The organism is Peribacillus sp. Bi96 (assembly GCF_918698115.1).
Classification (GTDB): domain Bacteria; phylum Bacillota; class Bacilli; order Bacillales; family DSM-1321; genus Peribacillus.
Genome location: NZ_CAKKLV010000025.1, coordinates 1 through 57,671, shown reverse-complemented (window position 1 = coordinate 57,671; position 57,671 = coordinate 1). Strand labels below are relative to the sequence as shown.

51 protein-coding genes, 4 tRNA genes and 1 rRNA gene (1 of these 56 running past the window's edge) are annotated in these 57,671 nt (G+C 40.0%); 17 read left to right on the top strand and 39 right to left on the bottom strand.

The annotated features are described in order from the left end of the window. Positions 1-119 carry the start of an aspartate aminotransferase family protein gene (locus LQ203_RS22795; RefSeq protein ID WP_230161651.1) on the bottom strand. Its footprint begins 1,234 nt before the window's first position, so the window shows 119 of its 1,353 coding nt (coding positions 1-119); its start codon is at positions 117-119; its stop codon lies off the left edge, out of view. A gap of 257 nt (positions 120-376) precedes the next feature. On the opposite strand from LQ203_RS22795, the gene LQ203_RS22790 reads away from it, so the two are divergent. The 5 genes from LQ203_RS22790 (at position 377) to pepT (ending at position 6,879) form a co-directional block, all read left to right on the top strand. Continuing rightward, positions 377-1,060, top strand: coding sequence for a polyphosphate polymerase domain-containing protein (locus tag LQ203_RS22790; RefSeq protein ID WP_230161650.1), 684 nt, complete (start codon positions 377-379; stop codon positions 1,058-1,060). 36 nt (positions 1,061-1,096) lie between these two features. Continuing rightward, positions 1,097-1,789 carry a DUF4956 domain-containing protein gene (locus tag LQ203_RS22785; protein WP_230161649.1) on the top strand — a complete coding sequence of 231 codons (693 nt, stop codon included), beginning with the start codon at positions 1,097-1,099 and terminating at the stop codon, positions 1,787-1,789. A gap of 69 nt (positions 1,790-1,858) precedes the next feature. After that, complete coding sequence (locus tag LQ203_RS22780; RefSeq protein WP_230161647.1) at positions 1,859-3,595, top strand: CotH kinase family protein; 1,737 nt, start codon at positions 1,859-1,861, stop codon at positions 3,593-3,595. A 425-nt stretch (positions 3,596-4,020) separates the two neighbouring features. Continuing rightward, a complete protein-coding gene (locus LQ203_RS22775) occupies positions 4,021-5,484 on the top strand; it encodes an alpha-amylase (RefSeq protein ID WP_230161645.1) in 1,464 nt (487 codons plus the stop codon). Positions 5,485-5,643: 159 nt separating this feature from the next. After that, complete coding sequence (pepT, locus tag LQ203_RS22770) at positions 5,644-6,879, top strand: peptidase T (protein ID WP_230161643.1); 1,236 nt, start codon at positions 5,644-5,646, stop codon at positions 6,877-6,879. 65 nt (positions 6,880-6,944) lie between these two features. Here pepT and LQ203_RS22765 read toward each other — a convergent pair whose 3' ends face one another. Both LQ203_RS22765 and LQ203_RS22760 read right to left on the bottom strand, forming a co-directional pair. Beyond that, positions 6,945-9,014: a catalase gene (locus LQ203_RS22765; protein ID WP_230161640.1), complete on the bottom strand. Its 2,070-nt coding sequence runs from the start codon at positions 9,012-9,014 to the stop codon at positions 6,945-6,947. Between the two features lie 380 nt (positions 9,015-9,394). After that, a complete protein-coding gene (locus LQ203_RS22760) occupies positions 9,395-10,843 on the bottom strand; it encodes a DEAD/DEAH box helicase (protein ID WP_230161638.1) in 1,449 nt (482 codons plus the stop codon). 298 nt (positions 10,844-11,141) lie between these two features. Between LQ203_RS22760 and LQ203_RS22755 the strand changes: the two genes are divergently transcribed. Further along, positions 11,142-11,474, top strand: a complete 333-nt coding sequence (locus tag LQ203_RS22755) for a heme oxygenase (protein WP_230161636.1) — start codon at positions 11,142-11,144, stop codon at positions 11,472-11,474. A 110-nt stretch (positions 11,475-11,584) separates the two neighbouring features. Here LQ203_RS22755 and rlmN read toward each other — a convergent pair whose 3' ends face one another. From rlmN to LQ203_RS22630, 25 genes are all read right to left on the bottom strand, one after another. Continuing rightward, complete coding sequence (gene rlmN / locus LQ203_RS22750; RefSeq protein ID WP_230161634.1) at positions 11,585-12,652, bottom strand: 23S rRNA (adenine(2503)-C(2))-methyltransferase RlmN; 1,068 nt, start codon at positions 12,650-12,652, stop codon at positions 11,585-11,587. Positions 12,653-12,733: 81 nt separating this feature from the next. After that, on the bottom strand, positions 12,734-13,213 hold the full coding sequence (gene rlmH, locus LQ203_RS22745) for a 23S rRNA (pseudouridine(1915)-N(3))-methyltransferase RlmH (RefSeq protein ID WP_230161633.1): 480 nt from the start codon (positions 13,211-13,213) through the stop codon (positions 12,734-12,736). 506 nt (positions 13,214-13,719) lie between these two features. Continuing rightward, the gene (locus tag LQ203_RS22740) at positions 13,720-13,848 is read right to left on the bottom strand and encodes a CxxH/CxxC protein (protein ID WP_345797382.1); all 129 of its coding nucleotides are present in this window, start codon (positions 13,846-13,848) and stop codon (positions 13,720-13,722) included. Between the two features lie 209 nt (positions 13,849-14,057). Then, positions 14,058-15,278: a trypsin-like peptidase domain-containing protein gene (locus LQ203_RS22735; RefSeq protein ID WP_230161629.1), complete on the bottom strand. Its 1,221-nt coding sequence runs from the start codon at positions 15,276-15,278 to the stop codon at positions 14,058-14,060. Between the two features lie 262 nt (positions 15,279-15,540). Then, the gene (locus LQ203_RS22730; protein WP_230161628.1) at positions 15,541-16,335 is read right to left on the bottom strand and encodes an MBL fold metallo-hydrolase; all 795 of its coding nucleotides are present in this window, start codon (positions 16,333-16,335) and stop codon (positions 15,541-15,543) included. Between the two features lie 6 nt (positions 16,336-16,341). Then, positions 16,342-17,139 carry a two-component system regulatory protein YycI gene (gene yycI / locus LQ203_RS22725; protein ID WP_230161626.1) on the bottom strand — a complete coding sequence of 266 codons (798 nt, stop codon included), beginning with the start codon at positions 17,137-17,139 and terminating at the stop codon, positions 16,342-16,344. Next, positions 17,126-18,466: a two-component system activity regulator YycH gene (gene yycH / locus LQ203_RS22720; protein WP_230161624.1), complete on the bottom strand. Its 1,341-nt coding sequence runs from the start codon at positions 18,464-18,466 to the stop codon at positions 17,126-17,128. The genes yycI and yycH overlap by 14 nt, the downstream gene beginning before the upstream one ends. Beyond that, entirely contained in the window at positions 18,463-20,295 is a 1,833-nt protein-coding gene (walK, locus tag LQ203_RS22715) for a cell wall metabolism sensor histidine kinase WalK (RefSeq protein ID WP_230161622.1), read from the bottom strand. Before walK ends, yycH begins: the two co-directional genes overlap by 4 nt. Positions 20,296-20,300: 5 nt before the next feature. After that, positions 20,301-21,008 carry a response regulator YycF gene (gene yycF, locus LQ203_RS22710; protein ID WP_034316131.1) on the bottom strand — a complete coding sequence of 236 codons (708 nt, stop codon included), beginning with the start codon at positions 21,006-21,008 and terminating at the stop codon, positions 20,301-20,303. Positions 21,009-21,288: 280 nt separating this feature from the next. Further along, positions 21,289-22,704 (bottom strand): M23 family metallopeptidase, encoded by a 1,416-nt coding sequence (locus LQ203_RS22705; protein WP_230161620.1) that lies wholly within the window; start codon positions 22,702-22,704, stop codon positions 21,289-21,291. A gap of 410 nt (positions 22,705-23,114) precedes the next feature. Continuing rightward, a tRNA-Phe gene (locus tag LQ203_RS22700) sits at positions 23,115-23,187 on the bottom strand. Between the two features lie 30 nt (positions 23,188-23,217). Next, positions 23,218-23,293 (bottom strand) — tRNA-Asp (locus LQ203_RS22695). A gap of 28 nt (positions 23,294-23,321) precedes the next feature. Beyond that, a tRNA-Glu gene (locus tag LQ203_RS22690) sits at positions 23,322-23,393 on the bottom strand. Positions 23,394-23,402: 9 nt separating this feature from the next. Beyond that, positions 23,403-23,478: transfer RNA gene (locus tag LQ203_RS22685), tRNA-Lys, on the bottom strand. Between the two features lie 259 nt (positions 23,479-23,737). Continuing rightward, complete coding sequence (locus LQ203_RS22680; protein WP_230161618.1) at positions 23,738-25,030, bottom strand: adenylosuccinate synthase; 1,293 nt, start codon at positions 25,028-25,030, stop codon at positions 23,738-23,740. Between the two features lie 293 nt (positions 25,031-25,323). Continuing rightward, complete coding sequence (dnaB, locus tag LQ203_RS22675) at positions 25,324-26,688, bottom strand: replicative DNA helicase (RefSeq protein WP_230161616.1); 1,365 nt, start codon at positions 26,686-26,688, stop codon at positions 25,324-25,326. A 149-nt stretch (positions 26,689-26,837) separates the two neighbouring features. Further along, positions 26,838-27,287, bottom strand: a complete 450-nt coding sequence (rplI, locus tag LQ203_RS22670) for a 50S ribosomal protein L9 (RefSeq protein WP_230161614.1) — start codon at positions 27,285-27,287, stop codon at positions 26,838-26,840. After that, the gene (locus LQ203_RS22665; RefSeq protein WP_230161612.1) at positions 27,284-29,254 is read right to left on the bottom strand and encodes a DHH family phosphoesterase; all 1,971 of its coding nucleotides are present in this window, start codon (positions 29,252-29,254) and stop codon (positions 27,284-27,286) included. The genes rplI and LQ203_RS22665 overlap by 4 nt, the downstream gene beginning before the upstream one ends. Before the next feature lie 36 nt (positions 29,255-29,290). Continuing rightward, positions 29,291-30,238, bottom strand: a complete 948-nt coding sequence (locus tag LQ203_RS22660) for a YybS family protein (protein WP_230161610.1) — start codon at positions 30,236-30,238, stop codon at positions 29,291-29,293. A 248-nt stretch (positions 30,239-30,486) separates the two neighbouring features. Further along, on the bottom strand, positions 30,487-30,726 hold the full coding sequence (gene rpsR / locus LQ203_RS22655; protein ID WP_230161608.1) for a 30S ribosomal protein S18: 240 nt from the start codon (positions 30,724-30,726) through the stop codon (positions 30,487-30,489). A 47-nt stretch (positions 30,727-30,773) separates the two neighbouring features. Next, positions 30,774-31,304, bottom strand: a complete 531-nt coding sequence (ssb, locus tag LQ203_RS22650) for a single-stranded DNA-binding protein (protein ID WP_230161606.1) — start codon at positions 31,302-31,304, stop codon at positions 30,774-30,776. 69 nt (positions 31,305-31,373) lie between these two features. Next, positions 31,374-31,658 carry a 30S ribosomal protein S6 gene (gene rpsF, locus LQ203_RS22645; RefSeq protein ID WP_034316153.1) on the bottom strand — a complete coding sequence of 95 codons (285 nt, stop codon included), beginning with the start codon at positions 31,656-31,658 and terminating at the stop codon, positions 31,374-31,376. A 190-nt stretch (positions 31,659-31,848) separates the two neighbouring features. Continuing rightward, positions 31,849-32,949 carry a redox-regulated ATPase YchF gene (ychF, locus tag LQ203_RS22640; protein ID WP_230161604.1) on the bottom strand — a complete coding sequence of 367 codons (1,101 nt, stop codon included), beginning with the start codon at positions 32,947-32,949 and terminating at the stop codon, positions 31,849-31,851. 168 nt (positions 32,950-33,117) lie between these two features. Next, complete coding sequence (locus LQ203_RS22635; protein WP_230161602.1) at positions 33,118-33,315, bottom strand: DUF951 family protein; 198 nt, start codon at positions 33,313-33,315, stop codon at positions 33,118-33,120. A 20-nt stretch (positions 33,316-33,335) separates the two neighbouring features. Continuing rightward, positions 33,336-34,172, bottom strand: a complete 837-nt coding sequence (locus LQ203_RS22630) for a mechanosensitive ion channel family protein (protein ID WP_230161600.1) — start codon at positions 34,170-34,172, stop codon at positions 33,336-33,338. A gap of 394 nt (positions 34,173-34,566) precedes the next feature. Here LQ203_RS22630 and yyaC point away from each other — a divergent pair, with 394 nt between their 5' ends. Then, entirely contained in the window at positions 34,567-35,199 is a 633-nt protein-coding gene (gene yyaC, locus LQ203_RS22625; RefSeq protein WP_230161598.1) for a spore protease YyaC, read from the top strand. A gap of 56 nt (positions 35,200-35,255) precedes the next feature. Here the strand turns inward: yyaC and LQ203_RS22620 are convergent, their stop codons facing one another. From LQ203_RS22620 to rpmH, 11 genes are all read right to left on the bottom strand, one after another. Continuing rightward, positions 35,256-35,957, bottom strand: coding sequence for a DUF554 domain-containing protein (locus LQ203_RS22620; RefSeq protein ID WP_230161596.1), 702 nt, complete (start codon positions 35,955-35,957; stop codon positions 35,256-35,258). Positions 35,958-36,022: 65 nt separating this feature from the next. Then, the gene (locus tag LQ203_RS22615; RefSeq protein ID WP_230161594.1) at positions 36,023-36,883 is read right to left on the bottom strand and encodes a ParB/RepB/Spo0J family partition protein; all 861 of its coding nucleotides are present in this window, start codon (positions 36,881-36,883) and stop codon (positions 36,023-36,025) included. After that, a complete protein-coding gene (locus tag LQ203_RS22610) occupies positions 36,876-37,637 on the bottom strand; it encodes an AAA family ATPase (protein ID WP_230161592.1) in 762 nt (253 codons plus the stop codon). The genes LQ203_RS22615 and LQ203_RS22610 overlap by 8 nt, the downstream gene beginning before the upstream one ends. 264 nt (positions 37,638-37,901) lie before the next feature. Further along, positions 37,902-38,762 (bottom strand): nucleoid occlusion protein, encoded by an 861-nt coding sequence (gene noc, locus LQ203_RS22605; protein ID WP_230161590.1) that lies wholly within the window; start codon positions 38,760-38,762, stop codon positions 37,902-37,904. Positions 38,763-39,170: 408 nt separating this feature from the next. After that, positions 39,171-39,887: a 16S rRNA (guanine(527)-N(7))-methyltransferase RsmG gene (gene rsmG / locus LQ203_RS22600; protein WP_230161588.1), complete on the bottom strand. Its 717-nt coding sequence runs from the start codon at positions 39,885-39,887 to the stop codon at positions 39,171-39,173. Positions 39,888-39,917: 30 nt separating this feature from the next. Beyond that, a complete protein-coding gene (mnmG, locus tag LQ203_RS22595; RefSeq protein WP_230161586.1) occupies positions 39,918-41,804 on the bottom strand; it encodes a tRNA uridine-5-carboxymethylaminomethyl(34) synthesis enzyme MnmG in 1,887 nt (628 codons plus the stop codon). A 21-nt stretch (positions 41,805-41,825) separates the two neighbouring features. Next, a complete protein-coding gene (mnmE, locus tag LQ203_RS22590) occupies positions 41,826-43,211 on the bottom strand; it encodes a tRNA uridine-5-carboxymethylaminomethyl(34) synthesis GTPase MnmE (RefSeq protein ID WP_230161584.1) in 1,386 nt (461 codons plus the stop codon). Between the two features lie 345 nt (positions 43,212-43,556). Further along, on the bottom strand, positions 43,557-44,177 hold the full coding sequence (gene jag / locus LQ203_RS22585) for an RNA-binding cell elongation regulator Jag/EloR (protein WP_230161582.1): 621 nt from the start codon (positions 44,175-44,177) through the stop codon (positions 43,557-43,559). Beyond that, positions 44,174-44,962 carry a YidC family membrane integrase SpoIIIJ gene (gene spoIIIJ / locus LQ203_RS22580; RefSeq protein WP_230161580.1) on the bottom strand — a complete coding sequence of 263 codons (789 nt, stop codon included), beginning with the start codon at positions 44,960-44,962 and terminating at the stop codon, positions 44,174-44,176. The genes jag and spoIIIJ overlap by 4 nt, the downstream gene beginning before the upstream one ends. 173 nt (positions 44,963-45,135) lie before the next feature. Next, positions 45,136-45,492, bottom strand: a complete 357-nt coding sequence (gene rnpA, locus LQ203_RS22575; RefSeq protein WP_230161578.1) for a ribonuclease P protein component — start codon at positions 45,490-45,492, stop codon at positions 45,136-45,138. Positions 45,493-45,572: 80 nt separating this feature from the next. Beyond that, on the bottom strand, positions 45,573-45,707 hold the full coding sequence (rpmH, locus tag LQ203_RS22570; RefSeq protein ID WP_034316183.1) for a 50S ribosomal protein L34: 135 nt from the start codon (positions 45,705-45,707) through the stop codon (positions 45,573-45,575). A gap of 958 nt (positions 45,708-46,665) precedes the next feature. On the opposite strand from rpmH, the gene dnaA reads away from it, so the two are divergent. From dnaA to LQ203_RS22520, 10 genes are all read left to right on the top strand, one after another. Continuing rightward, complete coding sequence (dnaA, locus tag LQ203_RS22565; protein ID WP_057914144.1) at positions 46,666-48,015, top strand: chromosomal replication initiator protein DnaA; 1,350 nt, start codon at positions 46,666-46,668, stop codon at positions 48,013-48,015. A gap of 193 nt (positions 48,016-48,208) precedes the next feature. Next, positions 48,209-49,345, top strand: coding sequence for a DNA polymerase III subunit beta (gene dnaN, locus LQ203_RS22560; protein ID WP_230161577.1), 1,137 nt, complete (start codon positions 48,209-48,211; stop codon positions 49,343-49,345). 220 nt (positions 49,346-49,565) lie between these two features. Continuing rightward, positions 49,566-49,778: a S4 domain-containing protein YaaA gene (gene yaaA, locus LQ203_RS22555; protein WP_230161575.1), complete on the top strand. Its 213-nt coding sequence runs from the start codon at positions 49,566-49,568 to the stop codon at positions 49,776-49,778. 21 nt (positions 49,779-49,799) lie between these two features. Continuing rightward, entirely contained in the window at positions 49,800-50,918 is a 1,119-nt protein-coding gene (recF, locus tag LQ203_RS22550; RefSeq protein ID WP_230161573.1) for a DNA replication/repair protein RecF, read from the top strand. A gap of 12 nt (positions 50,919-50,930) precedes the next feature. Beyond that, positions 50,931-51,194, top strand: coding sequence for an extracellular matrix regulator RemB (gene remB / locus LQ203_RS22545; RefSeq protein ID WP_034316197.1), 264 nt, complete (start codon positions 50,931-50,933; stop codon positions 51,192-51,194). A gap of 77 nt (positions 51,195-51,271) precedes the next feature. Continuing rightward, entirely contained in the window at positions 51,272-53,197 is a 1,926-nt protein-coding gene (gyrB, locus tag LQ203_RS22540; RefSeq protein ID WP_230161661.1) for a DNA topoisomerase (ATP-hydrolyzing) subunit B, read from the top strand. Between the two features lie 96 nt (positions 53,198-53,293). Beyond that, complete coding sequence (gyrA, locus tag LQ203_RS22535) at positions 53,294-55,858, top strand: DNA gyrase subunit A (protein WP_230161570.1); 2,565 nt, start codon at positions 53,294-53,296, stop codon at positions 55,856-55,858. Between the two features lie 215 nt (positions 55,859-56,073). Continuing rightward, positions 56,074-56,955: an HD domain-containing phosphohydrolase gene (locus LQ203_RS22530; RefSeq protein ID WP_230161568.1), complete on the top strand. Its 882-nt coding sequence runs from the start codon at positions 56,074-56,076 to the stop codon at positions 56,953-56,955. Further along, positions 56,955-57,146, top strand: coding sequence for a hypothetical protein (locus LQ203_RS22525; RefSeq protein ID WP_230161566.1), 192 nt, complete (start codon positions 56,955-56,957; stop codon positions 57,144-57,146). Before LQ203_RS22530 ends, LQ203_RS22525 begins: the two co-directional genes overlap by 1 nt. Before the next feature lie 323 nt (positions 57,147-57,469). Further along, positions 57,470-57,671: ribosomal RNA gene (locus LQ203_RS22520) — 16S ribosomal RNA — on the top strand; the annotation flags it as partial.

Here is a 57,671-nt window from a genome sequence, read left to right as displayed (position 1 = left end):
ATTCCCTCCGCTTGATCGATGGCCATGGGTAATCTTCTAGGATAAGATCGGGCATTTGATTCCCTTGTATTTTGTTGTTCCAGTAATTGATCATTTTTTGTAAGCATGTTCGTTACCATAGTAAACCCTCCATGTATTGAATTAGTTGAGAATAATTATCATTATCATGGAATTCATTTTACTGATAATGATAATTATTCTCAATGAGTAAATACACTCATTTTTCTTCTATTAATTCCCAATAAAATTAAGAAAAGGTTAAAACTGGGGCCTATTCTCTATTTATCTATTGAACAAAAAAATGTTCTTAAGGTTTTATTAAGATTCTGTTTATAAGCTGAACGCAGTAAAAATTCATAGAAAAGGAGGAACAACAATGAATGGTTTAAAGGGCAGGCGGGAACTCAAACATGCAATCACCAAAGCGGATTGTCACTTATTAAGAAATAATCTGCAAAACTTCATGAGGCTTGATCCCCATGGGCTGGATGGGAAGTATTTAATTCGAAGTGTCTATTTCGATAACTTTGACAATAAAATCCTACGGCAAAAAACAGAGGGGTTCTATCATAGGGATAAGTTCAGAGCCAGACTTTATGATCATAATACTGATTTCATCAATCTAGAAAAAAAGAGTAAGCGGAATAACCTTACCTATAAACAGAAGTGCAGGCTTTCTGCTAGAGAATACGAACGGATTCGTTCAGGAGATATAGATTGGATGTCCGAAGATTCAAGGGATATCCTTAGGGATCTTTACGTTCAGATGACCCTTTTCCAAATCAAGCCGACAACCGTTGTTGACTATGAAAGGGAGGTATTTATCTATGAATACGGAAATGTACGGGTCACCTTTGACAGCAACGTGAAAACGAGCTATCGGGATACGGACTTCCTGAATACCGAATTAATTATGGTTGATGCTTTAGACCCAGATTGGGTCATCCTGGAAATAAAGTTTGACGAATTCCTTCCGGATATCATCAAACAATTATTATCCATCATCGATACTAGAAAAACAGCTTTTTCAAAATATCAACTAAGCAGAAGATACGGCTGATTTCAGCTAAACATATAATTTTTGGAGGAATAGCACATGGATATGACGACCACTAGCACTTTTAATGACATTTTCAAATCAAGCTTTTTGGACAAGACCGAGAGCTTTTCCATCATTGACTCTCTAATTGGGTTACTGTTGGCATTTGCCATCGGTTTGTTCATTTACGTCATTTATAAGAAGACCTTTTCCGGTGTGATGTACTCACACAATTTCAATATTTCCCTCATCATCATGACAATGGCCACGGCTTTGATCATCATGGGTATATCAACTAATATCGTTATCTCCCTGGGTATGGTCGGTGCACTCTCCATCGTACGATTCAGGACGCCGATCAAAGATCCGATGGACTTGGTCTTCCTTTTCTGGGCAGCGGCGTCCGGGATTTTATGTGGGGCGGGATTGATTCCACTGGTTATCATCGGTGCCATTTTAATAGGTATCGTCATGCTCATATTTGCGAATCGAATCACTGTTGAAAATCCATTTTTATTAATTGTTAAATATTCAGATGCATCCATTGAAAAAACGTTAGAAGAAATGATATCCAACAAGGTGAAAAAGCATTCCGTCAAATCGAAATCCATCATGGCGGATAATAACCTCGAAGTGACCTATGAAATTCGATTAAAAGATAATAATGCGGAATTTATTAACCAAGTCAAGGACATGAACAGCGTGCACTCTGCCATCATGTTAAGTTATGATGGCAATTTTACAGCTTAAGATAGATGGCGGACATAAAAATCCATGCCCACCCCTCTATATAAGAATACAGGGAGAAGGAGCCTTGGCATGTTAAAGACAAGATATGTTGTAGCGACCATTGGATTACTGATAATAATTTTTATAGCAGTGATGTTTTTCCTTCCCAATCTTCAAGTTGAAAAAGCCACAAAAGGGAATACTTATACAGAATCTGTATTTGATCAAAGTAAGGTGACAACCGTAGATATAACACTGGCTGATGAAGATTTAGATTCCATCCTGGATAACCCCTCTGAAAAGGAAATCGTTGACGCGGATGTAACGATCGATGGGGAGACGGTTAAAAATGTAGGATTCCGTACCAAGGGAAACCTTTCCTTGAATTCCGTTGTTCAAATGGGAGATTCCGATCGTTACAGCTGGAAGATAGACTTTGATTATTATCAGGAAGATCAAGATTTACACGGCCTGAAAAAGTTGGCCCTCAATAATAATTACAGTGATCCCACCTATATGCGAGAATATCTTTCCTATGAATTAATGGACAAGATGGGCATAGCGACTCCAGGACATTCCTATATGTACGTGACCATCAACGGAAAGGAATGGGGCCTTTATCTAGGTGTGGAAGCAATAGAAGAAACCTTCCTAAATACCAATTTCACTGATGGCACTGGCGACCTCTATTATCCGGATGGTACAGGAAGCGATTTAAAGTGGATCAGCGAAGACATTGATGACTACACAGGAATAAACTTGAAAACAAACGATCATTCGGACCAATCCGCCATGATCAAAATGCTTGATGCCATCAATAATGGGGGGATTGTAGAGGAAGTACTGGATGTCGATGAAATGCTACGCTACTTCGCAGCCAATACTGCCCTTGTCAACCTCGATCACTATCAAGGAGATAAAAAGCACAATTACTACCTATATGAAGAGAACGGGATCTTTTCCATATTGCCTTGGGACTATAATATGTCATTTGGCGGTTATTCCGGTGGCGGCGGACGACAGGCGGGTGCCTTCGATCAAGAAAATAATAATGAAGGCAATGAAGGGGCCGCTGACCAAAAAGATGAAGCGACGGCTGAGAGTAACGGCGATACTGCTAAGCAGGATGACAAGGAACTCCTTGAAGAAGCCCCAAATAAGAACGGTGGGCGAATGATGGATATGAGTTCCAATTTCATGAATGAAAGTAATATCAACTTCAGCATTACTGAGCCCGTTTCCGGTACGACCCTTGAAGATCGCCCTTTATTGAATGCCCTGCTTTCCAAAGACGAGTACCGTGAAAAATATAATGATTATCTAGACGACATTGCCAAAGATTTTTTCTCTGAAGAAAATATGACAGCAATGACCACTGAAATCACAACATTAATCACACCATATGTGAAAAAGGATCCTACCAAATTTTATACAATGGACGAGTATACAGAAGCAACGTCAGGCGAGGATACCCTTGTCGACTTCGCTTCCCAACGAGCAGAATCCATCTTGGCACAACTTTCTGGCGACCTGGTTGTGGAAGCTGAGACAGAAAGCAGTATGAGCGGTGGAGCTCCTGATATGGGCGATGACGCAAATGACGGCCAGCAACCACCAAATATGGGCGGCGGCGAGAATGGGGCTGCTGCCATGGACCGCGGCGGCAATGGTGCACCTCCTGGCATAAACGGGAACATGGGCCAAAAGGGGGCAGATAACAGCGGCTCCTCCAAAGATACGATCATTCTATCTACCGTGCTCCTATTCTTATTATTTGGTGCAATGGCTTTCGCCCACTTCTTTAGACGAAGAGGTAAAAAAGGATAATAGACTAAAGAGATTCGATCTAAATTTTATAAAAAAGTTGATTGGAGCGTAAGCCGAGAGTTCTCTACTTTACAATCAACGGTCAAATTGTAAAAGCCATAAAAAAACGGTATACAAACGATTTTCATCGAGTTTGTCTACCATCTGAGGTATCCCAAAATATGCGGGATACTTTTTTTGTTGTATTGGCGTACAGCCTTTTCCGGGTTATTCCTCCACATTTGAATAATTTTTAGCTGCTAATCAATATAAAATACCCTTTTTTGGTATAAAATAGTAAAATAGAGAGGTAGATGAACCTCTATCCAGAGGATTGTTCACTTGTTTATCATTTGATTTTAGAGGGTAAAGGTTTCCATTATTACTTTATCCGATTGTACAGTTTCACTTTTGTTAAAAACGGGTCGGTGTCAGGGGGGAAACGGATGAAAAGAAATCATACGATGATGCAATTTTTTGAGTGGCATCTTGAGGCAGATGGTTCTCATTGGGACAGATTGAAGTATGCAGCCTCCAAGTTGAAGGATATAGGCATTGACTGCGTTTGGCTTCCGCCAGTTACCAAAGGGCAATCCGTTGGGGATAATGGATATGGAATATATGACGGTTACGATTTGGGGGAATTTGACCAAAAAGGAACCGTTCGTACCAAATACGGGACCAAAGATGAATTGCTGCAAGCAATAGACACCTGTCATAATTACGGACTTTGTGTTTATATCGATTTGGTCATGAACCATAAAGCAGGAGCTGACGGAACCGAAAAACTTGAAGTCATTGAAGTCAATCCAGACAACCGAATGGAGGATATCTCAGAACCATTTGAAATGGAAGGCTGGACAAAATTCGATTTTCCTGGCCGTAATAATCAATACTCTGATTTCAAGTGGAACCATACTCATTTTAATGGTACAGACTATGATGCCAAAAACGACAAAATGGGAGTATATCGAATCACAGGCGAAAATAAGCACTGGAATCAGCATGTCATCGATGAATTTGGAAATTATGATTATTTAATGTTTGCCAACATCGATTATAGTCTGCCGGAAGTTCGTCAGGAAATGATTAGCTGGGGGAAATGGATGGTTGATACGTTAAAGTGTGATGGTTTTCGTTTAGACGCCGTTAAACATATCGATTATGAATTCATCAATGATTTTCTCAAAGAGCTCATTCCTTATACAAAGGAACATTTCTTCATGGTAGGCGAATTTTGGAAAGCGGATGTTAAAGCTTGTCAAACATACTTAGAGCAAACCAATCATGACCTCAACTTGTTCGATGTTTCCCTGCATTATAAATTTCATGAGGCTTCAAACGCAGGAACAGACTTCGACCTCTCAACCATCTTTAATGACACCCTCGTCCAAACCAATCCGGCAGAGGCCGTTACTTTTGTCGACAACCATGATTCCCAACCTCATGAATCACTGGAATCTTGGGTAAAGGACTGGTTTAAACCATCAGCATATGCACTAATCTTACTTAGACTTTGCGGTTACCCCTGTGTCTTTTATGGGGATTATTACGGAATCGGCGGGCCTTCTCCGGTACCAGGGAAAAAGGATATATTAGATCGCCTCTTATATGCCAGGTATGAAAAAGCTTACGGAGAACAGAAGGATTATTTTGATGACAAAAATACGATAGGCTGGGTCCGTATGGGGATTGAAGAGCTACAAGGCTCTGGTTGTGCCGTCGTTGTCTCCAATGGAGATCACAACAGTGAAAAAAGGATGTTCGTCGGTGAACATCGAGCTGGCGAAGTCTGGAGTGATTTAACTTATCATAGAGATGATCACATTACCATTGAGGAAGATGGTTTCGCGACCTTCCCCGTTCATGGAAAAAGCGTATCCGTATGGGCCTTGAATAATCCACTCTAAAAAAGATAGCAAAGAACAGCATGTCATTTGCGGATATGCTGTTCTTTGCTGAGCTATCCTTCCCCCGCCATGGATGCAATAGTATGTTTTCCGGGAAAGATAATTTTTCCATTCTGACCAATCATGGTAAGATAAGGTAAAAAAGGAGCTGAAGGAAAAGTGAAAAATGATATCATTAAACGATTTACTTCCTATGTGAAAGTGGACACGCAATCGAATGAGGAAAGCCCCTCATGCCCCTCTACCCCCGGACAGCTAACCTTGGCAAATACATTGGTAAAGGAACTGCAATCCATTGGGATGGAGGAAGTAACAATGGATAAGAATGGCTATGTCATGGCGACCTTGCCTACCAATTCAGATAAGGATGTCCCGACAATAGGATTTTTGGCTCATATAGATACAGCAACGGATTTCACCGGCAAAGATGTAAAACCTCAGATTGTTGAAAACTATGATGGCGGTGATCTTACTTTACATGAAAAATTGGACGTCATCCTTTCACCGAATGATTTCCCTTCGCTTAAGGACTATATAGGGCATACATTGATCACGACGGATGGTACAACCCTGTTAGGCGCGGATAATAAATCCGGCATTGCCGAAATCATGACTGCCATGGATTATTTGATCCAACATCCGGAAATCAAGCATGGAAAAATCCGTGTGGCCTTTACCCCCGATGAGGAAATCGGCAGGGGACCACATAAGTTTGATGTAAAAACTTTTGGTGCCCAATTTGCCTATACCGTGGACGGTGGCCCACTTGGGGAACTTGAATATGAGAGCTTTAATGCAGCATCGGCCAAGATACTGTTCAAAGGAGCGAATATTCACCCTGGTACAGCCAAAGGAAAAATGGTGAACTCGGCTAAAATTGCCATGGAATTTCATAGCAAACTTCCAGTGGCAGAAGCGCCGGAATATACGGAAGGTTATGAGGGATTTTTTCATCTGCTTTCATTCCATGGCGATGTGGAAGAGACCAAGCTTTCTTACATCATCAGGGATTTCGACCGCCAAAAATTTAACGATCGTAAGGAATATATCACGAAGGTCATCGAAGAATTAAAAGAAAAATATGGTCAAAATCGCGTCCAGCTTAAATTGGAAGACCAATACTTCAACATGAAGGAAAAAATTGAACCAGTCAAAGAAATCGTCGACATTGCCTATGAGGCAATGGATAAACTCGGAATAAAACCTAAAATCTCGCCAATACGCGGAGGTACGGACGGATCTCAATTATCGTATATGGGCCTCCCAACACCCAATATCTTTACGGGTGGCGAGAACTTTCATGGCAAATATGAATTTATTTCCGTCGATAATATGTTAATGGCCACCAAGGTGATTGTTGGCATTACCTCGCTCTTTGAAGAAAAAGCGAAGTAGCCTGAAATGAAATGTCTTTATTGAAAAACCCCCAGACTCCAAGTCCGGGGGTTTTTCATCCAAAATTAAAAGCGTGACCAGTGACGGTGTTTGGCAATTGCCTCGATAAAGGCAGAACCACTATTATTATCGGTAACAGTTACAATGCCCATGGCTAGATCAGTGGAAGCTATGCCTGCCATTGATAAGATTTCGGCTCCTTCTTTTCCCGCGCCAATCGCTTTGAAATGATTGTAAGCTTCCTCAACAAAGTACATGGGCTCCTTGGATGCCTTCAGAGCATCAACACTCTCCTGACCTCCTGCCACGTATACTGCATCGAAAAGTACCGAATCGGCTGTCAGGAATGTCTGATTCACCTCGATTTCCTGTCCTTTTGAACTTGTAATCATTCCTCGAGTATTACTAATGATCTCTGCAGTTACCCCTGCCGATTTAAATGATTCCAAGACTTGATTTACCTCGGAACCGTCGAAACCATCTGCAGCCAGGATTGCCACTTTTCTTGTTGCAGCCGTATTCACTTTCATTTGCTCTTGGCTTAAAGCAGAAGAAGACAAATCCATATCGACTTGATTCTTATTTGTTGGTGGATTCACTCCCACTCCAATGGCAATTGTTTTAGCCAGTTCAACATCTACATGGCTGAACATCTCGACAATTTGCTGCTGAACGTCCTTACTTTTCACTTTTCCCACTTCAAAGTGGAAAGCCTGAATAATATGCTCCTTCTCCACTTCCGTCATGCTATTCCAGAATAGTTTAGCCTGACTGTAATGATCCTTGAAGCTTTCACTGCGTTGACGTACCTTTCTGCCATCGACTTTTTCCTGGTAATGTGTATAGCCGCCCTCCTCTTCTGAAGCAGGTTCCGGAGAGTTACCTGCCAAGGAATTCTTATGATAACTGACCTGCCCCGGATTTATTGACATTCGGTGCATGCCATCGCGTTGATTGTTATGAACAGGCGCAACCGCTCTATTTATCGGAATCTCATGGAAGTTCGGACCTCCTAATCTGGATAACTGTGTATCGGTGTATGAGAATAAGCGTCCCTGAAGCAGCGGGTCATTGGAAAAATCAATTCCCGGTACAACATGCCCCGGATGGAAAGCTATCTGTTCCGTCTCTGCAAAAAAGTTATCTGTATTTTGGTTCAAAACCATTTTCCCGATTATTTTCACCGGGATTTGTTCTTCCGGCCATAGTTTAGTAGGATCGAGAACATCAAAATCGAATTTGAACTCCTCTTCCTCCTTAATCAATTGCACGCCAAATTCAAATTCAGGATAATTTCCTGCATCGATTGCTTCCCACAGATCTTGGCGGTGAAAATCAGGGTTTTTCCCTGCAATTTTCTGTGCCTCATCCCAAACAAGCGATTTAACACCCAGTACAGGCTTCCAATGGAATTTTACGAAATGGGCCACACCTTCTTCATTCACAAAACGGAATGTGTGGACACCGAACCCCTCCATCATTCGGAAACTTCTTGGTATGGCCCTATCGGAAAGATGCCACATGATCATATGTGCGGTTTCTTCATTGTTGGCGACAAAATCCCAAAAAGTATCATGGGCAGATGCGGCCTGAGGTATTTCATTGTGAGGCTCAGGTTTAACCGCATGAATTAAATCCGGGAACTTCATAGCATCCTGAATAAAAAATACAGGGATATTATTTCCGACCAAATCATAGTTTCCTTCCTCGGTATAAAACTTGGTCGAGAATCCCCTAACATCACGAACCGAGTCTGCCGATCCGCGGGATCCAGCTACAGTCGAGTATCGAACAAATACTGGTGTCTTGACTGAAGGGTCTTGAAGAAACTTGGCCTTTGTAAATTCAGCCATCGGCTCATACACCTGAAAGTATCCATGTGCTCCTGACCCACGTGCATGAACAATCCGCTCAGGAATCCGCTCATGGTCAAAATGGGTCATTTTTTCACGGAAATGAAAGTCCTCCATCAATGTTGGGCCGCGGGTTCCTGCTTTCAAAGAATGTTCATCCTCAGAAATACGCAAACCTTGGTTAGTCGTCATCTTTTTCCCGTTACCGTCGACTCGATATTGGGCCAACTGTCGATTCTTACTTTGTTCATTGACTTTTTTGCTTTCGTTTTCATTTGTCATCCTTTTCATTCCCCTCCATGTCTAAAAAAATTCAGTAAGTCGTGTTGTATGTATTTTCCTTATAATCTGGAATAATCGCGTTATCTTTCCTCATATACCACTCTATTTTGACAATTAAACAGAATTATAGAAAATGGTGCCTCCACTCCTATAAAATGAAAATCCCCAGTTATTAATCACTGAGGACGTTGCGACCGCTTCATTTCCAGGATCATAATTTTACCTCCAGCGAGCCATAGGAGGAACTGACTGACAAGAATCGTTCATCAGGTGAAAAAATACGTAATGATATAAAAAAATGTTGATTCACTTAAAAATACATACAAAAAAGAAGCGGCAAGACAAATTTTCGTCTTGCCGCTTCTTTCTTTTGTAGACCTTTAGTTCTTAAAGGCTTCAGATACCTTCAAAAGTTTGCCTTTGACTTTCGTGTTTTTCATCACTTTCAACACAAGCGGTCCCTTTTCATTCAAAATCTCCACATAGGAAACATTGTCCTGAATCGTTATGATCCCGATATCCTCTGCATTCACTCCATCAATCTTGGCGATAGTGCCAACAAAATCAACGGCCCTGATTTTCTTTTTCTTTCCGCCATTGAAATATAGCTTCATGATTTGTTTATTCAATTGCTCACTTTTATCTTTTTTTATCTTTGGACGAGCTTCCAATTTCGCTTCGAAATCCGTTCGTTTATTTGAGACATCTTCTTTTAAAGGAACAGGTATTTTAGGGATTTCAAATCCGATATATTCTTGAATCTCAGTAAGGAATTTGTCTTCATATGGTGTCACAAAAGTAATCGCTTTTCCTTTTTTACCTGCACGACCCGTTCTTCCGGTTCGATGTACGTAACTTTCTTTTTCCAATGGCAGGTCATAGTTAATGACGTGGGTTATATTATCAATATCTATCCCGCGTGCAGCAACATCTGTCGCAACCAAATAGCGGAATTCACCTCTTCTGAATTCATTCATCACTGCAAGGCGGTCTTCCTGAAGCATCCCGCCGTGAATCATATCACAAGGATAATCCAGATCCATTAGCTGTTCACATACTTGGTCGACCCTATCTTTCGTCCGGCAGAAAATGATGCAACTATCAGGATTTTCCGTGATGGTGACGTCCCTAAGCAGGGAAAACTTATCATCCTCTTTCACTTCAATAAGAGCATGATCAATTTTCTCAGTGGTTAAACCCTTTGCTTTGATTTCAATATCCAAAGGATCTTTCATATATTGCTTGCAAAGCTTCTTTATACTATCAGGTAACGTAGCAGAGAACAGCATGGTTACTCGATCTTTCGGAAGCTCTTTAATAATGGCTTCCACTTGTTCAATGAAGCCCATATTCAGCATTTCGTCCGCTTCATCAATAACTAAATGAGTTAGGCGTTCCAAGACGAATGTTCCTTTCTCGATATGATCAAGAACACGGCCCGGTGTTCCTACGACTACATGGCTTTTTTGTTTCAATTCTGCTTTTTGCAGAGCAAAAGGATGTTTTCCATAAACCGCAGTAGCCTTGATCCGCTTAAATCTCCCTATATTCGTAATATCCTCTTTTACCTGCACAGCTAGCTCTCGTGTAGGCGTTAAAATAAGTGCCTGAGGCTTATTCTCCTCCCAATCGACACTTTCGCATATCGGTATCCCGAATGCAGCCGTCTTACCGCTTCCCGTTTGGGATTTTACGACAAGATCCTTTCTTTTCAATGCCACCGGAATCACTTCACGCTGCACTTCTGTTGGATTTTGATATCCCAAGCCTTCTAATGCCCTTACAATTTCATCACTTAATGTATAATCAGTAAAACTTAATTCATTCATATAACAGCCTCTTTTGTTGTTTAGTATCTTGCTTTATTGTTTCCATAATCGTAATTTCTCTATACAAGGTTCTATTATACGCGATATGAAACGATAAACCTTGTAATAACCAAATTCCATTGACTTATTTCAATATAATGAACCTTTCTCATCATTAAGAAGAATCGTCTTCCAGGTTATCATGATCGTGATTAACCAAAATGGACCATACTTCTTTCAATATGCTAAAATATGTATGATATATAAGCGGCAAAAGGGTGTAGATTAAATAACCGATATCCAAAAGGAGAGCTGATTTATGATAATCGTAACCAATAGAATCAGGGTCAAAAAAGGGATGGGGGCAGTCATGGCTCCAGGATTTACTGCACCAGGACCACTTGATACTACGGAAGGTTTTGTAAAAGTTGAAGTTTTATTAACGCAAAACTTATCGGATCACGACGAATTAAGCGTTAATATGTACTGGGAAAACCTTGACAACTTTACTGCTTGGAGAAATAGTGATGCGTTTAAAGCTGCACATAAACGACCTGAACCAAGTTCCGATGAAGTTAAAAAAGAATCTCCTATTTTAGGCAGCGAGCTTACCACGTATGAAGTTGCCTCGGTAAAAGAAATAGCTAAATAGTTAAAATCACACCAAAAGAGGCCGCCAATACTGCAGCCTCTTTTTTGATGCGGTTTTTTGGCCCATGACCGGGCCTTTCCAGAAAAAGTCGATTAAGGTCATCTAATAAATTATTGGGCTTCGGCTTTCTTGATTTGTTTGCTTCTTAGCTGTCCGCAAGCTGCATCAATATCCGTTCCATGCTCTTGGCGGATTTTACAATTTACGCCTCTTTTTTTCAACGTATCATAGAAAGAAAGTACGGACTCTTTCTCACTTCTTTGGTATTGACTATGTTCATCTACAGGATTATATGGAATCAGGTTGACATAGAGCCGATGTTTTTTGTCTTCAAGAAGATTGGCAAGTTGCTCGGCTTCTTCTTGATGATCATTGACATCTTTCAATAGGATATATTCAATCGTGATTCTCCTATTCGTATTCTCCAAATAATAGTCAAGTGATTTCATTAATTTTTCGATTGGAATACCTCGGTTTATTTTCATGATCCGGGTCCTGAGCTCATTATTCGGTGCATGCAATGAGATTGCCAGATTCACCTGTAATTTCGTATCGGTGAATTCATAAATCTTATTGGCAAGTCCACTCGTCGAAACAGTAATACGCCTTGCAGCGATCGCAAGACCCTTATGATCCATGAGCACCTTTAAAAAGTCTATCATATTTTCAAAGTTATCAAACGGCTCGCCAATCCCCATTACAACAACATGGCTGACAACATCTTCTTGTTCCAATTTATCTAGATGGAGTTGAACATTCATAATTTGCTCCACTATTTCGCCGCTGGATAAATCACGGCTTTTGGCCAATAATCCACTTGCACAGAAACTGCAGCCAATATTACATCCAACTTGAGTGGTGACACAAACTGAAATTCCATATTTATGTCTCATCATGACCGTTTCGATAAGATTCCCATCCTGTAATTTAAACAAGAACTTAATCGTACCATCCGCTGATTCTTGCTTAACGTGCTCAGTCAAAGTCTGGATGACAAAGTGTTCTTCCAGTAATTCAAGGCACTCTTTATTCACATCTGTCATTTCAGAAAAATTCGTCACACGAGTCCGATAAAGCCACTCCCATACTTGTTGTGCTCTGAATTTTTTATGGCCATGGTCCAATAGCCATGCTGTCAATTGTTCGAATGTTAAACCATAAATGGACTCTTTATTCATTCGTTACCCTCTTTTCCTTACATTAAGATTTAATAGTATTACCCATTTAACTTTACAAGCCATTCCTCTGAATTAGCTCATTCATTTATGATATGGTTCATTTCGATTTATCCGAAAAGCTCGGTAGATTTGCTCCAATAGGACCAGTTTCATTAATTGATGCGGGAAGGTCATTTTGGAGAAGGACAGTGCATAATCACTTCTTGATGTCACCTCAGAGCCAAGCCCGAGTGACCCGCCAATAATAAAGGCAATCTTGCTTTTCCCATAAGTAGCGAGCTGATCGATATGGGAGGCTAGCTGTTCGGAAGTAAGCTGCTTTCCATTGATTTCAAGCGTTATTACATAGGTGTCCGGGCTGATCTTGGCCAGGATTCGTTCACCTTCTCTTTGCTTTACAATGTCCATGTCCGCTGCACTCAGGTTCTCCGGAGCTTTTTCATCCGGGACTTCAACAAGTTCTATATTAGCATAAGCACTTAACCTTTTTGTATATTCAGCAATTCCTTGCTTTAAGTATTTCTCTTTTAGCTTGCCAACAGTAATAATCGTTATTTTCATATATATCCTCTAACTTTCCTTATGTTGTCGTTTCAGTTGTAGGATTTACCTACCTATTATCATACCTTAGACTGACATATAAGCAAAACAAGCATATTCTTTCCAATATTTAATACATGCATTCCCTATTCATATAAATCCACCCGACCTTTAAAATAAAAACCGCTGCCCCTAAAACGGCAACGGCAACCTTCATGATTTTATTTCTCACGATCTAATGCAAATGGATGGCAAAAAATCGTCACCGCTGTACCTTTCCTTCCCGTACTTACAAATTGAAATGTTGCCCCTTGTACTTTTCAAAGATAAGCCTATCATGTGCCTTTTGGCTTCCCAGCATTTATGGTCGTTTTTCCAAGAATCATTTGTAAAACATAAAGTTAAATCTACAGCAATCCCTCACTCCATTCTCGCCTTCGCAAAATGTTAAGAACAGGTTACAAACATGTTATCCACAAAAGTTATCCACATATCCACAATTTCTATCCACATCTTGTATGGGAATATTAGTTCCCTACTAGATATATTGCCACGTTTCGACAATATTCACAGGTTGTTGATAACTGTTTTTCTTCAGAAACCTGTGTTAAAACAGGGTATGTTTCACACTCGTAAACCACTTCATCCAGCGCCATGTCCACGTGTTCCTGACAGCAATATAATTTCATCACTAATTCCTCCTTCCTTACTCTTCATTCAAAGTATCGCGAACCCATTTATCCACAAGTAACGCTCATTTATCTTATTTCCGTATATATCCACAGGTAATCGTAACAAAAAATAAAAAAATCGCAAGAAAATACAAAGGACAGGAAGCATTCACCTGCCCCTGCCCTTTTGCGCTTTATATTTCGCTGCTAGAAAGCGTGACTTCCGTAGATTCTTTCTTTCCATCTCGATAATAAATGATTTTAACCTTATCACCGATTTTCTTATCATTGTAAAGGTATTTTCTTAATTCTACGACGTCATGGATTTTTTCATTATCCATTCCCACGATGACATCGAATTCTTTTAATCCTGCTTTAGACGCAGGAGAGTTGCTTTGAACACCTGTTATAGCAACGCCCGAAGTAACTTTCCTTGGCAGCTTTAAGGTATTCTGCTGATGGTATTGAGAAATTTCCTCAACAGATGCTAAATTAACACCCAAGTATGCACGTTTCACTTCACCAAATTCCTCTATATCATTAATAATAGGAATTACTGAATCGATTGGGATGGAAAGACCGATTCCTTCCACTGCATTTTCAGCAATCTTCATGGAATTTATTCCGATTACCTGCCCTGACATATTAACGAGTGCTCCCCCGCTGTTGCCTGGGTTAATCGCCGCATCAGTTTGAATGACCTCTGCGTTCCAATCCACTTGCCCGTCCTCATTGATATCCACCTCTATCGTACGCTCCAAACCGGAGATGATCCCTTGTGTGATCGATCCAGAAAATTGAAGGCCTAAAGGGTTACCAATAGCAATAACAGGCTCCCCAGGTTTCAATTTTTCAGATTTTCCGAACTCAGCAATGGTTTTAATTTTATCACCCTTCACGACAATGACTGCTAAATCTGTCCATGGGTCACTACCTTGTAGTTCCGCTGGCAACTTAGTTCCATCACTTAATGTCACTTCCAGTTCAGTAGCGCCTTCAATAACGTGATTATTCGTGACAATATAGGCCTTGCCGTCTTCTTTTTTGTAGACGACACCAGAACCAGTGCCAGCTTCTGCTGAACTGTCCTCTGCTTTGTCCCCTTGGCCCCAGAAGTTCGTCTTCTGAATGTTAGTGATGCCGACTACTGCGTCGCTGGCCTTATCAACAGCACCTGTAACGGCACTTGTTACATCTACAGTTAGACTTTGCTGGGACTGATTCGTCGGATTATTCCCCGTTGATTTCTCCGTTGTCATCTCGTTACGATCGTTATTTAACAGCCCACTTCCCGGAAAAACTAATAAAATAAGTAAGGCCCCGATGATGGCGCCTCCCAAGCCAGTTAGAAAATAGCTCGCATGGCTCTTTTTCCGCTTATTTTGGTTCTCATCATTCTGATCATAATAACCCAAGACCGCTCCATCCTCTCATTTTAGGAATGAATTATAGCAATTCTATTGTTTGGTATCCTCCTTCAATTATACTCATTTACCGAAATTTTTCTAAAAAAATGTATGCCTTCAAATGAAAACCTGACTAGAATTCAGCGATTTTTCTTTTTACCTATACAGTTCTAACCAAACGATACCCCTTTTAATCCGATTAGTAACTTACGAATTGAAATTATAAAAATAAAAAAGAATGAACAAGGTTCCCCTCATCCATTCCTTTTATTTATAACGTAACCAGTTCTGTTGGTCTTTTCGGGTCAGTGTCATATAAGGAAAATTGTTCTCCAACGACGATTCCCTTTGTTTTTAACGTCTGTTCTACCGACATTCTTGCTAAATCCTTCATATTGTTATCAAGACTTAAGTGGGCCAAGTAAATCCGCTTGGTCTTATCACCGGCCACTTCACTCATCGCAAGGGCGGCATCTTCATTACAAACATGTCCAACATCACTTAAAATCCGGCGCTTAATGCTCCATGGATATTTCCCCATCCGCAGCATGGACACATCATGGTTACTTTCGAATACATACGCATCGGCATTCGAGATGATCCCTTTCATCCGATCACTTACGTACCCTGTATCCGTGATGACCACGAGCTTTTTATCTTCATGATGAAAGACGTAAAACATCGGCTCTGCGGCATCATGCGAAACACCAAAAGATTCTATATTAAGGCTCCCGAACGTTTTGACTTGCTCCATTTCGAATGTGAATTTTTGTTCGGTAGCTATTTCTCCGATTGAACGTTCCATGGCATTCCATGTCTTTGCATTCGCATATATCGGGAGTTTATGTTTTCTGGCAACCACGCCTAGACCTTTAATATGGTCACTGTGTTCATGGGTGACAAGGATTCCGGATAGCTTAGACATATCACGGCCTATATCCTGAAACAATGCTTCCAACGCCTTACCGCTTAATCCGGCATCGACAAGAAAAGATTGATCCCCCGTCTCCACGAAAAAGGCATTTCCTGTACTCCCGCTCGCGAGAACACTAAAATGCATAGTCATCTATACTCACTCCAGTATTTTTTCTTCTGTATTTAATTCAATGACCTCTCCATCAAAAGCATTCACAAAGAGATCCGTTTCGTCATTAAGGACCACCCACCATGTTGGCACAAGTAAATGTGACACAGATGTCGTCTGCAACGAATTATAAAAACCCAGTTTTACATTGGTGACTTTGCTTTTAGGATCAATATCTCCATGATCATACAATGCTCTAATAGCAGTTAAGGCAGATACCAATTCTTTAGGTTTATTGAATTTCTCAATTCCCTCTAAGTACATCTGTTCATAGGAGACGATTTCACCCTTTTTGTTCAAATATAAAGTGACCTTCCCCTTACTATTGTTATAAAACATCTTTTTATCTTCCACTTGGTAGCAGATGATAGTCTGGTTGATTTGATCATAGCTCCAAAAGTGATACTCACTTCCCTTTAATATATACTCCTTCAGGAACATATCAACGTCTGCAGCTTGAATTTCCGCTTTCATGCCAACCGGTGTTTTAAATGTACCCACAAGCTTCTTATCATCGATGATTTTTGCTTTTTGATTTTTCAGGTACTGTAAATCTTTCTTATCGAAAGTCTTGCTTTTGGCAATCAGGAATTGATCCTTCAACTTTTGTTTCGGAAGTGGGAATTCGATTGAAATATCATCTTCCTTCAAAAGTTCATCCGTAGAGGACTCCGTAAAACTTTCATATTGGTAGTCATTGATCTTTTCCAGAAATTGATAAAGAAGAAAAATATTCAAAACGAAGAAAACCATGATGAAAATCGACTTTGTATTATTCCAATCCATTTTGATCGCCTCCCGTATCTCCTTCGAAAGGCACAATAAACCATTTATCGCCGATGCGATAATACCAAGTGGGTTCAAGTGTAACGAGGGTGACAAGTTTGGAATCAAGAGATTTATTCAATTTATAACCAATCGAGATGTCCTCAACGCTCTTGAAATCGATATTATCTTTTGCTTTCAACTGATTCAATACTTCTCTGCCACTTCGTAAAGGCACTTCCGATCCTTCCGAAGGAGGAAGGACTGAGGCAAGTGAAAAGTACGGGCGGTCATAACTATAAATTTCTTCTTTCCCCCAAATTTGCTCGATTTCAGTCATTCCGTATTCATTGAAGGCCGGATAACCATTTACGAATAAACGAAATACCACTCGTTGCTCATTCTCCGACATATAGGCAAAACGGTAATTGTTATCTTCCCAACCAGCGTGATCATTGATGAAATCAATGCTTTTTTGCAAAAGGTCACTGGAACTGCCAAATAACTTGCTCTTTTGGGCCGGATTGATATAAGAAATAAGGTAATTCTCTTTATTGATCGTCATCAGTCTTGTTCCATCCGTGTATTCCTCACCGACTGAAACGGATTCCTGACGTACAAACTTTGGATAATTAAATAACGCATTTTTCAGGTTTCCAATATCCAAATAATCAATATAATATTCAAATCGGTTTATCTTTACTGGATTTTCAGGAACGAACAGCGTCCTTTTGCTGTTGATGGTTACGGCCGTGTATTCAGGGTGCTTATTATAAGAACCGGTATAAAACTTATCCATAAACACTCTTAGTCTTTTAGAATCGACCATCCCTTGATAGATTTTCTCTTGATCGTAGGAAACAAAATAAACGGCGGATTCATTACCACTGATATCCTTTTGTTTTATGATGATTCGATCAAATGAAAATCCAGGCACTTCCTTATCCGTAATGTCCAATACCGTCTTATAGAGGGAGATGGGGATATCATCGGAAAATTCGATTTCAATCGACCCATCTTCATGGACAAACTCATCAAATTTCCTTTGCAGCCTTTTTACGGATACCTCTTTTACGCCGGTGAAGCTCCATTGAAAAAATTCTTTTTCCATTTTACCTATTTCCTCTGGATTGACAGTCCGGAAATGTTGCCCATTACCATGAAAAAGGATACTAACAGGTTTAATGACATCACTCACAATCTGAACATCGCTTTTAATCTTTATAAATTCCGACGATTGTTCAAACGGATCATATTCAGGCTCGTACGTCCAAATGCTCCATGTCAAAAATATGCTTGTCCCAACTAAAATAATCAGTATGATACTTTTTGCACGTTCAAAATTCATGACCAATCATCCTCTTCTTCCTGTTCGTAAGGAAGTGTAAAGAACACCGTAGTTCCTTTTCCATCCACACTTTCCGCCCATATTTTCCCGCCATGCGCCACGACCATTTCTTTTGCAATCGCTAAACCTAGCCCTGTCCCGCCTAAGTTTCGCGACCTCGCTTTATCCACACGGTAGAAGCGGTCGAATATTTTATCAATGACGTTTTTCGGGATACCCACTCCTTGATCAGTGATGCTCACAATGATAAAACCATCGGATGCCTTGACGCGGAAAGTCACTTGACCCCCTTCAGGTGAGTACTTCAATGAGTTGGAGATGACATTATAGAGAACCTGGGTGATTTTATCTTCATCAATATCGACAAAATAAGCTTCCTTAGGCAAATCACGCTTAAACGTGATGTCATCATTTTTCGTCATTTCAAAACGATCGATGATATGGTCATAGAATTTATTGAAATTCACCCAGCCCGTTTTAAGCCTGTAATCTTTACTGTCCATTTTCGAAAGCTGCAACAAATCATTAACAAGCCTGATCATCCGCTCCGTTTCATTTTGGGTCACACTTAAGAAGGATGGAGCGATATCCTCGTCCTTCCAAGCACCTTCAGCCAATGCCTCCAGGTAACTTCTCATCGTTGTAAGAGGAGTTCGCAGCTCATGTGACACGTTGGCCACAAATTCCCTGCGTTCATCCTCGATCTTTTCCTGCTCTGTTATATCATGCAAAACAGTAATCAAACCATTAACGAATCCCGTTTCCTTTTGAATGACCGAGAAGTTCCCCCTCAAAATGAAAGGCTGATCTTTTTTGCTGTAATCAAGGATAACGGACTCCCGCTCTTCCAGTAAATCCTCAAATTTATATTCTTCTTCAAGACCCAAAACCTCAATGATCGGTTGGTTCATGACTGTTTCACGCGAGACATTCAATAATTGTGCCGCAGGCTCATTAATCAAGTTCACCCGACCGCGCCTGTCGGTTGAAATTACACCATCCGTCATATTGGTAAGGACAGATGAAAGCTTACGCCGCTCTCCCTCTGTGCTTGATTGCGACTCTTGAAGCTTTTTAGTCAAATTATTGAATGTGACAGCAAGCTGGCCAATTTCATCATCGCCATATACCCTAACTTTTCTCGAGAAATTCCCTTTCGCCATCACCAGGGCCTGTTTTCTCATATCAGACATGGGGCGGGTGATCGTTCGAGCGAGCAGGATCCCCAAGATGGCCGTAATCGCCAGGGCAATGGCTGTACCCGTCATGAAGATACTATTGATTTCATCCATCTGTTCAAAGACATTTTCCATCTCAGCTATCACATAGACGGCACCAATGACCTCACCATTTGCTTCAACGGGTGTCGAAAGAACCCAGAGTCGTCTTCCTGTTTTCTGATCCCGAAACACGTCACTATCTTCTTTTCCATAAATCAGCGTATTCTTAATAAGGACTTCCGTTGTCTTTTTCCCTACAATGCCCTGGTTACTTGGTGCGGAGGTTCCAATTACCCGTCTGCTGCGAGTGTCGATAACACGTACTTCCGAAATATCATTCGATGAATTATCCCGGTCTTTCAGTATCATATCAATCGCTTCCTCGAGGGTTGGGTCTTCATCTCCCCTCTCTTTTTCCATTTCTTCACCAATACTATAGGTAAGCAAGTTAACGTGACCTTTAATTGATTTCGTGAAGTTCCCGACAAGATTTTCTTCCAATTCCCCAACAAAATATACCCCGATTATTTGCATCGCTACGAAAATGAGCAACACATATATCAGAACAAATTTAAAATGAATAGAGCGAAAAAAACCAACCTTTTTCATAGGAACTACTCCTGTTCAGGGTTACGCAGGTAATAACCGACCCCTCTTCTAGTTACAATCCAACCAGGATGGCTTGGATTGTCTTCAATCTTCTCGCGAAGACGTCTAACAGTTACATCGACCGTCCGTACATCACCAAAGTAATCATAGCCCCACACGGTTTGTAATAAATGCTCCCTTGTCATGACCTGACCAATATGCTTCGCTAAGTAATGAAGCAATTCAAATTCACGATGAGTTAATTCAATCGTATCGCCTCGCTTGGATACCACATAAGCATCCGGATGGATAGTGAGCGTGCCTATCGTAATTTCCTTCGGTTCATTTTCTTGATCCGGAACCGGGACAGCTTGCTGTCGTCTTAAATTAGCCTTAACGCGGGCAATTATTTCCCGGGTGCTAAATGGCTTTGTCACATAGTCATCCGCTCCAAGCTCTAATCCCAAGACTTTATCAATCTCTGAATCCTTAGCCGTTAACATGATGATTGGCGTTTCATACTTCTTCCTTACTTCTCTGCAAACTTCCATCCCATCGCGCTGTGGTAGCATGATATCAAGTAAAATCAAATCCGGTTGCCGTTCCTCTACCATTTTGAGGGCTTCATTGCCATCATAAGCACAAAAAACTTCATAGCCTTCTTTTTTAAGATTGAATTGTAAAATATCAGCAATTGGCTTTTCATCATCCACTACCAGAATTTTCTTATCCATGTACTTATCTCCTTTTTAATAACTAACCTGAATCTATTAAAAATCGTGTCCTTATCCGGGACTTTTTTTCACTTTTCCTTCTGATTCACCTTATCTAGCATCCTCGTTCAACAAATATCTATATATATACCCAATAAAAGGGGCTGAACACCCGAATGAAAGCAAATTGTATCTATTCTACTTTATCATTTTATAGGCATTAAATCACCTTTTTCCTATTATTCTCATCTATGTAGGAAGCAGAAGAAGTCTTCGAATATTCTCCGAAGACTTCCATCGATTACTGACTTATATAGTTTAGCGGATTTACAAGAGATCCGTTTTTATATACTTCGAAATGGAGGTGGACTCCGGTGGAGTGCCCTGTTGAACCCATCATGCCAATTTTCATGCCTTTTTCAATCTTTTGTCCCGGTTTTACATTTATTGAATCCAAATGGGCATATATTGTCTTATACCCATTATTATGATTGATCGTAATCTTATTTCCATACCCTCCGGAGTTCCCTGCAGTTTCAATTATTCCATGATCCGCTGCCGTGATGGTCCTGGTGGCTGGCCGGGCAATATCAATACCTTTATGAAGTTTCCCCCAGCGCTGACCCTGTTTACTGGAAATATAGCCCCCATCTGCAGGCCATGCATATGTACCGCTCCCCTGCGAAGGAATGACCTTCGTGCCTTTTCTGGTGATTTCCGTTTTGGCTTTTTCCGTAATTTCCTTTTTTACGATCGTTTCACTGATTTTTTTTCCGTTTGTTTCAGATACTGTATAGGTGAATGCTTGAATTCCTTCATTTCCTGCTTGTTCAGTAATAAGTTCACCCTTTGGAAGTTCGTCATCCTCCTTCACTTTCTTTTCAAAAGGAATCCGCTCTTCTTTCAATACTTCTCTTTCTACCATTACATCCACATAAGGCATAAGCTGGGTCACATAGAGGCGTTCCCCTTCTTTAATACCTTTACCCTCATCCTGTCCAGGATTTAGCTCCAACAGCTGATCCAGGTCCATATCATGACCAGCAGCAATTGCTTCAAGATCCTCATCTTCCCCAGCCTCATAGATAGACTTTTCTTCCTTGCCTTCTTCTATCATGGAAAGGGTTTTATCAACGGCCATGATCTCATCTGGATTGACCATCGTTTCTTTAAACGTAACCGGAACTGAAAACTCGATGTCCACAATTCTGCTTCCTGGTTCTTTTAACGATTCCGCATCATTTTCGCTTTTTTTAGCAGATTCATATTCAGCGTATTCCTCTTCATCTACATACAATAAGTTGATTTTCTTCAAAACTTCCTCAGCATCAGCCTTTGATGGAACATAGGCGACCTTCTGATTATCGATGTCGATTTCATATGCCTTTGCCTTTACACTCAACTGATCTTGAATTCCCTTGACAACCTGATCGTCTTTTACTTCTTCATCAAATACCTCTTCAGGTATAAACGTCAGCTGGGTCTCACTATCGAATGTATACTCAGGATAATCTTTCTGTGCTTTTTCTACTTTACCTGTTACAATCTTCTCTATTTCCGTTTCATCCGTCACACTTCCGATGAACTCGTCGTTCATATAAACATGCTGAATGGTTTTTGTTTCCGGTATCTCTGCAGCACTTGCCCGATTTCCCGCAAGCAATAAAATGACGGAAACCATCAACAGGATGATCCCCTTACCCTTTGAGCTAAACATATATTGTCCTCCTTAATGGCTCAGTCACCAATTAAGAAACTAAAAAATTTTATTTTGAGATTTATTAGTCCAATTTAAATATCCACGCGTATATGACTGATTTTTATAATTATTTTCCACTCATAACTCTACCATAATAAGAAAAAAAACAAGAAATAGACTTCATAATGTAATAGAACTGTATAAATGGTGTCAACAAGTACCAGTAAATATGTTTATAAGGTAGGAGGGATAAAAAATGAAAAAGGGGGTGGACGTAAGCCCAGTAAGGTTAGAAGCGATGTATATGCCCAATTGGTTTGAATTGGAATGTTACAAATCGTTAACAATCCATTAACAAGATTTCATTTACAATACATCTAGATATATAACAAAAAAAACGCCCTTAAGGAAAGGCGTTTTACTAAGGATGGCTCAGGACGGAATCGAACCGCCGACACAAGGATTTTCAGTCCTTTGCTCTACCGACTGAGCTACTGAGCCATATATTCATTTCAAAACAAAAAAATAAAATGGCGGTCCCGACGGGAATCGAACCCGCGATCTCCTGCGTGACAGGCAGGCATGTTAACCGCTACACCACGGGACCAGTAATGAAATAATATTTTTTAAGAAAGTGACCCATACGGGATTCGAACCCGTGTTACCGCCGTGAAAGGGCGGTGTCTTAACCGCTTGACCAATGGGCCGAAAAAAAATGGTGAGCCATGAAGGATTCGAACCTTCGACCCTCTGATTAAAAGTCAGATGCTCTACCAACTGAGCTAATGGCTCTTACTATGAAATGTCACTTTGCAAGATGTAAACTTTACTTCGTCGTACATGTTCTATTGTGACGACGCTTTTTATAATATCATGATTAATATAGTTTAGGCAATAGTTTTTTAAAATAAAATTAATTTTTTCTTATCTTTTTCCTTCTCCAATACTGTTCCAACCATTAATATGGTAATTCCGGCTGATTTGAGGATGTGTGCATCCTAATAAAGAAAGAAGAAGCCGGCAGAAAAAAAGCCAGCTTCTTTTTCATGAATTACGCTAGACGCCAAGGGCTTCTCACGACATTTGTTTGGTTACGGTCAGGACCGACAGAGAAAGTAGTCAAAGGAATGCCTACTAATTGAGATACGCGCTCTACATAGTGGCGGGCATTCTCTGGAAGCTCATCCAATGATTTGCACCCTGTGATGTCTTCTGACCAGCCTGGAAGCTCTTCATAGACTGGTTTACATTCGCCGATTGCTTTCAAAGTTGCTGGAACCTCATGAATGACTTCGCCTTTGTATTCATAAGCTACACAAATCTTGACAGTTTCAAGACCTGATAATACGTCAATCGAGTTCAATGATAAATCGGTAATCCCGCTGACACGGCGTGCATGGCGAACGACAATAGCGTCAAACCAGCCTACACGGCGCGGTCTGCCTGTAGTTGTCCCATATTCACGACCAATTTCACGGATTTGGTTGCCGACTTCATCATGCAATTCTGTAGGGAAAGGACCATCACCAACACGGCTTGTATATGCTTTACATACACCAACCACATGGTTAATTTTCGTAGGACCTACACCAGAACCGATCGTAACACCACCTGCAACCGGGTTAGATGAAGTGACGAATGGGTATGTTCCTTGATCGATATCAAGCATAACCCCTTGTGCCCCTTCGAATAATACCCGTTTCCCTTCATCAAGTGCATCATTTAATACAACGGATGTATCACAAACATACTTCTGCACTTGTTGTCCGTACTCATAGTATTCTTCCATGATATCTTCGATTTTGAAACCTTCCGTCTCATAAAAACGTTCAAACATACGGTTTTTCTCGACAAGATTTTGAGACAATTTTTCCTCGAAAATTTCACGGTCTAAAAGATCTGCCATGCGGATTCCGTTACGAGCGGCTTTGTCCATATAAGCAGGGCCAATTCCTTTTTTTGTCGTTCCAATTTTATTAGCGCCTTTACGATCTTCTTCAACTTCATCCAATTTGATATGGTAAGGAAGAATGACATGTGCACGGTTTGAGATACGAAGATTATCCGTACTCACTCCATGACTATGTAAATAAGCCAGCTCCTCAACAAGAGCTTTTGGATCAACTACCATACCATTTCCAATGACACAAATTTTATCACTATAAAAAATCCCTGACGGAATTAAATGCAGTTTATAGGTAACACCGTTAAATTTTATTGTATGCCCTGCATTATTTCCACCTTGGTAACGAGCAATGGCTTCTGCATTCTGGGATAGAAAATCTGTTATTTTACCTTTACCTTCGTCTCCCCATTGTGTACCGACTACTACAACTGATGACATCTGAATAAAGCACCTCCAAAGGTTCACGTAATACCGATTATTAACCGGTTCTTATCAAACAAACCTATTTTATCAATAATCCAAAGTGGAAGTCAATACAAAATCCGAACATTACACATTTTAAAAAATAATTTGTTCGTAAATATCAAAGGTGTGAATTATTTTCGTTTTTTAAATTGGATTTGGATTGTCAATCTTTATTCTACCCTTGCGTTTCTTATATTATTATCAATGTCCGTTGCTTTTTTTCAAAATAAGAACAGCCCGCCATTGCATGAATGGCAGGCTGTTCCCTACGCCCCGGGAGACATCGAATCATCATCGAAGCGCCGTTCCAGGTTAACGAATTTATTGTATTCTTTTACGAATGCAAGCGAAACTGTTCCTACAGGACCATTACGCTGTTTCGCAATAATAATTTCAATGATATTTTTATTCTCGGATTCTTTATCATAATAATCATCACGATATAGGAATGCCACAATATCAGCATCTTGCTCAATACTTCCTGATTCCCGGATATCAGACATCATCGGGCGCTTATCCTGGCGTTGCTCCACTCCCCTGGATAACTGGGAAAGGGCTATGACAGGCACTTCAAGTTCACGAGCCAACGCTTTGAGTGAGCGTGAAATCTCGGAAACCTCTTGCTGACGATTATCGCCTGAACGGCCATCGCCTTGAATCAACTGCAAGTAATCGATCAAGATCATGCCAAGGCCATGTTCCTGTTTCAAACGGCGGCATTTTGAACGGATCTCACCAATCCGCACTCCTGGCGTATCATCTATATAAATGCCGGCATTGGACAAGCTTCCCATCGCCATCGTCAGTTTGCGCCAATCCTCATCTGTTAAGGAACCTGTCCGTAAATTCTGGGCGTTAATATTTCCTTCAGCACAGAGCATACGCATAACGAGCTGCTCTGCACCCATCTCAAGACTGAAAATCGCTACATTCTCTTCCGTTTTGGTCGCAACGTTTTGAGCGATATTCAGCGCAAAAGCGGTTTTACCTACCGAGGGACGTGCACCAACTATGATGAGATCATTACGTTGGAAACCCGCAGTCATTCGATCGAGTTCAGCAAATCCGGTCGGGATTCCTGTGACATCACCTTGACGGGTAGTTAAAACCTCTATGTTATCGTATGTCCGGACCAATACGTCCTTAATATTTTGAAAAGCCCCGGAATTCTTACGCTGGGCCACTTCCATGATCGTTTTTTCTGCTTCCCCGAGCAGCTCCTCGACCTCGTCCTCGCGGCTATACCCTTCCTGAGCAATATTGGTTGCAGTCCTGATCAAACGACGAAGCAATGACTTCTCCTCGACGATGCGAGCATAATATTCAACATTGGCCGCGGTAGGAACAGATCCAGCCAACTCACTTAAATATGATACCCCGCCAACTTCTTCAAGGTTCTTTGCGGCAGCCAGTTCTTCTGTCACCGTAATTAAATCGACAGCTTTACCTTCATCATTTAATTTGATCATCACATTAAAGATTTTCTGATGTGAGCTTCTGTAAAAATCCTCCGGAATCAAAACCTCCGAAGTAACAGTCAATGAAGAGGGCTCAAGAAAAATGGCACCTAATACGGCTTGTTCCGCTTCTATATTTTGAGGGGGAATCCTATCCTGAAATTGTTCTATCATATCTTAAAACCTCCCATTCTAAGAGGATACCTTTTTGCTTATTAATAAGTTTCTAGTTAAAAAGAAAAAAGTGAAAGGACAACATGCCCAATCACATTTTTCGTCTATCTCTATTTTATCAATTTTTCACAGATATGAAACAACTAAAATTAGTTAATTTCTTTCACATGCACAGTCAGTGCCGCAGTGACTTCAGGATGAAGCTTGACAGGCAGTTTGGTATGCCCTAAAGAACGGATACCGTCAGCAAGCTCCATTTTCCGTTTATCAATCTTGATATCATGTTTTTTCTGAAGCTCTGATGCAATTTGTTTAGTCGTGATGGAACCAAATAAACGCCCGCCCTCACCGGCTTTAGCAGATAGTTCAACTGTTAATTTCTCCAATTGCACTTTCAATTCTTCTGCATGTTGCAGTTCTTCTGCAGCAAGTGATTGTTCTTTATTTTTCTGAGCTTCCAACGTTTTTACATTTGTATTATTTGCTTCAACGGCCAATCCTTGTTTAATCAGGAAATTATGTGCATATCCATCTGCAACATTTTTAACTTCCCCTTTTTTTCCTTTACCTTTAACGTCTTTAAGAAATATTACTCTCATTCTTTTTGTCCCCCTTCTAAATATTCATCTATCGCTGCTTTTAATCGACTTTCAGCTTCACCAATGGAACATACTTGCTGTGTAGCGGCATTTGTTAAATGTCCGCCTCCATTCAACATTTCCATGATCACCTGTACATTGATATCGCCGAGAGAACGCGCACTTATGCCTACTGTATCATCCGATCGCTTAGCCATTACGAATGAAGCAACAACGCCATCCATGGTCAAAAGCGTGTCTGCAGCCTGAGCAATGAGCACCTGATTGTGGATCTGATCGGTTTTTGCCGAGGCAATGGCAATTCCCTTTTTATAAAAGATAACTTCTTCAATGAGCTTCGATCGTTTAATATAAGTGTCCACGTCTTCTTTTAAGAATTTCTGGACAAGTACCGTATCCGCTCCATGTGCCCTTAAGTAAGAGGCTGCATCAAAAGTACGTGAACCCGTTCTTAATGTGAAGCTTTTCGTATCAACTATGATACCGGCAAGAAGCGAGGTAGCTTCCAGCATATCAATTTTTGAGCGTTTTGGCTGATATTCAAGCAGTTCGGTTACAAGTTCTGCTGTTGAAGATGCATATGGTTCCATATAGACAAGCAATGAGTTTTTGATGAACTCTTCACCTCGGCGATGATGGTCAATGACTACAACCTTATCGATCCGATTCAATAACCGCTCTTCAATGACCATCGAAGGTTTATGTGTATCGACTACAACCAGCAAGGTCTCATCCGTAATCATTTCAAATGCATCATCAGGTGTTATAAACCGGGCATGCAGTTCTTCTTTATTCTTGATTTCCTCCATTAACCGAAGGACACTGCTATCAAGCTGCTGGGTGTTAATGACAATATAGCCTTCCCGTTCATTCATTTGGGCAACTTTCAAGATGCCAATTGCCGAACCGATTGCATCCATATCCGGGTTTTTATGGCCCATGACAATGACTTTATCGCTATCAAGGACTATATCCTTCAATGCATGGGAAATCACACGTGCACGTACCCTCGTGCGTTTTTCCATAGGATTGGTTTTACCGCCATAGAATTTCACTTTTCCATTCGCTTGCTTTATGGCTACCTGATCACCGCCCCGTCCCAAAGCTAGATCCAGGCTTGACTGTGCAAGCGTCCCCAATTCTGGTAAGGACGATACGGCCGAGCCAACTCCAATGCTCAAAGTCAACGGTACATTTTGCTTGGCCGCCGTTTCCCTGATTTCATCCAAAATCGAGAATTTCCCCTTCTCAAGTTGATGAAGGATGTGTTCATTAAATACCGCAATGAATCGTTCCGACGAAACCCGTTTAAAGAATACACCATTATCTCTTGCCCATTTATCAAGAAGTGAGGTAACCAGGCTATTAATGCTGCTCTTACGCTGATCATCCATCCCTTGTGTCAAATCATCATAATTATCAAGGAGAATGATTGCAATTGCCGTCCGCTCATCTTCATATAACTTCTCAATTTCCACTTGCTCCGTCACATCGAAAAAGTAAAGGAGTCTTTCCTCTCGCTTATGGACCACTTTGAATTTCCTATCATGAAGCGTAAGTGTCTCTGTCTCAATCTCTTGCTTAATTAACGGAACAATCGAGTCTGCGACATCGTAAAGCGATCTTCCCGCCAAGGAATCTTCACTAAAACATGAAGCCAGGAATGGATTGGTCCATTCAATGTAATAATCTTCATTAAAGAGCATGATCCCAATTGGCATCTCCAATAACGCTTCCTCGCCAACCTTCTTTAAACGGTAGGATAAAGTCGTTATATACTCTTCTGTCTTACGTTGTTTTTTTTCTTCCATTCTTAATGTTAAATAAAATAAACCAGCAAGAATCAGCAGTCCAATAAGTGCAATAACCCAATTATAATAAGCCAGCACGCCCAAAAGTAACACGCCGGCGGCCAGCATCCCATACAAAGGGGACTTAATCGAGTATTCTTTCAAATAAGATGGCATAGTTTCAGCTCCTAAAAGCATCTGTTTTACAAAAGGCTAATCCCTCTTCTTGATTTTCTCCCTAAAAGGAAAGCCTAAATCTATAATACCTAAAAATCGTATGACCGTAGTGATAATCGGAAGCGGCAGCAGCAAGGAAACAACCAAGATTGAAACAGGTATGGCCTTAGCCCATGACTTCACATGAGCGAAATAAAAAATCAGAGAATATCCTTGTAATAATATGAAGAACTGCAGAATGAAAAATAGGTTCGTTATGGCCATATATACAAAACTGTTCTTATCCGTATTCACAAATAGGGCAAGAAGCATCGTAATTAAATAATACCATAAAAGGCTTTTCGGGAGTCGAAGATCTCGAAAATGAGGCCATTTTAACGTCTTTTCACTGAACCTCTTCAAAATGGGGTGCGCAGCCAAGAAAATCAATAACACCATGATGACGGACATCAGCACAAATAAACTTGGCATTAGCGTGTTCAACATATCGATCGATTCATACAAACGCTTTTTGACTTGTTCTGTCGGTTCCTGTCCAAAAGATTCCATGATGCCCACTGAATGATCAAAAGACTCCTTGACCATGACCATCGATTCTTCTATGTAATTAACATCCGTTATTAATACTGAAGCTGCATATATTACTAAAGTGCCTCCAAGAAAGACAAGGACTGCGCCTATGAACATAGGTGCCATCGGTTTGTCTTTTTTCAAAAAATAGCCGATCGCAATACCCGTTGCTCCCATAAGTAAGGTCAAGGGAACAGACAATATCGTCGCGATGAGGATCGTCAATAGCGATGCAATAAATAGGTAACCAAGGCTCCACGATAACTTTTGTTTGATTGTGACCAGAATGAAAGGAATGGGTAAAAAGAAAAGAGTGATGATACCCACTATCGGGACATGAATGGTGATGAACAATAAAATGCAATATAGTGCCAAAAGGGCTCCGCCCTCCGCAATTCGTCTCCCGCTATTCATCTATTTTTTTCACCCCCCTGTTATTAATATGAATGTCTTATCTTCATCTTTATATTGTATCCGTTACGGCTAGGATATTTCAAACATCACAATCTTTTTTCAAAATATGATTATTTTTTCGATGAAAAATCTCCTTTTAACAAGGAATATTCTTTATAAAAAAAAACCGCATTTTTGCGGATTTCAGGAACAAGAACATATCTAATAAAAAAGGCACATAAAGGATAACTCCTCAATGTGCCAATTTATTATTCACCAGATACATATGGTAGTAATGCCATAGTACGTGAGCGTTTAATAGCAATCGTTAATCTACGTTGATATTTAGCGCTTGTACCAGTTACACGACGTGGTAAAATTTTACCGCGTTCTGAGACGAATTTTTTAAGAAGATCTACATCTTTGTAATCAATTTTAGTGATTCCGTTAGATGTGAAATAACAAACCTTTTTACGCTTACCGCGTCCTTTACGTCCACCCATTGCCATAATAAATTTCCCTCCCTGCTTTTTAAATTTTCATTTTAAACGGCTGTTTAAAACGGAAGATCGTCATCTGAAATGTCGATTGTCTTGCCGTCATTTGCAAATGGATCATCATCTACACGAGTGTAGTTGTTGTTGCTCCGTTGATTCTGATTAGGATTTTGTCCATACGAATTGTTGTCATTTCCGTTATTATTGTTGCTATAACTTTTTTGACCCCCACCGTAAGAACCGCCTTCATTTCTTTCACCCGCTGAACTGCTTCGTGGTTCAAGGAATTGAACGCTCTCAGCCAGAATCTCCGTCACATATACGCGTTTGCCGTCTTGTCCTTCATAATTACGTGTTTGGACACGTCCATCCACGCCAGCTAAACTGCCCTTTTTCAAGAAGTTAGCTACATTTTCTGCCGGTTTACGCCAAACTACACAGTTAATGAAATCCGCTTCACGTTCACCCTGCTGATTCGTAAAACCACGGTTAACAGCTAAAGTAAAGGTAGCTACGGGGACTCCATTAGGTGTATATCGTAATTCAGGATCTTTAGTTAAGCGTCCTACCAAAACTACGCGATTCATCATCAGAATCAACCCCTAAGTTTCAAGCTTGTTTCATGTGAAACAAGATTAGAATTTATATTAAATATCGGATTATACTTCTTCTCTAGTAGCCATATGGCGAATAATGTCTTCACTGATTTTAGCAAGACGATCGAATTCTTGAATCGCAGCACTTTCAGCGTTAACTTTAAGAAGCATGTAGTAACCATCACGGAAATCATTGATTTCATATGCTAGACGGCGTTTACCCCATTCTTTTGCTTCTACTTCCGCACCATTATCAGAAAGGATTGTGTTGAAACGTTCAACTAAAGCTTTTTTAGCTTCTTCCTCAATGTTTGGACGGATGATATACATAATTTCGTATTTTCTCATCACTGTCACCTCCTTTTGGTCTAAGCGGCCCAATTGGGCAAGGAGCAATTATTTATAATTACTCACAAGATAAAATTATAGCATAGTTAATGAGGCTTTGCAACGAACGGTTTGACTTATTACAAATAATTGAAATCTAGTGATTAAAGAATCAAAAAACCCTACAAATGAACTGTAGGGTCTTTACATCTTAAACGTTAAAACGGAAATGAATTACATCGCCATCGTTAACGATGTATTCTTTTCCTTCCAAGCGAACTTTTCCTGCTTCTTTTGCAGCACTATGACTACCCGCTTCAAGCAAATCGGTATAAGAAACCGTTTCGGCACGGATGAAACCACGTTCGAAATCCGTGTGAATGACGCCTGCACATTGAGGGGCTTTCATACCTTTTCTGAATGTCCAAGCGCGCACTTCCTGTACCCCAGCTGTAAAGTATGTTGCCAATCCAAGCAGATTATATGAAGCACGAATCAATTGGTCAAGACCTGACTCCTCGATGCCAAGTTCAGAAAGGAACATTTCTTTTTCTTCACCTTCAAGCTCTGCAATCTCTTCTTCGATTTTGGCACAAATTACGATCACTTCTGCATTTTCCTTCGCAGCATAGTCACGAACTTGTTGAACATATTCATTATCGTCGGCATTAGCCACTTCTTCTTCGCTCACATTTGCCACATAAAGCGTCGGCTTCGCTGTAAGCAAATGCATGCCCTTCACGATTTTTTGCTGTTCTTCAGTAAATTCAACTGAACGAGCTGGTTTTTCATTTTCCAATGCTTCTTTCAAAGCTACAAGAATTTCATGTTCAGCCACTGCGCCTTTATCTTTTTGCTTGGCCATTTTTCCGACACGGTCGATGCGTTTGTCAACGGACTCCAAATCGGCAAGAATCAATTCAAGGTTGATGACTTCAATATCATCGATTGGATTTACCTTTCCAGAAACATGAGTAATGTTGTCGTCAGCGAAACAACGAACGACTTGGCAAATTGCATCCACTTGACGGATATGGGAAAGGAATTTATTACCCAATCCTTCTCCTTTGCTCGCTCCTTTTACAATCCCGGCGATATCCGTGAATTCAAATGCTGTCGGTACCGTCTTTTTTGGTTGAACCAATTCAGTCAATTTTTGTAAACGATGATCTGGCACTTCCACAATCCCGACGTTTGGGTCAATCGTACAGAAAGGATAGTTGGCAGATTCCGCACCTGCCTGTGTTATTGCATTAAATAAAGTGGATTTACCTACGTTAGGCAAACCAACTATACCAGCTGTTAAAGCCATTTATATTTCACTCCTTCAAGATAATTCGTACATATGGAAAAAGACTGGTCCACAAAAACAGACCATCCAATTACCTAAACCTTTCCCAATTATAGATTTCGCTTCCTAAAAAGACAAGTAAATCATTGTGATCGCAAAACTAGTTTCTTTCCAAAAAAAAAAGCATGATCACTCCTCATGCTTTTGTAGAACTTTTTTCATTTTCTTCGCGAATTCACGTCGAGGCAACATTACGCTATGACCGCAGCCTTCACATTTTATCCGGATATCCATACCAAGTCGAATTATTTTCCACTTATTTATTCCACAGGGATGTGGTTTTTTCATTTCCACAATATCCTTAAGCGCAAATTCTTTTTCTTCCATACCCATGAGCCCCCTAATTTCTACGACTCGCTGCCATTATACGTGGATTTAATCCCACTTGAATCAAGAGCAGCACTTATTTCTTTCCTCAATATCCTACTGATTTCGACATGGCGCATAGGCTTTGTCTCCGCTGTAATCCGCAGGACGATTTCTTCAGGACTTATTGTTTCGATACCCAAAAATTCAGGTGCATTAACTAAGGCTTCATATTTGCCTTCCATACTGTTTAAACGATCAATCAGCAACTTTTCGGCAAGCTCCACAGATCCATCATTAGGTATCGTCACATCAACAACAGCCTTACTGTTCAAAATGGAGTAATTCGTAACTTGAATGATGCTGCCATTAGGTATGAAGTGCAATTCCCCTGCACTGGTTTTGATCTTCGTTGTACGAAGCCCAATCTCAATGACTTCCCCTTCAAAACTATTGATTTTAATATAATCTCCAACCGAGAATTGGTCTTCAAAAATCACGAAAAATCCTGTGATTATATCCTTGACCAAACTTTGAGCTCCAAACCCAATGGCCAAACCGATTACACCCGCACCAGCAAGTAATGGCATTACGTGAAGTCCGAAAATTTCCAAAATCATCATCAATGCGATGAAATTGATAACATAGGTAATGATATTTTCAAGCAACTTAATGAGTGTCGTTTCCCTGCGCTCTGAAACACGTATGGGACTTCTTAAACGAGCTTTGAAAAATTTATTTAAAATGGTCTTTCCTATTGTAATAATAATACGTGATAACAACAGAACAAGGAAGATTTTAATAATCCCCTCGCCCACCAGCAGCCATATTTTTTCATCCAAAATCTCTTTAATAACGTCATCATAAATGCGATCCATCTTTTCCTCCTGCCCATTGCAAAATACTGCAAAACTTTAATATCTTCTCTTCTCTATGAAATTCCATATAGAGATATTCCTCTACCCCTCATGCTGTGAAATAACCATCATTAAGAGAACTTTTATCTATTTTATCAATAAATAAGGGTTTCTGTACAAAAAAAATATGGGTATATAGGTAAAAGAATTAGAAGTTTTTTCCCAGATAATCTAATAATCTATTAATAGAATGTATAAATGAAAGCAGTTGGTAGAGGTAGAAACATCAATCCATTCCCTTTCACCTGTTTGCATGCTCTACAAAAAATTCCCCGATCCATTACGTTAAATGCCGTATATTTTTTCCTTTTTATCCGTATACTGTAATACCGAATAAAGTAAAGGAGTTGAGCCGATGAATCTGAATTCTAGTCTATTTAATAATAAAAATAGAATGAGTCGCATCCTGCATGAAGATACGGATGCATCCAAACAAATTTCCCAGGAATTAATCAACCTTCTACCAACCGGAAAGCTTCAACCTATCGTCATTGTCTGTATAGGCACAGACCGTTCTACAGGCGATTCCCTCGGACCACTTGTCGGCACTCTGCTTAGTGAAAAAACTGAAAACAGCTCTTCTTCATTCCATGTTTATGGTACTCTAGATGACCCTATTCATGCGATGAATTTACAGGAAAAATTAAATGAGATAAAAAAGCTTCATACCAATCCCTTTATAATCGGAATTGATGCTTGTTTAGGGAAAATGAAAAGCGTCGGGATTGTTCAAATCGGCCAAGGACCAGTGAAACCCGGTGCTGGGGTCAATAAAGATCTTCCTTCCGTTGGTAATGCCCATATTACAGGAATCGTGAACGTAAGTGGGTTCATGGAGTTCATGGTCTTGCAAAACACTCGTCTTAATCTTGTTCTAAAAATGGCCAAAATCATCGCCGAGGGGATTTACGAAGCACAAAGTCTTTATCCAGCAAATCCTGCCATCACTCCTTTCACTTGGTCATTCAAGCAGGAAAAAACCCTTTGAAAGGGTAAACGGATTATAAAAAAAAGAAGGAAGGGAATATCCCTTCCTTCTTTCTTTTATACATAATACATAATAGTAACTAGAATGGCTGTAATCATTATGCCCGGAAGCAGATTAGCCACCCTTATTTTGGTGACACCAATAATATTCAAGCCAATTGCTAAAATCATGACTCCCCCAGTTGCCGTCATTTCCAATATGAAGGAATCCATTAATGCAGTCGGTATCATCGTATTGATTTGCCTTGAAAAGATCGCTATGAAGCCTTCATAAAGAATGATGGGTACTGCCGAAAAAAGTACACCGATGCCAAGCGTACTAGCGAGGACTAGTGCTGTAAAACCATCAATGATCGCTTTTGTTATCAAAACATCATGATCATTCCGGATACCACTATCCAGGGCACCGATAATGGCCATGGCTCCGATGCCAAATATGAGCGTAGCCGTTACGAAGCCCTGAGATATCGAAGTTCCTTCCTTTGCTTTCATCCTCCGCTCAATCCAATTCCCTAAGGAATTAAGCCTCGCCTCAAGATCCATCCATTCCCCAAGGACGGCCCCTCCAACCATACTTAAAATGACGATTAAGAACTGATCACTTTTAAATCCCATCTGCAAGCCTAAGACTATAACGGCTAAACCAATGCCACTCATGACCGTTTCTTTTATCTTTTCAGGTATATGTTGTAAAAACCTTCCCAAAATCGCACCGATTAAAATACAGGCACCATTTACCAAAGTCCCTAATAATACCATCTCAACCACCTAATTTTCTACAGAACACACTGCTGTTTTTCCTCAATTCTTTCATAAAGAGGGATTTAAGAGGAAAGGTCCTCTTGATCGATCAAGCCCAAAATTCTCTCTAAATCTTCTTTTGAAAAGAATTCGATTTCTATTTTCCCTTTTTTCTTGCTTTGTTTTATCGTTACACTCGTTCCTAGTCTTTCACGTAGACTTGATTCCCGTTGCTTTATGAAAATATCTTTTTTCTCTTGTTTCTTAGGTTTGGTTTCACGTGAAACAGTATCATTCAATTGATGTATATATCGCTCTAGCTGTCTGACATTCATTCCTTCTTTGAGGATCTTATCCACTACTGGATTAAGCAACTCTTTTTTCTTTAAACCTAGTAATGCACGGCCATGCCCCATGGAAATTTTGCCTTCAGAGATGTAACTCCTTATCCCTTCAGGCAAAGAGAGTAATCGAACATAGTTCGCAATATGTGGTCGGCTTTTACCTAACCGGCTGGCCAACTGTTCTTGTGTGAAATCCAATTTTTCTAGCAAAGTTTGATAAGCTGCCGCTTCCTCAATCGGATTTAAATCTTCCCGTTGCAGGTTTTCCAAAATAGCCAGTTCCATCATTTGCTGTTCATTCAATTCCCTTACCACAACCGGAACTGTCTTTAAACCAGCTTCGTTCGCAGCGCGATAACGCCTCTCTCCAGCCACGATTTCAAAACCCTTAATACTTTTCCGGGCAATAATCGGCTGTAATATCCCGTGTTCCATGATCGATTGCTTTAATTCTTCTATAGCTTCAAGTCGGAAGCTTTTTCTGGGCTGATAAGGATTTGGCCTTAATTCCCTTATTTTGATTTCCCGCACGATTTCATCTTTACTGATCTCACCATTGTTGAAAATTGCGTTAAGTCCTTTGCCAAGTCCTTTAGCCATTTGATACCACTTCCTTTGCCAGTTCTAGATAGACCTCCGCTCCTCTTGACTTTGGATCATATATAATTATTGGTTCTCCATGGCTCGGTGCTTCACTCAATCGGACATTGCGGGGAATGATGGTTTGATACACTTTATCCTGAAAGTATTTTTTGACTTCCTCTATAACCTGGAGACCTAAATTTGTTCTGGCATCCAACATCGTCAATAGCACACCTTCAATTTTCAAATCATGGTTCAAATGCTTTTGGACGAGACGGACCGTATTTAATAATTGACTCAAGCCCTCCAATGCATAGTATTCACATTGTACAGGGATCAAAACGGCATCAGCCGCTGTTAATGCATTCAGCGTAAGCAATCCTAATGATGGAGGACAGTCGATTACAATGTAATCATATCGACTTTGCACCTCTTCCAATGCCCTTTTTAATCGGACTTCCCTTGAAATGGTTGGTACCAGTTCGATTTCCGCACCTGCAAGTTGAATTGTCGCAGGTATAACATATAAGTTTTCAACCTTTGTTTCCAAGATAACGGTACTGGCTTCAACATCATCGACCAATACATCATAAATACATTGTTCCACATCCGCTTTATCAATACCTGCACCGCTTGTCGCATTTCCCTGCGGATCAATATCGACCATTAAGACTTTCTGTCCTATGTATGCAAGACAAGCACTTAAACTGACAGAAGTTGTCGTTTTTCCAACACCGCCTTTTTGATTGGCAATGGCGAGAATCTTACCCACGAATTCACCTGCTTTCAACTATATTCATAACGTTATATTTAATCAATTTTACTGTAAATTCATTTATTTTCTTTCTATTTTATCATGAATGCTACAGGAAGAAATCGTTTTCTTAAATTCCTCCTGATATTTGAAATTTAGCTAAACCTTACAAAAATCCCTAAAAAATTGCACCACTTTTCACGTAACAGATGCTAGTGTTATCTAGAAAATAAAAAAAAGCTTGGTAATCGGAGACTACCAAGCGGGGCTAAGGATAGAGGATCAAGTTTTTTTCTTGGGTATTTTAATCGTGAATTGATAATACTCCTCGAATTCTTCTTCCTCTGCATCCAGATTTATTCCATTGTCTGTAACCATACTGAGTGATTGACGTATCGTATTTACGGCAATTCTCATATCTTTACTAAACGCCTTTCGCTTAGGTTTCGGCTTTTGAACCGTACCCGTTAAGAGCTTGACGACCTGCTCTTCTGTTTGCTTGACGTTTAACCCTTTTTCGATGACTTCCGAAAGTAGTTTAATCTGCTTTTCAGGACTTTTTAATGGTATCAACGAGCGGGCATGGCGTTCCGTAATTTGCTTTTGAAGAAGTGCATCTTGAACTTCCTGGGGCAGCTTAAGCAGCCGAAGCTTATTCGCAACGGTAGATTGTCCTATTCCCAGTCTTTGTGCCAAGGCTTCTTGGGTTAAACTATGCAACTCCAATAGTTTACCGTAAGCCAATGCTTCTTCAATCGGTGTAAGCTCTTCACGCTGAAGGTTTTCTATCAGCGCAACGGAAGCCGTTTCTGTATCGGTGAAATCTTTAATAATTGCAGGTGCCAATTCCCAGCCCAGCTTTTGCATAGCCCGAAAACGGCGCTCACCTGCAATGATTTCATATTTTCCCTGTCCATAAGCCCTTACTACAATTGGCTGAATGATCCCGTGTGTATGAATCGTTTGAGCCAATTCCGCAATTTTATCGTCATTAAAAACGGTCCTTGGTTGAAATCGATTAGGCACAATATCAGAAATTGAAATTTTTCTAATCTCTTCATTATTATTGCTAGGTGTCTCCATCTCTAGTTGCTGTTCTTCTTTTTCGCCAAACCCAAAGAACCGCGAAAAAGGATGCTTCATCTTCCTACACCACCTTTTAAAACTCCCAAATAACATATTCTCTATTTAAAGGACAAGTCCTGCATACATTTCCCGACATGGTTATACAAATGGTCCTTCACTGTAAAAAACATGTCGACTGGCGTCATCAAGGCAATAATGAGGATGAGACGGCCAGTAATTACATATCTCAGCCGGCTTGCCCAAGATTATTTCCCTGAAAACAAAAAGAAAAATCGCCGACCTTCTAGCCCTGCTTTGAAAACCTGGCACACGATTGATATTGCACCTGAAAAATTGCCTTCATGTTTGCTTAATATGATTAATGAATAAAGTCATACCTTTATAGTAAAAGAAAATTAGGACAAGTACCAGCCAAATATATGAATCATCTACGTCCAATATGGAAACATCGAAGTAGTATATAGGTCATTCAATAGGCTGTTTATTCGGTGTCCCTGGTTTTCTTGGGTATTTTTTAGGCGTTTTCTTCACTTTTTTAACGGTAATGATGTTTCTTTCACTATTTTCCTCTGGCAATGTGAAGGGATGAATTTCTTCGATTTTTCCGCCTAACGTAAAAATGGCTTTCTTCCCTGTGTCCATTTCATCCTGTGCACTAGCCGCTTTCATGGCAATGAACGTCCCATCCGGTTTAACAAGCGGCAAACATAGTTCACTTAAAACGGACATCCTAGCTACCGCCCTTGCCATGACAATATCATAGGATTCGCGATGCTCCGGTTTTTGCGCGAAGGTTTCCGCCCGGTCATGATAGAAGGAAACACCCTTTAATTGCAATGAATCAGCAAGGTGATTCAAAAAAGAGATTCGCTTATTCAACGAATCCACAATCGATACGTGGATATCAGGGAAACAAATCTTCAATGGAATACTCGGAAACCCAGCGCCAGCCCCAACATCGCAAATCCGATAAGATTTGTTAAAATCGAAATAAAAGGCAGCACTGATTGAATCATAAAAATGCTTTAGATAAACTTCTTCTTTATTAGTAATGGCGGTCAAGTTCATCTTTTCGTTCCATTCCACCAATAAACGATAATATGTGTCAAACTGATCAAGCTGGTGAGGAGAAAGCTCAATTCCCTTCTCCTGCAGTGCTTGTTGGAACTGTTCTATATTCATGTTTTCTTCAATCCTTTTCGGGTATTTCCATTACTGAGATACTCGGGCTATCTTACCTTGTTCCAAATAAACAAGCAAAATGGAAACATCAGCTGGATTCACACCGGAAATTCTTGAAGCCTGAGCTACTGAAAGCGGGTGGACCAACTTTAATTTTTGACGTGCTTCCGTTGCTAGACCAGAAATTGCATCATAATCTATATTCTCTGGAATCTTTTTATTCTCCATTTTTTTCAGACGATCGACTTGTTGCAAGGATTTTTCAATATATCCTTCATACTTGATCTGGATTTCGACTTGTTCCGTCACTTCACCGCTCAGTTCGACATCACTTGGAGCCAACCTCTGAATATGGGAATAATCCATTTCAGGTCGTTTCAATAAATCAGACGCACGGATTCCATCCTTCAACTCACTGCCACCACTTGCAGTAATGACTTCTTGAACCTCTTTAGTTGGTTTGATGAAATTTGATTTCAGGCGCCCTTTTTCCATTTCAACCGCTTCTTTTTTCAAAAGGAAACGGTTATAGCGTTCTTCCTTGATCATTCCAATATTGAAACCAATTTCCGTTAACCTTAAATCGGCATTATCGTGACGCAATAATAAACGATATTCTGCACGTGATGTCAGCAATCGGTAAGGTTCATTCGTACCTTTGGTTACAAGGTCATCAATGAGTACACCAATATAGGCATCCGAACGGCTTAAAATCAGTTCTTCTTTACCTATCGCATTCAATCCTGCATTAATGCCGGCCATCAGCCCTTGTCCTGCAGCTTCTTCATAGCCGGACGTCCCGTTAATTTGGCCTGCTGTATACAAATTTTTGATTTTTTTCGTTTCTAGAGTAGGCCATAGCTGTGTAGGAACGATTGCATCATATTCAATTGCATATCCGGCACGCATCATTTCCGCCTTCTCGAGACCTGGGATCGTTTGAAGGATTTTTACTTGTACATCTTCTGGCAGACTTGTAGACAGCCCTTGTACATAAACTTCCTTTGTATTGCGACCCTCAGGTTCAAGGAAAATTTGATGGCGTGGTTTATCATTGAAACGGACGACCTTATCTTCTATTGATGGACAATAACGAGGTCCAGTTCCCTTTATCATTCCGGAATACATCGGTGAGCGGTGCAGATTATCATCAATGAGCTGGTGTGTACCCTCATTTGTGTACGTTAGCCAGCATGGTAATTGATCAGTGATGAACTTAGTGGTTTCATAAGAAAAAGCACGTGGTACTTCATCACCAGGCTGAATTTCCGTTTTGCTGTAATCTATGGATGAACTATTGACACGTGGTGGTGTTCCTGTTTTAAAACGAACCAAATCGAACCCTAATTGCTCCAAGTGTTCAGAAAGCCTGATGGAAGGCTGCTGATTATTTGGACCGCTTGAATATTTTAGTTCCCCTAAAATGATTTCACCACGTAAATAGGTACCCGTCGTGATTACGACAGTTTTCGCACGATATACTGCGCCTGTTTTAGTAATGACACCGGTACAAACATCATTTTCTACAATTAATTCCTCTACCATCCCTTGAATCAATGTCAAATTTTCTTGGTCTTCTATCGTCTTTTTCATTTCTTGTTGATAGAGAAATTTATCTGCCTGCGCACGCAATGCACGAACAGCCGGGCCTTTGGCAGTATTCAACATCCTCATTTGAATATGGGTCTTGTCGATGTTTTTCCCCATTTCACCGCCTAAAGCGTCGATTTCCCTAACGACTATACCTTTTGCCGGCCCGCCAACGGACGGATTACAAGGCATAAAGGCGACCATATCCAAGTTAATGGTGATCATCATCGTTTTAGCCCCAACTCTTGCAGCTGCAAGGCCTGCTTCACTACCAGCATGTCCAGCACCAATTACAATGACATCATAGCTACCTGCTTCGTATTGCATGTTCTTTTCCTCCTTTTACAATTATTTTCCTAAACAAAATTGTGAGAACAATTGGTTGATTAAATTATCCTGTACGCTTTCACCAATGATTTCTCCAAGGAGCTCCCATGCTTTCGTGAAATCAATTTGAACCAAATCAATTGGTGTACCCATTTCAATCGCTTCAACTGCATCTGAAATTGACTGTAATGCCTGTCCTAGCAAGGCTATATGCCTGGCATTGGACACATAGGTCAAGTCTCCCGTTTCTAAAGAACCTTCAAAAAATAAAGAAGCGATGGCCTTTTCCAATTCATCGACCCCTTTATCCTCAAGCAATGAAGTGGAAACAACTTTATGGGATGTTGAATTTTCTTTAACCTTAGCCAAATCAATTTTCTGTGGAAGATCGGTTTTATTGATAATAACGATAACATCCATTCCCTCGACAGCTTGGAATAGTTTCTCATCTTCAGCGGTAAAATCATCTGAATAGTTCAATACCAGTAATATTAGATCAGCCTCTTTCAATACCGCACGAGACCGTTCAACTCCAATTCGTTCAACGATATCTTCCGTTTCTCTAATTCCAGCTGTATCGACAAGCTTAAGCGGTACACCGCGAACATTGACATACTCCTCAATTACGTCACGTGTTGTACCAGGAATGTCAGTTACAATCGCTTTATTTTCATGGACTAAGCTGTTTAGTAAAGAAGACTTCCCGACATTCGGGCGTCCTATGATAACCGTTGCCAGTCCATCCCGCAGGATTTTCCCTTGCTGGGCTGTGTGAAGCAGTTTCTCTATTTCAGTCTTCACATAACTGCCTTTTTCCAAAAATAAACGATGCGTCATTTCTTCGACATCATCATATTCCGGATAATCTATGTTTACCTCGACTTGAGCGAGGGTCTGTAAAATTTCTTGACGCAGGTTTTGGATTAATTTCGAAAGCCGGCCCTCCATTTGACCTAATGCGACATTCATGGCTTTATCCGTTTTAGCCCTGATTAAATCCATAACGGCCTCTGCTTGAGAAAGATCGATCCTTCCATTCAAAAAAGCTCGTTTCGTAAATTCACCAGGTTCTGCTAAACGAGCTCCTTGTGAGAGAATAAGTTGTAATACCCGATTGACGGAAACGATTCCACCGTGACAATTTATTTCAACTACATCTTCTCTTGTAAATGTCTTTGGACCTTTCATGACCGAAACCATGACTTCCTCAATGATTTCACCTGTTTTAGGCTGGATAAGGTGGCCATAATGAATCGTATGTGAGTTCACTTCAAGCAATCCTTTTCTTCCTGGTCCTTTAAAGATCCTATCGGCTATTTCTATGGCCTCATCACCGCTGATTCTAACGATGGCGATTGCCCCTTCCCCTAAGGGCGTAGAGATAGCGGTGATTGTATCGAATTCCATGCTTTCACCTCTTATATATTGATGTTTCTATTTTTTTCTGATAATAAAAATCGTTGAATCCCTAAATAACTACAATACCACAGTATATTCATGAAAAAAAGTAGATACTCCTTCCTTTAAAGGGTTATCCACATGCATGAATTCCATATTCTGTAGTATTCATTTTAACTTATCCACATGTGAATAACAAATATGGACCGTTGCTCTTTCACCCATCTTATTGATCATGAGAATATTAATAAGACATATGTCAGTTTTTGTTGAAATAATCATTAATAAATTAATATTCGACAAACAATGGTATCCTGACATTAAAAAAAGAACCCCTGCTTTATAGCAGAAGGTTCATTTGAGTGGAGTAATGACTAAATGGCGATATGGTTCCGTTCCATTTGAAGTCGTTTTAATTTTTGGATAATGCAGGAGCGCATTATGGATGACCTTACGTTCATAGGATGGCATGGGCTCCAGTGAAATTGCTTTACCTGTTTTTATGGCTTTATTTGCCATTCTTTCAGCCAATTGGATTAACGTATCATTGCGTCGATTTCGATAATCTTCTGCATCTACTGTAATATTTAAAAACTGCTTCGAATAGCGATTTGCAACCAACTGCGTTAAATACTGAAGGGAATTCAGTGTTTGACCCCTTTTTCCAATTAATAATGCAATTTTATCACCCGTTAAATGGAATGTAACGTTCTTCCCTTTACGTTGGATATCAATTTCTGCATTAACTCCCATTTCCCTGCTGACATTTTTCAAAAATTCAAGTGTCTCTTCAATGGGATCGGCAGGCAATGTCACATGGACAATTGCCTTCCTTGCACCAAATAAACCAAAAAATCCTTTTTTTCCTTCGTCTTCAATTTCAATTTCCACACGATCTTTAGTGCTATTCAGTTGAGCTAAAGCTAAATTTACTGCTTCTTCGACAGATTGTCCTGTAGCAGTTACTTTTTTCACTTTTTCTTTGCCCCTCCCGCGTTTTCCGCAGCTGCTTTTCTAAGATCCGGACCTTTAATGAAATATGTTTGAACGATACCAAAAAGGTTACCTACTACCCAATATAGAGAAAGAGCAGCGGGAAAATTAATAGCAAAAACAACAATCATAACTGGCATGATGTAAAGCATCATCGTCATTTGTGCAGCCATTTGTGGATTGGAGTTCATTCCAGCCATGGACATCTTTTGCTGGATAAAAGTCGTGATACCAGCAACAACCGGTAAAATATAATAAGGATCCGGGGAACCTAAATCAAACCAAAGAAAACTATGTAAAGAGATTTCCTCCGTACGGCTGATGGCATGGTAAAATCCGATTAAAATCGGCATTTGCACCAATATTGGCAAACAACCCGCCAATGGATTCACTTTATATTTTGAAAATAGAGCCATTGTTTCTTGCTGTAGTTTTTGTTGAGTGGCAGCATCTTTTGAGCTGTATTTTGCTTGAAGTTCTTTCATTTCAGGCTGGATGGCCTGCATTGCTTTCGAGCTTTTAACCTGTTTGACCATAAGTGGAAGTAATGCTAAGCGAATGATTAAAGTAACACCGATGATTCCCAAACCATAGTTCGCCCCAAATGTTTCAGAAAGCCAAATGATCAAGGCTGATAATGGATAGACAATGTATGAATTCCAAAAACCTTCACTTTCCGCAGTAATAGGTTCTTTAATTTCCGTACACCCTGCTAACAGCATCATTATCGAAGCTAGTCCAATAATGAGTAATATTCGTTTTTTCAACCGTAATTTCCTCCTAACTGCAATCAATCTTTTTTGAAACAATTGTGAACTGTTCATTGGCGGAATTCAAGGAAATGTAATCCACTTTTTTCACAGTTCAATAGGAATTTTTTATGTCATCTTTTTCAAGTAACTACTGATTTAAAGGGGTGTTTATTGTCGATAAGGAGACTTTATTGTTTTTTCGTTTTAAAGTTTAGTGATTTAGAACGTTTCAGGACGTGGATCAAGCTGCTTTTCACCTGGAAAAAGTCCATCTCCGCCGCTGGTTTTCGAGCAATCACAATATAATCCTTACCCTCTTCTATATCATCTTTCAATTCCAAAAACGCTTGCCGTATGTATCTTTTAATTTGGTTCCTTACAACGGCGTTCCCGATTTTTTTACTGACGGAAAGACCAATCCGGAAATAATCTTGACCTGGCTTTTCAAGGACATAGACAACGAATTGCCGATTAGCAGAAGATTCACCTTTTTTAAACACAAGCTGAAATTCGTCCTCTTTCTTAATCCTTAACTTTTTTTTCATTTTTACACCTTCATTACATGAATTGAGTCTCAGTAAATCCCTTATTTTGCGAAAAAAGACCACTGAGACTTTTCAGTGGTCTATGCAGATAATACTTTTCTGCCCTTGCGGCGACGTGCAGCGATTACTCTACGTCCGTTTTTCGTGCTCATACGTGCACGGAAACCGTGAACTTTACTATGTTTGCGATTATTCGGTTGATAAGTTCTTTTCATTATATGACACCTCCCTGAGGAATAACAGTTAAAGACAGTCTTTACAATTATATAGATTGAGGTTTCTACTTGTCAACCTCATCCAAAAAAATATTTCTTTTTTATGCTCAATGTCCAGTAGGCCTTTTTTTACTACCTAGCCTATTGTAAATGATTTTTCTCCGAACTGATATAGAAATTTTTGGGGAGAAGGAAATTTCCATCAATTTTACCCATGAATACATATTTGTCGATCCCCTGATATCTCTCCTATTTCTACATGGAATTCGACAAAGTATAAAAACCTTAAGTCGGTTTTTAAATGTCCATCCGATTTATCAGCATAGGTTTTTGCGACTTAAATCACTTAAATGTCATTGGAAATAATTTTATTAATTCGAGCTATAACTATGACCTGTGGATAAAATTCGACATGTTTTTTTCTATCCACAACCCATTTCATGGACTTTTACACATAACAATAGCCTGTGGAAAAGTTTTTCCCACACGCTCGGTAAGTTGTGGATAAAGTTTTCTAACCCATTGCAAGACACCTGAATTTCTGATATTATATTTGTGTTTTCACTCTGAATAACTTTATCAACAGATAACGGTTATCCACAGACTGTGTATAACATGTGGATAGCTTATCCGACCTGTGTATATTAAATTGTCCACAGATGGTGGATATTGTCGAAAACCCTTTTTTCTTCTTTATTATATATTTCTCAAAATACCTGTTGATGAATAAACATTCAAATCTGCATCGACTTACTAGATGTAGTCTGTACAAATGTTGTACAGCGCAAGATATAGATATGGTTATAGGGACTTCACACTACACAACATAAAAATCCCTTATACAGCTCACCGAACCCTTGCTGTCAAAATTTATATAAAGACGGCAATCGATGAGTTTATTTGTGCCTATACATTTTAGTTACGTTTAATAAAAATATTTTGCAAAGGAGGGATAAGTTTGGATAACATCGATAGCCTTTGGAACCAGGCGCTCGGAAAAATCGAAAAAAAAATCAGTAAACCAAGCTTTGAAACATGGCTTAAATCAACTAAGGCTTATTTACTTCAAGGTGATACATTAACAGTCACCGCTCCCAATGAATTTGCCAGGGATTGGCTTGAAGAACGCTATTCCCATCTTATTTCTGATGTATTGTTTGAACTTACCGGTGAGGAATTGGAAGCAAAATTTATCATTCCCCCCAATCAAGAAGATGATGATTTTACCGTTCCTGTTCAGCCTAAAAAGATTAAAAAACAGGATAAAGAGCATGCTGCATTTCCACAGCACATGCTGAATGCAAAAAATACTTTTGATACATTTGTCATCGGCTCCGGCAATCGTTTTGCCCATGCCGCGTCTCTCGCTGTCGCAGAAGCTCCAGCCAAAGCCTATAATCCTTTATTCATATACGGAGGCGTTGGACTGGGTAAAACTCATTTAATGCATGCAATTGGGCATTATGTTCTTGAGCATAATCCGAATGCCAAGGTCGTTTATTTATCGTCTGAAAAATTCACGAACGAATTTATCAACTCTATCCGAGATAATAAAGCTGGGGAATTCCGTGATAGATACAGAAGCGTAGATGTTTTATTAATTGATGATATTCAATTTCTGGCGGGAAAAGAACAAACTCAAGAAGAGTTTTTCCATACATTCAATGCATTACACGAAGAAAGCAAACAGATCGTCATCTCGAGTGACCGTCCACCAAAAGAGATCCCTACACTTGAAGATCGCCTCCGTTCAAGGTTTGAATGGGGTTTGATCACGGATATCACTCCTCCTGATCTAGAAACGCGGATTGCCATATTACGTAAAAAGGCGAAAGCTGAGGGGCTTGATATACCGAATGAAGTCATGCTCTATATTGCCAACCAAATCGATTCCAATATTCGTGAACTTGAAGGTGCACTTATTCGCGTCGTCGCTTATTCTTCATTAATCAATAAAGATATCAATGCAGATTTGGCAGCAGAAGCATTAAAAGACATCATCCCAAGCTCAAAACCTAAAATAATCACCATATTAGAAATCCAGAAAACAGTCGGTGAACATTATAGTGTCAAACTTGAGGATTTCAAGGCGAAAAAACGGACTAAATCCGTAGCCTTCCCAAGACAGATTGCGATGTATCTTTCCAGGGAATTAACGGACTCATCCCTGCCAAAGATAGGAGATGAATTTGGAGGTCGCGATCATACGACCGTTATTCATGCGCATGAAAAAATCTCTAAGCTCATGCAAACGGATACCCAGCTTCAACGTCAGGTTAAAGAAATCCAGGATCAGCTGAGGGTATAATCAATTCTGGATAATGTGTATAACTGACGACAACTTACACACAGTCTGTCCACAAGTGGATGGACTGTTTTTCCTTAGCTTGAAGGGACTTATCCACATATCAACAGGCCCTACTACTATTACTACTATCTTTTTTAATAAAAATTATTAATAAATATGCCTTTTTGGCAATAAAAAAATTGGAGGATGAAACATGAGATTTATAATCCAAAGAGATCGATTAGTTCATAGTGTCCAAGAAGTAATGAAAGCAGTCACATCAAGAACCACGATCCCGATTCTAACGGGGATAAAAATAAGCGTTACTAGTGAGGGTGTCACTTTAACAGGAAGTGATTCCGATATCTCGATCCAATCTTTCATTCCAGCCGAAGTAGACGGAGATGAGATTGTTGAAGTGAAAAAAAGTGGCGGTATTGTATTGAATGCCCGTTTCTTCAGTGAAATTGTCAAAAAGTTACCGATGGATACTGTAGAAATTGAAGTTGAAAACAACTTTCAAACGATTATCCGCTCAGGTAAAGCTGAATTTAATCTAAACGGTTTGGATCCTGAAGAGTATCCACATCTTCCAATCATTGAAGAAGAAAATATTTTCAAACTTCCAACGGACCTATTAAAGACCCTTATTCGTCAAACTGGTTTTGCAGTGTCCACGTCAGAAACACGCCCCATCTTAACAGGTGTAAACTTAAAGGTTCAAGATGATGAGTTGACCTGTATTGCAACAGATAGTCATAGACTGGCAATGAGAACTGCAAAAATAGAAAATAAAATTACAGGGACCTATAGCGTTGTTATCCCTGGTAAAAGTTTGAATGAGTTGAGTAAAATCCTTGATGATACAAACGAACTCATAGAAATCGTCATTACCGATAATCAAGTCCTTTTCAAGGCTGAAAATTTATTATTCTTCTCACGATTACTTGAAGGGAATTATCCTGATACGTCCCGCTTGATCCCTTCAGATAGCAAAACGGATGTAACGGTTCATACAAAAGATTTTCTTCAAGCGATCGACAGGGCTTCTTTATTGGCGAGGGAAGGAAGAAATAATGTCGTCAAATTGACAACCCTGGAAGGCCGTATAATCGAGGTCTCTTCCAATACTCCTGAAATTGGTAAAGTAATTGAAGAGGTTCAAGCAGAGGCCATTGAAGGGGAAGATCTGAAAATTTCATTCAGTGCCAAATTTGTAATGGATGCTTTAAAGGCATTGGAAGGTTCAGATATCAAAATTAATTTTACAGGTGCAATGCGTCCGTTTGTCATTCGCCCACTTCATGATGATTCCATGTTGCAATTAATTCTGCCAGTTAGAACTTATTAAGCTAAAATAATATTTCAAAAAAATTAAAGGCTTGTTCTGCAGGCCTTTAATTTTTTTATATTTGAACATACGAATTAAAAGGGTTTTCATGGATTTTTTAATGCTGTAAGGGACTTGGAAACGCTAAAAATAAGAGCGGAAAAAGCTATACTTTGTCTTAATGGGATTTATTTAGTAAAATGAAGTATTAAAGACTACTTGGAAATGAGTGAGGCATGAAATGGACTCCATAAAAATCAGCACAGAATATATCACACTGGGACAATTCTTGAAATTAGCGGATCTGATCCAAAGTGGCGGAATGGCGAAATGGTTCTTAAGTGAATACGAGGTATTCATTAACGGCGAATTAGATGTGAGAAGAGGCAGAAAATTAAGATCAGGTGATAAAATAGAGATTCCTGGATTTGGCGTCTTCACAATTACAAGCTAAAACATAAGGGAAGAGCGGAATATGTATATTGAAAATATAAGTTTGAGAAATTACCGCAACTATACCGAATTGAATCTGACTTTTGAAAATAAAGTCAATGTAATCCTTGGCGAAAATGCTCAAGGAAAAACAAATGTCATGGAATCCATTTTTGTTTTAGCAATGGCAAAATCTCATCGGACCTCAAATGATAAAGAACTTATTCGCTGGGATGAAGAGTATGCTAAAATAGAAGGAAGAGTTAGAAAGAGAAATACCTCAATACCACTTGAGCTGACCATTTCAAAAAAAGGGAAAAAGGCGAAGTGCAACCATATTGAACAAAGAAAGTTAAGTCAATATGTCGGAAATATGAATGTGGTCATGTTTGCGCCGGAGGATCTTAACCTTGTAAAGGGTAGCCCTGTAGTCAGACGCCGTTTTATAGATATGGAAATTGGCCAGGTTTCTCCCGTATACCTTCATGATATGAGCCAATATCATAAAATACTTCAACAAAGAAATCATTACTTAAAGCTTCTGCAGACCCGAAAACAAACGGATACGACGATGCTTGACGTGTTAACTGATCAATTCATTCAGTATGCAGCGAAAATTGTCGAAAGAAGATACGAGTTTCTTTTAAAGCTCCAGCAATGGGCAGAGCCGATTCACTCGGGGATCTCCAGAAATCTAGAAGTATTGAAAATCCAATATAAACCGTCGCTTGATGTATCAGAATCTATGGATTTGACGAAAATGATAGAAGTATACACAGAAAAATTTGATAAAATAAAAACAAGGGAAATTGAACGGGGTGTAACACTTGTAGGTCCTCATCGTGACGACCTGGTTTTTTTTGTGAATGAACGAGATGTTCAGACATATGGTTCACAAGGACAACAACGTACAACTGCCCTATCTTTAAAACTTGCCGAAATTGAGCTGATCCATGAAGAAATCGGCGAGTATCCCATTTTATTATTGGATGATGTGTTATCGGAACTTGACGATTTCCGTCAATCTCATTTACTGAATACGATACAAGGGAAAGTACAAACATTCGTGACGACACCCTCCGTTGATGGAATCGATCATCAAACCCTAAGAGAAGCGTCCACCTTTTATGTTAGTCAAGGAAGTATAAAAAAGGTTAAATGATGAGGTGAATGTATGTATCTCCATATTGGTGAAGACATTCTTGTGAAAACGGACGATGTCATAGCCATTTTAGATAAGAAGCTGCTCCAGGCCTCTCCAATCATGAGTGAATTCTTGGAGAAAAAGTCTGATGTAACTTCCCATTTAGCAAAAAACTCGGTTAAATCGATTGTAGTGACGGATAAACAGGTCTATTATTCACCGCTTGCGTCGTCCACTTTGAAAAAGCGTTCACTGCAGCCTTCGTTATTAATCGATGATATAGATATTCTTTGAAATTAAGCGGTAACGCTTTAATTACTCCAGAAAAATTGATAAATGCCAAAAGAAAAGTGTAGGTGATACGTATGACAATGGAACAAAAAGAAGTACAAGCTCAGGCATACGATGAGAATCAGATACAGGTTTTAGAAGGCTTAGAAGCAGTTCGTAAACGTCCGGGGATGTATATCGGTACGACCTCTGCAAAAGGACTTCACCATCTTGTTTGGGAAATTGTCGATAATAGTATCGATGAGGCACTAGCAGGTTTCTGTACGGAAATCAAAGTGACAATCGAAGAAGACAATAGCATAACCGTAGTGGATAATGGCCGGGGAATTCCAGTCGGTATCCATGAAAAAATGGGACGGCCAGCAGTTGAAGTGATCATGACGGTCCTTCATGCGGGCGGTAAATTTGGCGGCGGGGGCTACAAGGTTTCCGGTGGTCTGCACGGTGTGGGTGCTTCAGTAGTTAATGCCTTATCCACGGTATTGGAAGTTTATGTCCATCTTAATGGCAAAATCCATTATCAGCAATTTAACCGCGGTATCCCTAAAGAAGATTTGAAAATTATCGGGGAAACCGATCATACCGGAACGACTGTACACTTCATTCCTGATAGTGAAATCTTCACGGATACCTTGGAATATGATTTCGATACATTAGCCACACGAATACGTGAGCTTGCATTTTTGAATAAAGGCTTGAAACTGATCATTGAAGATAAACGTGAGGAAGAAGAGAAAGTCAGGGATTTCCACTATGAGGGCGGTATCAAATCTTATGTTGAGCATTTGAATCGTTCTAAAGAGGTATTGCATGAGGAACCGATTTTCATGGAAGGCGAGAAAGATGGAATTTCTGTTGAATTGGCACTCCAATATAACGACAGCTATATCAGCAATGTCTTTTCTTTTGCCAATAATATTCATACCTATGAAGGCGGTACACATGAATCAGGATTCAAGACTGCTTTAACCCGTGTCATCAATGATTATGCACGGAAAAATGGTCTTTTAAAAGAAGCTGATTCCAACTTCTCAGGTGAAGATGTCCGGGAAGGTTTAACGGCAATCATTTCGATTAAGCATCCTGATCCACAATTTGAAGGTCAGACAAAAACCAAACTCGGAAACTCCGAAGTAAGAACGGTTACTGATTCCGTTCTTTCTGAACGACTTGATTCCTTCTTATACGAAAATCCTGCCGTGGCCCGGAAAATTGTAGATAAAGGGCAAATGGCAGCGAGAGCCCGTATGGCAGCGAAGAAAGCACGTGAATTGACTCGAAGGAAAAGTGCTTTGGAAGTATCCAATCTTCCAGGGAAATTGGCGGATTGTTCTTCCAAGGACCCGGGTATCAGTGAATTGTACATCGTTGAAGGAAACTCGGCGGGAGGCTCGGCCAAGCAAGGACGGGACCGCCATTTCCAAGCCATTTTGCCGCTAAGGGGTAAAATCCTGAATGTAGAAAAAGCAAGATTGGATAGAATCCTTCATAACGAAGAAATAGGTACGATCATTACAGCACTTGGAACAGGCATTGGTGATGAATTCAATATTGAAAAGGCTAGATACCATAAAATTGTCATCATGACCGATGCGGATGTGGATGGTGCCCATATCAGAACACTGATGTTGACATTCTTCTACCGATATATGCGAAAAATTATCGAGTACGGATATATATATATTGCTCAGCCGCCGCTTTTCAAAATCCAACAAGGGAAAAAAGTGGATTATGCCTATAATGATCGCCAGCTTGACGAAATCATAGCAAGTTTGCCAAGTACTCCAAAGCCTAACCTGCAGCGTTATAAAGGGCTAGGGGAAATGAATCCAGAGCAATTGTGGGAAACGACCATGAACCCTGATACGAGAACCCTGCTCCAAGTGAGTTTGAAAGATGCTGCTGAGGCGGACGAAACTTTCGAGATGTTGATGGGCGATAAGGTAGAACCACGACGTAACTTCATCGAAGAAAATGCAATTTATGTAAAAAATCTCGATATCTGATTTTTTGACAGGATGCTTTTTACATCCTGTTCTTTACATAGTGAACGAACAGTTAAAACTAAATGAGATATAAGCTTTTTATAGGAGGTTGGCTCCATGTCAGAAAATGAAAGATCAGGTGTAAAAGAAATAAATATAAGCACCGAGATGCGGACATCCTTTTTGGATTATGCGATGAGCGTTATCGTGTCTCGGGCTTTGCCTGATGTAAGGGACGGTTTAAAACCGGTACACCGAAGAATTCTTTATGCAATGAATGATCTTGGAATGACTTCGGATAAACCATTTAAAAAATCTGCCCGTATTGTCGGGGAAGTAATCGGTAAATATCACCCGCATGGTGATTCAGCTGTATATGAAACGATGGTACGGATGGCGCAGCCTTTTAACTATCGCTATATGCTTGTCGATGGCCATGGAAATTTCGGTTCAGTCGATGGAGACCAAGCTGCCGCAATGAGGTACACAGAAGCAAGAATGTCGAAGATTTCGATGGAATTGCTTCGCGATTTAAATAAAGATACGGTTAATTTCCAAGATAACTATGATGGTTCAGAAAGAGAACCAGCCGTTATGCCAGCCCGTTTTCCCAACTTGTTAGTGAATGGATCATCTGGTATAGCAGTAGGGATGGCAACCAATATTCCCCCCCATCAATTAGGTGAGGTAATTGACGGCGTATTGGCTATAAGCAAGAATCCGGATATTACAATTCCAGAGTTGATGGAATTCATTCCAGGCCCTGATTTTCCGACAGCCGGTTTAATTTTAGGCCGAAGTGGCATTAGAAAGGCCTATGAAACTGGAAAAGGTTCAATCATTCAACGTGCGAGGGTGGAGATTGAAGAGAAACCTAATGGAAAACAGGTCATCCTTGTTAAAGAGATTCCTTATCAAGTGAATAAAGCAAGATTGATTGAAAAAATTGCAGAACTTGCTCGAGATAAGAAAATCGAAGGCATTACCGACTTACGGGATGAATCGGATCGCAACGGCATGCGTATTGTCATGGAGCTTCGAAAGGATGTTAATGCAAATGTCCTTTTGAACAACCTGTATAAGCATACCGCCATGCAGACAACCTTTGGAATCAATCTGCTTGCTTTGGTGGACGGTCAGCCTAAAGTATTGAATTTAAAACAATGCCTACACTACTACCTAGAGCATCAGCAGATAGTCATACGGCGCCGGACGGAATTTGAATTACGGAAAGCGGAAGCGCGTGCCCATATTTTAGAAGGTTTGCGCATTGCACTTGATAATTTGGATGCGGTCATTTCGTTAATCCGTAGTTCCCAAACTACTGAAATTGCCCGTGAAGGGTTAATGACACAATTTTCACTTTCTGAAAAACAAGCGCAAGCTATCCTGGATATGCGTTTACAACGCTTGACTGGTCTGGAACGTGAAAAAATTGAAGATGAATACCAGGCATTAATGGCCATAATTGCAGAGTATAAAGCCATTCTTGCTGATGAGGAAAAGGTTCTTGAAATCATTCGTGAGGAGCTTCTTGAAATTAAAGAACGTTTTAATGATAAAAGAAGAACTGAAATCACATTAGCCGGCTTTGAAAGCCTGGAAGATGAGGATTTAATCCCAGAGGAAAACATAATCGTGACACTTACCCACAATGGTTATATTAAACGTTTGCCTGCTACCACGTACCGCAGTCAAAAACGCGGTGGGCGAGGGATACAGGGTATGGGTACGAACACAGATGACTTTGTCGGTCACCTGTTAACCACTTCAACTCATGACACTCTTTTATTCTTCACTAACAAAGGTAAAGTCTATCGCTCCAAAGGATATGAAATACCTGAATATGGTAGGACGGCAAAAGGATTGCCGCTTATCAACTTGTTGGAAGTCGATAAAGGTGAGTGGGTCAATGCAATCATACCGGTGAAGGAATTTGCCGACGATTGGTATTTATTCTTCACGACCAGACATGGGATATCGAAGCGTACACCTCTTTCATCTTTTGCAAATATCCGTAATAATGGCCTAATTGCTTTAGGCTTACGTGAAGATGATGAATTGATTTCTGTCCGTCTTACGAATGGGGAGAAACAGATTATAATCGGAACGAAAGACGGGATGATGATTCGCTTCCCTGAGACGGATGTACGGACAATGGGACGTACTGCAGCGGGAGTGAAAGGGATTTCCTTACGGGCGGATGATGAAGTAGTCGGTATGGAAATACTCGAAGATGATGAAGAAGTGCTGATTGTTACGAAAAATGGCTATGGTAAACGGACCTCTGCGGAGGAATACCGTATACAAAGCCGCGGAGGCAAAGGGATAAAGACATGTAATGTAACGGAGAAAAACGGTAAACTTATTGCCGTGAAAACCGTTACAGGTGTTGATGAAGATTTGATGCTGATTACTGCTGCTGGTGTATTGATCCGAATGGAAGTCGAAGGCATTTCTAAGACCGGCCGTAATACACAGGGTGTTAAGCTCATTCGTCTTGAATCAGCAGACAATGAATATGTTTCGACGGTTGCCATCGTTGGAAGAGAAGAAGAAGAAGAAGAAATAGAAATAGATAGAGATTTAGAGCAGGGCCAAACAACAATAGATCCAGAATCTAATTCTGAACCTACTGTGATGAACGAAAACGAGGAAATTGATAAAGATACGGAAGAATAAATTCATCCATGAAAAGACCTAGCAATAATGCTGGGTCTTTTTTTCTTTCGTTTTTAGACACAGGTAATAAGTAAATAGTCCTGATGCATCTTTGTTATTTTTTAAAAAATCTTTCCTAAAATTGATTTTTATGGGTGTTTAACCCTAAAAAAAGATAGTTATTACCATGTTTTTTAAGTAAAATGTATTCATTAAAACTACTGAGGTGAAACGTTTTGCTAGTAAAAACTCGCTATTTAATTGAAGGCTGCATACTTTCATTCATGATTAGAGGTCTCTCGGACCGTCCAATCATGAATGAAAAAACAATATTGACCAAGGAGTTAATTGAGGCTTTACAAGCATTTTTAATAATGGAGGTAAGCGTTGATAGAACCTTGATTGATGGAAAAAAAATTTTACCGAAAGAAGTGATAGATCCCGAATTGGATGAAATGGAAGAGTTTTCGGATTTTACGGATTTGTATCTTAAATCAGTACAAACCTATAAGCGGTTATTTAAAAATTGGCAAGCAGGCAGTAGAGTGGAAGTAGCCATGATTCGTTTAATCGTGATTCCTCTAGTGGATAAAGCTTTAGAGGAACCAGGCAACATATTAATGCTACACCACTATTGCAATAAAGAAGACTATTTGTTTCACCATGCCATTTCAATTGGATTGATAGGAGCGTATATTGCTTCTAAGATGAAATGCAATAGGGCGGATGTCTATCAGGTAGCTATCGGCGGTTGTCTGGCAGACTGTGGGATGGCAAAGCTGCCACCAAGGTTATTAACTAAAACCGAAAGTCTGACTGTCGAGGATTATGAGGAGATTCACAATCATCCTATTTTCAGTTACAAAATGATAAAAGATAGTTCCATCATAAAGGATAGTGTGAAGACAGCCATTCTAGAACACCATGGAAGGTTGGATGGAACAGGTTATCCCAAAAGCTTGAAAACAAAGCCCATGAGCTTATTCTCAAAAATCATAGCTGTTGCAGATGTCTTTCATGCCATGACTTCCGAAAGGACGTATAGAAAGAAACAGTCACCATTTAAAGTATTAGAAATGATTTTACATGATGGCTTCGGTAAATTTGATATGAAGTAGTGAAGACCTTGTTATCGAGCTTCGCTAATTTTTCCATAGGAAGCAGAGTCAAGCTGAACAATGGATTTATTGCAGAAATCATCTTTATTGATGCCAGCTCGCAAACAAGACCGGTCATCAAGATAAAAGATAGTGATCAAATAATCAATTTAGGGATAAACCGGGAATTATATATTGAAGAAATACTCTAATGATTAAGAAAAAGTTTACTCCTAAATAGATAAGCTTTTTCTTCTTATTAGGATAACAGCCGATATTTTATTAGCTATGATTCATGTATTTTATTTATTTTAAAATAACTCTTGCTTTTGTTTCCGATACTAGATATAATAACTAAGTCGACAGCGAAAGAAAAAAGTTGTTGACAAAAAATAATATAGTTGATATATTATTAAAGTCGTTTCTAAGCGAACGATAACAAATTGCTCTTTGAAAACTGAACAAAACAAAGCGCCAACGTTAAATTTTAAGTGAGCACACACTATTAAAAAAGCAAATGAGCAAGTCAAACATTTCTTCGGAGAGTTTGATCCTGGCTCAGGACGAACGCTGGCGGCGTGCCTAATACATGCAAGTCGAGCGAATCGATGGGAGCTTGCTCCCTGAGATTAGCGGCGGACGGGTGAGTAACACGTGGGCAACCTGCCTATAAGACTGGGATAACTTCGGGAAACCGGAGCTAATACCGGATACGTTCTTTTCTCGCATGAGAGAAG

Coding starts and splice junctions, on each gene's coding strand:
- LQ203_RS22790 (WP_230161650.1), top strand. CDS start 377: ATGAATGGTTTAAAGGGCAGGCGGGAACTCAAACATGCAATCACCAAA.
- LQ203_RS22785 (WP_230161649.1), top strand. CDS start 1,097: ATGGATATGACGACCACTAGCACTTTTAATGACATTTTCAAATCAAGC.
- LQ203_RS22780 (WP_230161647.1), top strand. CDS start 1,859: ATGTTAAAGACAAGATATGTTGTAGCGACCATTGGATTACTGATAATA.
- LQ203_RS22775 (WP_230161645.1), top strand. CDS start 4,021: ATGAAAAGAAATCATACGATGATGCAATTTTTTGAGTGGCATCTTGAG.
- LQ203_RS22765 (WP_230161640.1), bottom strand. CDS start 9,014: ATGACAAATGAAAACGAAAGCAAAAAAGTCAATGAACAAAGTAAGAAT.
- LQ203_RS22760 (WP_230161638.1), bottom strand. CDS start 10,843: ATGAATGAATTAAGTTTTACTGATTATACATTAAGTGATGAAATTGTA.
- LQ203_RS22755 (WP_230161636.1), top strand. CDS start 11,142: ATGATAATCGTAACCAATAGAATCAGGGTCAAAAAAGGGATGGGGGCA.
- rlmN (WP_230161634.1), bottom strand. CDS start 12,652: ATGAATAAAGAGTCCATTTATGGTTTAACATTCGAACAATTGACAGCA.
- rlmH (WP_230161633.1), bottom strand. CDS start 13,213: ATGAAAATAACGATTATTACTGTTGGCAAGCTAAAAGAGAAATACTTA.
- LQ203_RS22740 (WP_345797382.1), bottom strand. CDS start 13,848: ATGGCGCTGGATGAAGTGGTTTACGAGTGTGAAACATACCCTGTTTTA.
- LQ203_RS22730 (WP_230161628.1), bottom strand. CDS start 16,335: ATGACTATGCATTTTAGTGTTCTCGCGAGCGGGAGTACAGGAAATGCC.
- yycI (WP_230161626.1), bottom strand. CDS start 17,139: ATGGATTGGAATAATACAAAGTCGATTTTCATCATGGTTTTCTTCGTT.
- yycH (WP_230161624.1), bottom strand. CDS start 18,466: ATGAATTTTGAACGTGCAAAAAGTATCATACTGATTATTTTAGTTGGG.
- walK (WP_230161622.1), bottom strand. CDS start 20,295: ATGAAAAAGGTTGGTTTTTTTCGCTCTATTCATTTTAAATTTGTTCTG.
- yycF (WP_034316131.1), bottom strand. CDS start 21,008: ATGGATAAGAAAATTCTGGTAGTGGATGATGAAAAGCCAATTGCTGAT.
- LQ203_RS22705 (WP_230161620.1), bottom strand. CDS start 22,704: ATGTTTAGCTCAAAGGGTAAGGGGATCATCCTGTTGATGGTTTCCGTC.
- LQ203_RS22680 (WP_230161618.1), bottom strand. CDS start 25,030: ATGTCATCAGTTGTAGTAGTCGGTACACAATGGGGAGACGAAGGTAAA.
- dnaB (WP_230161616.1), bottom strand. CDS start 26,688: ATGATAGAACAATTTCAGGATAGGATTCCCCCTCAAAATATAGAAGCG.
- rplI (WP_230161614.1), bottom strand. CDS start 27,287: ATGAGAGTAATATTTCTTAAAGACGTTAAAGGTAAAGGAAAAAAAGGG.
- LQ203_RS22665 (WP_230161612.1), bottom strand. CDS start 29,254: ATGCCATCTTATTTGAAAGAATACTCGATTAAGTCCCCTTTGTATGGG.
- LQ203_RS22660 (WP_230161610.1), bottom strand. CDS start 30,238: ATGAATAGCGGGAGACGAATTGCGGAGGGCGGAGCCCTTTTGGCACTA.
- rpsR (WP_230161608.1), bottom strand. CDS start 30,726: ATGGCAATGGGTGGACGTAAAGGACGCGGTAAGCGTAAAAAGGTTTGT.
- ssb (WP_230161606.1), bottom strand. CDS start 31,304: ATGATGAATCGCGTAGTTTTGGTAGGACGCTTAACTAAAGATCCTGAA.
- rpsF (WP_034316153.1), bottom strand. CDS start 31,658: ATGAGAAAATACGAAATTATGTATATCATCCGTCCAAACATTGAGGAA.
- ychF (WP_230161604.1), bottom strand. CDS start 32,949: ATGGCTTTAACAGCTGGTATAGTTGGTTTGCCTAACGTAGGTAAATCC.
- LQ203_RS22635 (WP_230161602.1), bottom strand. CDS start 33,315: ATGGAAGAAAAAGAATTTGCGCTTAAGGATATTGTGGAAATGAAAAAA.
- LQ203_RS22630 (WP_230161600.1), bottom strand. CDS start 34,172: ATGGATCGCATTTATGATGACGTTATTAAAGAGATTTTGGATGAAAAA.
- yyaC (WP_230161598.1), top strand. CDS start 34,567: ATGAATCTGAATTCTAGTCTATTTAATAATAAAAATAGAATGAGTCGC.
- LQ203_RS22620 (WP_230161596.1), bottom strand. CDS start 35,957: ATGGTATTATTAGGGACTTTGGTAAATGGTGCCTGTATTTTAATCGGT.
- LQ203_RS22615 (WP_230161594.1), bottom strand. CDS start 36,883: ATGGCTAAAGGACTTGGCAAAGGACTTAACGCAATTTTCAACAATGGT.
- noc (WP_230161590.1), bottom strand. CDS start 38,762: ATGAAGCATCCTTTTTCGCGGTTCTTTGGGTTTGGCGAAAAAGAAGAA.
- rsmG (WP_230161588.1), bottom strand. CDS start 39,887: ATGAATATAGAACAGTTCCAACAAGCACTGCAGGAGAAGGGAATTGAG.
- mnmG (WP_230161586.1), bottom strand. CDS start 41,804: ATGCAATACGAAGCAGGTAGCTATGATGTCATTGTAATTGGTGCTGGA.
- mnmE (WP_230161584.1), bottom strand. CDS start 43,211: ATGGAATTCGATACAATCACCGCTATCTCTACGCCCTTAGGGGAAGGG.
- rnpA (WP_230161578.1), bottom strand. CDS start 45,492: ATGAAAAAAAAGTTAAGGATTAAGAAAGAGGACGAATTTCAGCTTGTG.
- rpmH (WP_034316183.1), bottom strand. CDS start 45,707: ATGAAAAGAACTTATCAACCGAATAATCGCAAACATAGTAAAGTTCAC.
- dnaN (WP_230161577.1), top strand. CDS start 48,209: ATGAGATTTATAATCCAAAGAGATCGATTAGTTCATAGTGTCCAAGAA.
- yaaA (WP_230161575.1), top strand. CDS start 49,566: ATGGACTCCATAAAAATCAGCACAGAATATATCACACTGGGACAATTC.
- recF (WP_230161573.1), top strand. CDS start 49,800: ATGTATATTGAAAATATAAGTTTGAGAAATTACCGCAACTATACCGAA.
- remB (WP_034316197.1), top strand. CDS start 50,931: ATGTATCTCCATATTGGTGAAGACATTCTTGTGAAAACGGACGATGTC.
- gyrB (WP_230161661.1), top strand. CDS start 51,272: ATGGAACAAAAAGAAGTACAAGCTCAGGCATACGATGAGAATCAGATA.
- gyrA (WP_230161570.1), top strand. CDS start 53,294: ATGTCAGAAAATGAAAGATCAGGTGTAAAAGAAATAAATATAAGCACC.